This is a genomic window from Evansella sp. AB-rgal1, from assembly GCF_041820985.1.
Taxonomy (GTDB): domain Bacteria; phylum Bacillota; class Bacilli; order Bacillales; family Salisediminibacteriaceae; genus Evansella.
Genome location: NZ_JBGUAU010000033.1, coordinates 1 through 56,613, shown reverse-complemented (window position 1 = coordinate 56,613; position 56,613 = coordinate 1). Strand labels below are relative to the sequence as shown.

At 38.8% G+C, this 56,613-nt stretch carries 44 protein-coding genes and 2 pseudogenes; 36 read left to right on the top strand and 10 right to left on the bottom strand.

The window, feature by feature from the left end:
• Positions 1–52: 52 nt before the first annotated feature.
• Both ACERII_RS21645 and ACERII_RS21640 read left to right on the top strand, forming a co-directional pair.
• A pseudogene (locus ACERII_RS21645) lies at positions 53–274 on the top strand (transposase); the annotation flags it as partial.
• Positions 275–1,011: 737 nt separating this feature from the next.
• Positions 1,012–1,398: a VOC family protein gene (locus ACERII_RS21640; RefSeq protein WP_373645054.1), complete on the top strand. Its 387-nt coding sequence runs from the start codon at positions 1,012–1,014 to the stop codon at positions 1,396–1,398.
• Between the two features lie 616 nt (positions 1,399–2,014).
• Here the strand turns inward: ACERII_RS21640 and ACERII_RS21635 are convergent.
• Complete coding sequence (locus tag ACERII_RS21635; RefSeq protein WP_373645053.1) at positions 2,015–2,875, bottom strand: lipoate--protein ligase family protein; 861 nt, start codon at positions 2,873–2,875, stop codon at positions 2,015–2,017.
• 513 nt (positions 2,876–3,388) lie between these two features.
• Between ACERII_RS21635 and ACERII_RS21630 the strand changes: the two genes are divergently transcribed.
• From ACERII_RS21630 to ACERII_RS21620, 3 genes are all read left to right on the top strand, one after another.
• Complete coding sequence (locus ACERII_RS21630) at positions 3,389–3,610, top strand: YuzB family protein (protein ID WP_373645052.1); 222 nt, start codon at positions 3,389–3,391, stop codon at positions 3,608–3,610.
• 465 nt (positions 3,611–4,075) lie between these two features.
• The gene (locus ACERII_RS21625; protein ID WP_373645051.1) at positions 4,076–5,380 is read left to right on the top strand and encodes an HD domain-containing protein; all 1,305 of its coding nucleotides are present in this window, start codon (positions 4,076–4,078) and stop codon (positions 5,378–5,380) included.
• A 3-nt stretch (positions 5,381–5,383) separates the two neighbouring features.
• Complete coding sequence (locus tag ACERII_RS21620; protein WP_373645050.1) at positions 5,384–5,899, top strand: YwgA family protein; 516 nt, start codon at positions 5,384–5,386, stop codon at positions 5,897–5,899.
• A gap of 186 nt (positions 5,900–6,085) precedes the next feature.
• On the opposite strand, the gene ACERII_RS21615 is transcribed toward ACERII_RS21620, so the two are convergent.
• Positions 6,086–6,271 (bottom strand): 2-hydroxymuconate tautomerase, encoded by a 186-nt coding sequence (locus ACERII_RS21615; protein ID WP_373645049.1) that lies wholly within the window; start codon positions 6,269–6,271, stop codon positions 6,086–6,088.
• Between the two features lie 161 nt (positions 6,272–6,432).
• On the opposite strand from ACERII_RS21615, the gene ACERII_RS21610 reads away from it, so the two are divergent.
• Positions 6,433–6,960 (top strand): YwhD family protein, encoded by a 528-nt coding sequence (locus ACERII_RS21610; protein ID WP_373645048.1) that lies wholly within the window; start codon positions 6,433–6,435, stop codon positions 6,958–6,960.
• A gap of 171 nt (positions 6,961–7,131) precedes the next feature.
• Here the strand turns inward: ACERII_RS21610 and ACERII_RS21605 are convergent, their stop codons facing one another.
• Positions 7,132–9,237: a transglycosylase domain-containing protein gene (locus ACERII_RS21605; protein WP_373645047.1), complete on the bottom strand. Its 2,106-nt coding sequence runs from the start codon at positions 9,235–9,237 to the stop codon at positions 7,132–7,134.
• A 257-nt stretch (positions 9,238–9,494) separates the two neighbouring features.
• Here ACERII_RS21605 and speE point away from each other — a divergent pair, with 257 nt between their 5' ends.
• The 4 genes from speE (at position 9,495) to ACERII_RS21585 (ending at position 14,114) form a co-directional block, all read left to right on the top strand.
• Positions 9,495–10,322 (top strand): spermidine synthase, encoded by an 828-nt coding sequence (gene speE / locus ACERII_RS21600; RefSeq protein ID WP_373645046.1) that lies wholly within the window; start codon positions 9,495–9,497, stop codon positions 10,320–10,322.
• A gap of 732 nt (positions 10,323–11,054) precedes the next feature.
• Positions 11,055–11,522 (top strand): YwiB family protein, encoded by a 468-nt coding sequence (locus ACERII_RS21595; protein ID WP_373645045.1) that lies wholly within the window; start codon positions 11,055–11,057, stop codon positions 11,520–11,522.
• Positions 11,519–13,189 (top strand): arginine--tRNA ligase, encoded by a 1,671-nt coding sequence (gene argS / locus ACERII_RS21590; protein WP_373645044.1) that lies wholly within the window; start codon positions 11,519–11,521, stop codon positions 13,187–13,189. Before ACERII_RS21595 ends, argS begins: the two co-directional genes overlap by 4 nt.
• A 124-nt stretch (positions 13,190–13,313) precedes the next feature.
• Entirely contained in the window at positions 13,314–14,114 is an 801-nt protein-coding gene (locus ACERII_RS21585) for an alpha/beta fold hydrolase (RefSeq protein ID WP_373645043.1), read from the top strand.
• 98 nt (positions 14,115–14,212) lie between these two features.
• Here ACERII_RS21585 and ACERII_RS21580 read toward each other — a convergent pair whose 3' ends face one another.
• Complete coding sequence (locus tag ACERII_RS21580; protein ID WP_373645042.1) at positions 14,213–16,153, bottom strand: heavy metal translocating P-type ATPase; 1,941 nt, start codon at positions 16,151–16,153, stop codon at positions 14,213–14,215.
• A gap of 403 nt (positions 16,154–16,556) precedes the next feature.
• Here ACERII_RS21580 and ACERII_RS21575 point away from each other — a divergent pair, with 403 nt between their 5' ends.
• Positions 16,557–17,387 (top strand): nitrilase-related carbon-nitrogen hydrolase, encoded by an 831-nt coding sequence (locus ACERII_RS21575; protein ID WP_373645041.1) that lies wholly within the window; start codon positions 16,557–16,559, stop codon positions 17,385–17,387.
• A 532-nt stretch (positions 17,388–17,919) separates the two neighbouring features.
• Here the strand turns inward: ACERII_RS21575 and ACERII_RS21570 are convergent.
• The 3 genes and pseudogenes from ACERII_RS21570 to ACERII_RS21560 form a co-directional block, all read right to left on the bottom strand.
• Complete coding sequence (locus ACERII_RS21570) at positions 17,920–18,141, bottom strand: hypothetical protein (RefSeq protein WP_373642036.1); 222 nt, start codon at positions 18,139–18,141, stop codon at positions 17,920–17,922.
• Positions 18,142–18,251: 110 nt separating this feature from the next.
• Positions 18,252–18,542, bottom strand: a complete 291-nt coding sequence (locus tag ACERII_RS21565; protein ID WP_373645040.1) for a hypothetical protein — start codon at positions 18,540–18,542, stop codon at positions 18,252–18,254.
• Between the two features lie 142 nt (positions 18,543–18,684).
• Positions 18,685–19,601 (bottom strand): annotated as a pseudogene (locus tag ACERII_RS21560) (IS1595 family transposase).
• Between the two features lie 128 nt (positions 19,602–19,729).
• On the opposite strand from ACERII_RS21560, the gene ACERII_RS21555 reads away from it, so the two are divergent.
• From ACERII_RS21555 to ACERII_RS21545, 3 genes are all read left to right on the top strand, one after another.
• The gene (locus tag ACERII_RS21555) at positions 19,730–20,530 is read left to right on the top strand and encodes a transporter substrate-binding domain-containing protein (RefSeq protein ID WP_373645039.1); all 801 of its coding nucleotides are present in this window, start codon (positions 19,730–19,732) and stop codon (positions 20,528–20,530) included.
• Positions 20,531–20,629: 99 nt separating this feature from the next.
• A complete protein-coding gene (locus tag ACERII_RS21550) occupies positions 20,630–21,298 on the top strand; it encodes an amino acid ABC transporter permease (protein WP_373645038.1) in 669 nt (222 codons plus the stop codon).
• The gene (locus ACERII_RS21545; RefSeq protein WP_373645037.1) at positions 21,298–22,020 is read left to right on the top strand and encodes an amino acid ABC transporter ATP-binding protein; all 723 of its coding nucleotides are present in this window, start codon (positions 21,298–21,300) and stop codon (positions 22,018–22,020) included. The genes ACERII_RS21550 and ACERII_RS21545 overlap by 1 nt, the downstream gene beginning before the upstream one ends.
• A gap of 585 nt (positions 22,021–22,605) precedes the next feature.
• On the opposite strand, the gene cls is transcribed toward ACERII_RS21545, so the two are convergent.
• A complete protein-coding gene (gene cls / locus ACERII_RS21540; protein ID WP_373645036.1) occupies positions 22,606–23,808 on the bottom strand; it encodes a cardiolipin synthase in 1,203 nt (400 codons plus the stop codon).
• Positions 23,809–24,207: 399 nt separating this feature from the next.
• Here cls and ACERII_RS21535 point away from each other — a divergent pair, with 399 nt between their 5' ends.
• The 11 genes from ACERII_RS21535 (at position 24,208) to ACERII_RS21485 (ending at position 40,915) form a co-directional block, all read left to right on the top strand.
• Entirely contained in the window at positions 24,208–26,286 is a 2,079-nt protein-coding gene (locus ACERII_RS21535) for a (Fe-S)-binding protein (protein ID WP_373645035.1), read from the top strand.
• 367 nt (positions 26,287–26,653) lie between these two features.
• Positions 26,654–27,832: an acetyl-CoA C-acetyltransferase gene (locus ACERII_RS21530; protein WP_373645034.1), complete on the top strand. Its 1,179-nt coding sequence runs from the start codon at positions 26,654–26,656 to the stop codon at positions 27,830–27,832.
• A gap of 52 nt (positions 27,833–27,884) precedes the next feature.
• Complete coding sequence (locus ACERII_RS21525) at positions 27,885–28,736, top strand: 3-hydroxybutyryl-CoA dehydrogenase (RefSeq protein WP_373645033.1); 852 nt, start codon at positions 27,885–27,887, stop codon at positions 28,734–28,736.
• A 64-nt stretch (positions 28,737–28,800) separates the two neighbouring features.
• The gene (locus ACERII_RS21520; RefSeq protein WP_373645032.1) at positions 28,801–29,940 is read left to right on the top strand and encodes an acyl-CoA dehydrogenase; all 1,140 of its coding nucleotides are present in this window, start codon (positions 28,801–28,803) and stop codon (positions 29,938–29,940) included.
• 34 nt (positions 29,941–29,974) lie between these two features.
• Complete coding sequence (locus ACERII_RS21515; protein ID WP_373645031.1) at positions 29,975–31,117, top strand: acyl-CoA dehydrogenase; 1,143 nt, start codon at positions 29,975–29,977, stop codon at positions 31,115–31,117.
• Between the two features lie 385 nt (positions 31,118–31,502).
• Positions 31,503–32,135, top strand: a complete 633-nt coding sequence (locus tag ACERII_RS21510) for a TetR/AcrR family transcriptional regulator (RefSeq protein ID WP_373645030.1) — start codon at positions 31,503–31,505, stop codon at positions 32,133–32,135.
• Positions 32,136–32,263: 128 nt separating this feature from the next.
• On the top strand, positions 32,264–35,530 hold the full coding sequence (gene icmF / locus ACERII_RS21505; RefSeq protein ID WP_373645029.1) for a fused isobutyryl-CoA mutase/GTPase IcmF: 3,267 nt from the start codon (positions 32,264–32,266) through the stop codon (positions 35,528–35,530).
• Positions 35,531–36,110: 580 nt separating this feature from the next.
• Positions 36,111–36,617, top strand: a complete 507-nt coding sequence (rpoE, locus tag ACERII_RS21500; RefSeq protein ID WP_373645028.1) for a DNA-directed RNA polymerase subunit delta — start codon at positions 36,111–36,113, stop codon at positions 36,615–36,617.
• 329 nt (positions 36,618–36,946) lie between these two features.
• On the top strand, positions 36,947–38,560 hold the full coding sequence (locus ACERII_RS21495; protein ID WP_373645027.1) for a CTP synthase: 1,614 nt from the start codon (positions 36,947–36,949) through the stop codon (positions 38,558–38,560).
• Positions 38,561–38,736: 176 nt separating this feature from the next.
• Complete coding sequence (locus tag ACERII_RS21490) at positions 38,737–39,528, top strand: alpha/beta fold hydrolase (RefSeq protein ID WP_373645026.1); 792 nt, start codon at positions 38,737–38,739, stop codon at positions 39,526–39,528.
• 625 nt (positions 39,529–40,153) lie between these two features.
• Positions 40,154–40,915, top strand: a complete 762-nt coding sequence (locus ACERII_RS21485) for a hypothetical protein (RefSeq protein WP_373645025.1) — start codon at positions 40,154–40,156, stop codon at positions 40,913–40,915.
• A 776-nt stretch (positions 40,916–41,691) separates the two neighbouring features.
• Here the strand turns inward: ACERII_RS21485 and ACERII_RS21480 are convergent.
• Positions 41,692–42,201: a DUF2529 family protein gene (locus ACERII_RS21480; protein ID WP_373645024.1), complete on the bottom strand. Its 510-nt coding sequence runs from the start codon at positions 42,199–42,201 to the stop codon at positions 41,692–41,694.
• Between the two features lie 213 nt (positions 42,202–42,414).
• On the opposite strand from ACERII_RS21480, the gene ACERII_RS21475 reads away from it, so the two are divergent.
• From ACERII_RS21475 to ACERII_RS21435, 9 genes are all read left to right on the top strand, one after another.
• On the top strand, positions 42,415–42,927 hold the full coding sequence (locus ACERII_RS21475; protein WP_373645023.1) for an RNA polymerase sigma factor: 513 nt from the start codon (positions 42,415–42,417) through the stop codon (positions 42,925–42,927).
• Positions 42,911–44,494 carry a hypothetical protein gene (locus tag ACERII_RS21470; RefSeq protein WP_373645022.1) on the top strand — a complete coding sequence of 528 codons (1,584 nt, stop codon included), beginning with the start codon at positions 42,911–42,913 and terminating at the stop codon, positions 44,492–44,494. The genes ACERII_RS21475 and ACERII_RS21470 overlap by 17 nt, the downstream gene beginning before the upstream one ends.
• A 608-nt stretch (positions 44,495–45,102) precedes the next feature.
• Positions 45,103–45,471 (top strand): response regulator, encoded by a 369-nt coding sequence (locus tag ACERII_RS21465; protein ID WP_373645021.1) that lies wholly within the window; start codon positions 45,103–45,105, stop codon positions 45,469–45,471.
• Positions 45,472–45,737: 266 nt separating this feature from the next.
• Positions 45,738–46,601 (top strand): class II fructose-bisphosphate aldolase, encoded by an 864-nt coding sequence (locus ACERII_RS21460; protein WP_373645020.1) that lies wholly within the window; start codon positions 45,738–45,740, stop codon positions 46,599–46,601.
• Positions 46,602–46,827: 226 nt separating this feature from the next.
• Positions 46,828–47,475: a fructose-6-phosphate aldolase gene (gene fsa / locus ACERII_RS21455; RefSeq protein ID WP_373645019.1), complete on the top strand. Its 648-nt coding sequence runs from the start codon at positions 46,828–46,830 to the stop codon at positions 47,473–47,475.
• A 705-nt stretch (positions 47,476–48,180) separates the two neighbouring features.
• Positions 48,181–49,467: a UDP-N-acetylglucosamine 1-carboxyvinyltransferase gene (locus ACERII_RS21450; protein WP_373645018.1), complete on the top strand. Its 1,287-nt coding sequence runs from the start codon at positions 48,181–48,183 to the stop codon at positions 49,465–49,467.
• Positions 49,468–49,781: 314 nt separating this feature from the next.
• Positions 49,782–50,747 (top strand): class II fructose-bisphosphatase, encoded by a 966-nt coding sequence (gene glpX / locus ACERII_RS21445; protein WP_373645017.1) that lies wholly within the window; start codon positions 49,782–49,784, stop codon positions 50,745–50,747.
• A 584-nt stretch (positions 50,748–51,331) separates the two neighbouring features.
• Entirely contained in the window at positions 51,332–52,606 is a 1,275-nt protein-coding gene (gene rho, locus ACERII_RS21440) for a transcription termination factor Rho (RefSeq protein WP_373645016.1), read from the top strand.
• A gap of 360 nt (positions 52,607–52,966) precedes the next feature.
• Positions 52,967–53,209, top strand: coding sequence for a type B 50S ribosomal protein L31 (locus ACERII_RS21435; protein WP_373645015.1), 243 nt, complete (start codon positions 52,967–52,969; stop codon positions 53,207–53,209).
• Between the two features lie 532 nt (positions 53,210–53,741).
• Here the strand turns inward: ACERII_RS21435 and ACERII_RS21430 are convergent.
• On the bottom strand, positions 53,742–54,674 hold the full coding sequence (locus ACERII_RS21430; protein ID WP_373645014.1) for an NERD domain-containing protein: 933 nt from the start codon (positions 54,672–54,674) through the stop codon (positions 53,742–53,744).
• Positions 54,675–55,151: 477 nt separating this feature from the next.
• On the opposite strand from ACERII_RS21430, the gene ACERII_RS21425 reads away from it, so the two are divergent.
• Together ACERII_RS21425 and ACERII_RS21420 are read left to right on the top strand one after the other, a co-directional pair.
• The gene (locus tag ACERII_RS21425) at positions 55,152–55,772 is read left to right on the top strand and encodes a thymidine kinase (protein ID WP_373645013.1); all 621 of its coding nucleotides are present in this window, start codon (positions 55,152–55,154) and stop codon (positions 55,770–55,772) included.
• 185 nt (positions 55,773–55,957) lie between these two features.
• Complete coding sequence (locus tag ACERII_RS21420) at positions 55,958–56,440, top strand: hypothetical protein (protein WP_373645012.1); 483 nt, start codon at positions 55,958–55,960, stop codon at positions 56,438–56,440.
• Positions 56,441–56,613: the final 173 nt, after the last annotated feature.

Genomic DNA, 56,613 nt, shown 5'->3' with positions numbered 1-56,613 from the left:
GGGGTCATCCCCTCTTCGTAAAGATGGAGGTTATTCCAGATGTCAAAAGTAAAACCCTGACCACCCTAGATGGCTTCATACAGTGTTATCAAACGCTAAGGCACTTGTAGGTGGAACTTTTCATGGTTTGGATTCCAGACACCTTCAATCATACCTGGATGAATTCTGTTACAGATTTAATAGAAGGAAACATGAAGGCGAATTATTTAGTCAGCTCCTTCACCATTGTATTGGGGTTAAGGCAATTACTCACCGAGAATTAGTAGGAACATGAACATAAAAAAATTAAGTAGGGTTTTCTAAATAGATTGAAAAATTACACTAAAAACCACATTAATATGTTAAAATTAAAAAATAGATTGTTCAGTAATGAACATAAACGAACGGGGAGCATTCCTTACATAAGGAAATTACCTAATCTTGAACTACGAAGCAGCAAAGTTAAGGTAGAATAAGAATTTTTTCAGAAAATTATGTGGTGTAACTTTACCCAAATGGTATTGAGAGGAGGGAGAATGTAAAGGAGTATTTTGTTATAGGAAGTAAAAAATGGTCTACTATGGTGAAGTGGTGTACTATTTTAGGCTTTGGTATAGGATTAGTTGCAGGTTTCGCAATCTTAATTGGTTAAATGAACTTTTCACTAACGGGGTACTCATATTTTATTTTTTAACGGCTCTATGTTTACTTCGTTTGGCAGAAAGAATTGATGAACCATATAAGTCACACATTTCGAAACAAAATGGGCAACTTCATATTGTGCTAAACCATTTTTGTTAGCGTTTTCACGAGATAGGCCGATGTATTTACCTATTAAAGAATATGTTATCCGAAGTTTAGAAAACGAAATATGTACACAATCGCAGGATGGACATTTTTTTTTGAATTTGCATGTAGATGATGAAGAAAATGCTAGAGTATGGAAAAGCATTTGGACTATAGACGCTTTGAGGGCATTACATTATTACGGTATGATTGGAAAAAATTAAAATGAATAGGAGCTGTATTTAAATGAAATCTAAAATAAGCCTTGTAACAATAGTCACAGATGATGTTTTAAAAATGAAAAATTTCTATCGAGATGTTATAGGATTTAATACAGAAGATGATTCTGAACATAATGTAGAGTTTGAAAGTGAAGGAGTTAGGTTTTCAATTTGTTCCCGCCAAATAATGTCTGATATAACCGGAGGTCATTCTTCTTTTAAAGAAGATAAAAAGGGACAATCGTTTGAGTTAGCATTTCCTTGTGACACACCAGAAGAGGTAGAGAAATCTTATAAAGAAATTATAGGAAAAGGAGCTACTCCAATTAAAGAACCATCCCAAATGCCTTGGGGTCAGACTACCGCTTTTTTTGCAGACCCTGATGGAAATATCCACGAAATATTTTGTTGAAAATATATAACCAAACTAGGGCGTTAGTAAAAATACGAGTTGCAAAGTTGCAGCTCTTTTTTTGTATTCTACGAACTGGAAAATGACATTAAACTAAAGGGGACACTTACCTAAAGAAGCAACTTCTAATTAACAGCTAATGACGTTTACTATAAAAGCTATTCCAAAGGAGAGAGGTAATAGAAAAAGGTGAAAATAATATTATTTATTTTGTTATCATGAACCCTCGTTAGTATTTTTTCACTACCATGAAAATAAACTTCTCTAATTACATAAAAAGGACAATAACAAAGAAGACCCTTCTAATTCGCTTTAAAAAAAGAGCCACATACATCGAACTATGGATTGGTTGACTGGATTAGAACCAGTATAGACAACTAAGTATATTTTCATTCCTCTGTGGTGAAGCAGGCCTTCATGGATGGCTAACGGGAAGCGTGCATAAGCAAACATGAAAACAAAAGCACGAAGAACGGATTCTTCATGCCAATTTAATATGCGAATTCTACTGTAAATCAGCTGCGATAGATGTGTGATTTAGCCAATGAATTTGTCTGTGATTTACCGTTTTACAGCTCACTAGTAAACCAACTGCATACATCCAAAGGGCATTTCATTATACCATTACAATCTTCTCGTTCCTCTTTACCATACGAGCCAAGTTTTCCTCATAACTCTCCCAGTCTTCCTCGGACAAAGCAAATGTATCTAATTGATCACTCAAAGATGATAACTTCAACAGCAATGAATGGATAATACCTTGTATAGATAAATCAATATCAACTTGACCGCCCGCATATTCCTGAGATAACTCATCCAAGGAGGCCATCTTTGCGGGGATGATCTGTGGGTATTCATACTTGGTTGGAGCTCCCTGTACAGCACTATCGTAAAAATGCTTTACTAGTCTTGCGCGATCAGAACCGCTGCCACTGACAGCTAAATATATTTGAACAGCAACCCCACCACGAAGTCGACGTTGGGAGATGCCAGCAAATTTTTTTCCCTTAATACTTAAATCATATCTTCCAGGACAATACGATTCTTTTACTTCTCCGTCCATCACTAGCTTACCTAATGAACCTAACAAAAGTCGCACAAGTTCTACCATAAGCTCGTAGCCTCGATCTATCGACATCTCTTTACCATCTTGGAACAACAAGGATATATTTAATACTTGTTCATCTAAAACAACAGCCAAACCGCCTGAATTTCGAACGATGACATCGTACCCAGACCTCTTCAAAAAAGAAATGCCATCATCAATATATGGAAGTCTGCTATCTTGAATTCCTAATACCACCGTTTTGCTGTGAACCCAAGTCCGAGCAATTCCCCAATCCGGCTCATTACTAACTCTTCGACACAATGTATCGTCAATAGCAAAGGACTGCATAGGATTCATCCCAAGTCCCGTAACAGACTGATCTAATATAAACCATTTTTTTCGAAATAATGGAGAGAGTTGAACGTTCATGATGTACTCCTTACTCTAAGTCTTGATATAAATATTTATTTCTATTTTATAGTTGTTCAGAGGAACCATTCTTATATACAGGACCACTGAGTATGTCATAATTTTCACCATGATGAAAATACAGTATTAGATATATTAGTAACATCAACTGTATATGGAATGAGCGTAAGTCCACGAACTCCAGTGGGAAGTAGAGTAGAGGCGAGACACCGTAGCGACATAGTCGCGGAGGGGGCTCGGCAACTCCCCACAGGAAAGGAGTGGACTGGAGCGAATGGAACACCAACAAACAAAGTTAGTAATACAATATAGTGAGACAAGCGTATTTTCAGGTTAGACTAACCTAAACAAGGAAAGTTTAATATAAAATGAAAGTTTAGCTATAAGAGTATACCATAATTTGCGCAAAATTGGACAACGTTACCGTTGCAATTGACTATCAAAGCATTGTAAAATACTCGTTAGTGAAAAAAATTATTTCTCCTAAAATAGGAGTTAGAGGATGTGGTAACAATGGCAAACCAATTTCGTATATGTGACGAATGCCAGGCCACAAATATAAAAACATTAGTACCACGATTAGAGAAGCTAGATCCTGATGCAAAGATTTACATCGGATGCCAATCTTATTGTGGACCAGGTCGAAAAAAATCCTTTGCATTTGTAAATGATCGACCAGTTTCTGCACCAACTGAAAAAGAACTTATCGAAAAAGTGAAGAAACGAATGAAATAATGTGGCCAAAAATAGAAGTGGAAAAATTGTTATGCGATAGCTATCGCTCTCAAAAAAGTCACCTTCCAAAAGATTGTAAAAGCTACCTCAACACTATAGAGAAGTAGCTTTTTCTTTTTCATCATGGCTCTTTTATACGTTACAGTTGATTTTTACTCCAGGTTGCTCGCTTTCCTAGGGCGAACCGCAAGCCTCCTCGGTCGTTACCTCCCTGCGGGGTCTCGCCTGGTCCGCTTTTCCCATAGGAGTCTCGCACCTTCCGTAAAAATCAACATTCATAATAAATCAATATTCTCCTTTAACATAGCCTTCATCTAAGTCTATTGAGACGAAATTACTCAGATTAGACTGATATTTGTCAAATAAAACCTTTTTTTGTCAATTAGACAATGTTATTTTCAATAAAATTTAGTATAATAAAAACCAAGAAATTACGTTATCTGCTCAATATGAAAGGAGCTACGTATGACAAGTCGTTATGGAATGTTAGAAGAGGAAAAAGTGTTTAAAGACCCAGTACATCGATACATACACGTACGAGATGAACTCATTTGGGAGCTCATAGGAACGAAGGAATTTCAACGACTTCGTAGAATTCGTCAACTAGGAACAACATTTCTTACGTTCCATGGTGCTGAACACACTCGTTTTAACCATTCCCTTGGTGTATACGAAATCATGCGACGTATTGTGGAAAACATGGAGAAAAGAGAACACTTTGATCCTGAGGAACGTCTCGTATGCTTATCATCAGCTCTTCTCCATGATGTTGGTCATGGCCCATTTTCCCACTCGTTTGAAAAGGTGTTTCATACAGATCATGAGAGATGGTCAAGGGAGATTATCTTGGGTGATACAGAAATTAATTCTGTCCTCCGTGGTATGAGTGACGACTTCCCGAAAAAAGTTGCCGATGTCATAGCGAAGACATATCAAAATAAGCTAGTCGTCAGTTTGATATCCAGTCAAATTGATGCTGACCGTATGGATTATCTATTAAGAGATGCCTTTTACACAGGGGTTAGTTATGGGAACTTTGATATGGAACGAATTCTTCGCGTTATGCGTCCAAAAGAGGACCAAGCTGTTTTTAAACATAGTGGAATGCACGCAGTTGAAGATTATATTATGAGTCGTTATCAAATGTACTGGCAGGTGTACTTTCACCCAGTAACAAGAAGTGCGGAAGTAATATTAAGTAAAATTCTGCATCGAGCAAAGCATCTATTTGAACAGAATTATTCATTTATGGACAAGCCAAAGCATTTTGAATCACTTTTTTCAGGGAAAATTACGTTGGAGGATTATGTAAAGCTAGATGAATCTGTCATTTTGTATTACTTCCAAGAATGGCAAGAAGAAAAAGATCCGATCTTATCTGACTTATGCCAACGATTTATGGACCGTCGCTTATTCAAGTATGTGGAATGTGATCCTAGTGTTCAAATGAAAGTTTGGCCAGAACTAATCCAATTGTTCGGAAAAATAGGGTTTGATCCAAATTATTATCTAGTCATTGATTCGTCCTCCGATTTACCATATGACTTTTATCGCCCAGGAGAAGAGGAAGAGCGGTTACCAATACATCTTCTTATGCCAAATGGAGATTTGCGAGAATTATCTCGCGAGTCAGATGTAGTAGAAGCAATATCGGGGAAAAAACGAACAGACCATAAACTTTATTTTCCACAAGATGTTTTAGAAGATGATAAGACATTTCCTATAGAGAAAAAACAAATATTAAAGCTACTTACGTCACAGGAGGGGTAAACCGTGCTACAGGAGCATTGCAAGCTATTAGCTGTGTTAAAAGAAACTGGGGAAATCGTAGGCCGTAAAAAACTTCAAAAGCTTATATATATTGCAAAAAAATTAGAGTTTCCATTTTTCGAAAAGTATCAGTTCCATATGTTTGGCCCGTATTCTGAGGAACTGAATCTACGCGTAGAAGAAATGTGTCACCTCATGTTCGTAGAAGAGGTGAAAGAAAAGAAAGCTGGTTACTACCAATATCGCTATACACTATCTCAAAAAGGCGATGAGTTTCTTCAACTATCAGACTATGAATTACCGAAAACGAAGGAAATCTTAAACGAAATAAATAGTAAAAGTTCTAAGTTTCTAGAACTAGTTTCAACCGTATTATATTTCGAAGATTTAACAAGAAAAGAAGTAGAAGAAAAAGTATTCACACTGAAGGCAAAACAGAACTATACAATAGAAGACATAACAGAAGCATACGAGTTTATAGAGAACTTACGAAAACAAACGATCAGCGCAGTGATGTAGGGCTTAAGAAGACACGGCAGCTCCCCTAGGAAAGCGAATGGGCTGAAACGAATGGAATAACTACCAACAAAGTTAGGAATACAAGATAAGTTAAGAGCTATTGAGAACACGTATTTTCAGGGGAGACAAACGAAAAAACGGTCGCAATCAAATATTGATTACGACCGTTTTCTTATGTACTAGCTATTACGAATCACTAATGCGCTTCCCAGCAACACCGTAATGGTTCGGAGACATTTCTTCAATAATAACTGCCACTTTCTCCTTTGGTGCATTCGTTGTTTCAGATACTGCTTCTGTAACCTTTTCTACTAATGCTCTTTTTTGCTCATCCGTACGACCTTCAAGCAGTTTCACTGTTACGATTGGCATGTGAAGTCCACCTTTCTTTCATTTTCTTTTTTCTTCTTATATAGTATAGGAAAAAATCAAAAATTCAAGCAGCTGTATTACCTTCTTTCCCAAATGTGCAATGTAAAAACCGTTTGTGATAAACTGAAGGAAAGCAGAATTTTTGAAAGCGAGGGAAATGAATGGACCTTTTTGATAAAAAAAAGAACGATAAAATAAAACAACAATTCAATATTTTAAGCAACGACTCCACAGATGGCCACGGTGGGTTTGGAACTGGTACATTGAACTTAAATAACGTTTCTCCTGTTATCGTAGATGTAGAAGCAGATGAAGCATATGTAGATATGGGAGCACTTCACGCAAGAAGTGCGGTAGAAAAAGGAATCAAGTTTTTACACAACAAAGAAGAAGTACCGAATGGAAGACCGTATTGGCTTGTATGGGTGACAGTAGATCAAAGAAATGGTAAACCTGCCTATACTGGTGTTGGGGCTTGTGAGATGACAGTTGATAGAGAAATTCGTCGAGGTTATAAAAATTTTCCAGAGCATGTTAACAATATGGATCGTTCATTAAAAGGGAGAATCCTTGTTTCACAAATGGACGATCGATCTAAGAAAATCTTAGCTGATTACTTAAAAGGATTTAATCAAGAATTTTGGAATAACTCAGATGATCAACTGAAAGAGGATTTATCTGTTAAATGATGGAATGGTGTTCTCTAATTGTGAACAAAATGTGAACAACTTTGTGAACATCTTGAAATTATGTGAATATGTTCGTAAACTTAATTCAACTCTCAAAAAGGGTTACTAAGACACTAGAGGGTGCGTGAAAGGAAATAGCCTTTTACGCACCCTCTTTAACTTTATATCATCTTAGTTATCGTAAGTGAACCAATCAAATATCCGGTCTAACCATTTATCTCTCTTTTCATCTTCTCCTTTTTGATGTCTATCTCGTATTGTGTCATCCATATGTTTTTCTTCACCATTTACATGAGTAGTACATACTTCCGTTGGTTCTGTACCAGCATAAAAAAGTGTTGGACGACTAACAGGACACTCATCGGAAGCAAGAAGTCCGTTAAATGGATTCATATCAACTTCTACAATATTAGAAGGCCTCTCAAAAGGGATTTTCATTTCATCTGCTAATGCATCATTCATAAAACGTGCCCATATTTGTTTTGAATGGTGAGCATCCCCCCGCTCTAAATCACGATTATCATCATAGCCAACCCATGACCCTGCAACGAGTTGAGGGGTATAACCAATCATCCAACTATTTGAAGGAGTAGACCCACTTTTTCCAGCTATTGGTCTATCTATATAATGTGCCACACTTCCCCCAGTCACAGAAGCATACCCAGGGAGATTAAGACTCGTATCAAACATTCCTTGCATCATGTCATTCATAATGGCAATGAGTTCTGAATTTAGTTCCTTACTTTGTTCCATCTCTGCTTCATAAAGAGTATTACCATCGCGATCAACTACTCTTTCTACAAAATGTGGTTCTACACGATGACCACCATTTGCAAAAGTGCTATAGCTATTTGTCATTTCCAAAACACTTACATCACTTGCGCCTAAGGCTAACGATGGTAGACGTTCTAATTCACTTTCGATACCGAAACGTTGTGCTGTATTAGCCAACATATCAAATCCTAATAGGAAATGTGTTTTTACAGCAAAGATATTATCTGAAACGGCTAAAGCGTGTAGCATCGTAATATAATCATCTGCATACCGATCATCAAAATTACTTGGAGAATAGTCTTTTCTACCTTCGTCATATAAAAAGGTAGTTGGTTCACTTTTTAACATGGAATTAGGTCGCAAACCATGTTCTAGTGCAGCGTAATAGAGAAAAGGCTTAATCGTAGAGCCAGGGTGTCGTTTCGCTTGGATAGCTCGATTAAAACTACTTTCCTCATAATCACGACCACCAACTAAGGCTCGTACTGCTCCTGTATTAGGATCAACAGCAACGAAGGCCGTTTGTAGCTCTTCTTCATTGGCCATTTCTTCCGTGACTATTTTTTCTGCCATTTTTTGCAAATCACTATCTAGTGTTGTGTGTATTTCTAATCCACCTGCTTCTAACATATGCGTAGGTAAACCAAAATCATTAGTTAACCAACGAACAACTGTTTCCTGAAAATAAGGAGCTACTTTTCTCGCTTTTATTTCATCATTCGTTGTAAAGACAAGTTCCTCTGACAAGGCGTCTGCTCTTTGTAATTCAGAAATAAACCCAGATTGCTCCATTGTATTCAAAACAACTCGTTGTCGTCCTTTTGCTCTATCTTCATTAATAAATGGAGAATAAATACTTGGTCCTTTTGGAATACCAGCAAGTAAAGCAGCTTCAGCAATGGTTAAGTCTTCCGCATTTTTTTGAAAATACAAGTTCGCAGCTGCTTCAATACCATATGCTCCATGACCATAATAGATCGTATTTAAATAACCTTCCAAAATTTCTTTTTTCGAATAATGAAGTTCAAGTCGCAATGCATATAACGCTTCATTTCCCTTTCGTGACCATGTTTTGTCATGGTTTAGGTAAAGGTTTCGAGCATATTGTTGTGTTATTGTACTGGCTCCTTGTGCCATAGAGCTAGTCTTTAAGTTGGCCACAACAGCTCCACCAATTCGGAAAAAATCGAAGCCGTAATGATCGTAAAAACGTCGATCTTCAATAGCTAATGTAGCTTCTATAATGGCGTCTCCCATATGATCTATTGGTATCCAATGACGATTTTGGCCGTGATGTAGTTCACCAATTACCTCATCGTTTGCCGAATAAATAACTGTCGTTTCAGGTACCGACAAGGACGGTGGGTCCAATTGATATGCATAAGTAACAACAGCTGCTACAGCTCCAAGACCGAGCGTTAACAGAAGAATGGTTAATTGAAATAGTCTTCGCCAATATCGGCGTCTTCTTTTTCTGTATGCAGTCCTAGTAAGTACTTCCAATGTAATCCACCTCTCCCAGCGGTATTTATCCATTAAATTGAAATAGTATTACCACAGTTTTCCACAATGGAGAGCGGGATATACTTCCTCGGAATAAAAGTTTTCAAAAAGCACAAACTTTTACATTGAACACAATCTTTGTAAGTTAATAGGATAAAATTCCTTTATTTCGCTGAAGATAAAGGAGATGTAATTAATGAATACTACGTTTTACATATTGGTACGTAGTGAATGTATAGAAGAAGAGGTGAAAAAGCATGGGATTTTGGTTTACGGAAAAACAAACAAATGATTTTGGTATTACGATGAGAGTGAAACGAACATACCATAGCGAAAAAACAGAGTTTCAGCAATTGGACATGGTAGAAACAGATGAATTCGGAAATATGCTTCTACTAGATGGCATGGTAATGACCACTGAAAAGGATGAGTTTGTATATCACGAGATGGTAGCGCACGTTCCACTTTTTACTCACCCAAATCCAAAGCACGTCCTTGTAGTTGGTGGGGGAGATGGTGGAGTTATTCGAGAAATTTTAAAGCATCCAAGTGTGGAGAAAGCAACGCTTGTTGAAATTGACGGTAAAGTAATCGAGTACTCGAAGCAGTACTTACCATCTATCGCTGGAAAATTAGATGACCATCGAGTGGAAGTGAAAGTGGATGATGGATTTATGCATATTGCCCAGAGTGAGAACTTGTATGATGTCATCATGGTTGACTCCACGGAGCCCGTAGGACCAGCAGTAAATTTATTTACGAAAGGATTTTATGAAGGGATTTCAAAAGCATTGAAGGAAGACGGTATTTTTGTGGCTCAAACGGACAACCCTTGGTTCCATCAAGACCTCATTCGTAATGCCTTTCGTGATATAAAGGAAACATTCCCGATTACACGCTTATATACAGCAAACATTCCTACTTACCCGAGTGGACTTTGGACATTTACATTAGGCTCGAAAAAACATGATCCATTAGAAGTTTCAAGTGAGCGATTCCATGATATTGAAACTAAGTATTATACCAGTGAGCTTCATAAGGCGGCTTTTGTATTACCGAAGTTCGTAAAGGAGTTAACGGAGTGAATATGGGATAGAAAAACAATTGGCTGCTTTCCGATTCTTTGGGAGGTGGCTTTTTTATAGATATGGCTCCAAATGGGAAAGTGCACATATAATTGGGCAACCCGCACATAAAAGTGTGGAATTCGCACATATATTCCTGGAACTCGCACATATAACCTCGCAACCCGCACATATATTCCCCAAACCCGCACATATATTTTTTGAAAAAAAGAAAAGAGCAAATTTTGTTTTTTAAGGAAGGACGGTACATAAATAGGGAACACATATTGAGGGAAGAAACCATGATTTTGGTAAAAATCTTGAGAAATCGTATAAGACGAACAAGGAAGAGCGCACTTCTCCCCTTCAATTTGGAAAGTGCACATATATTTGCGCAACCCGCACATAAAATTAGGAAATTCGCACATATATTTCTGGAATTCGCACATATAACCTCGCAACCCGCACATATATTCCCCAAACCCGCACATATATTTTTTGAAAAAAAGAAAAGAGCAAATTTTGTTTTTTTAGGAAGGACGGTACATGTATAAGGAACAAAAACAGGTAAAAACTTCGTACAAAATCTCAACAAACTACAAAAGTCCCCCCACATAAAACAATGAAACAATTTTTTTCAAAAAAACAGGTAGATTTCACTTCAATTAAGGAAAAGCTTGAAGAAAAAGGTTATAATTCGATATAATACATAAGTTACATACTTTGAAATTACAAAATACGGGAGGATTCTATATGGTGGAATCAACAAAAGGATTGCCCGTTTCAATTCATATGAAAACGACGATTCGAGATGGTAGTCAAAGGGAAACAAACACTATAACAGCTGATGGTCAGTTCTATGAAAAAGGTGATACAACCTTCATTCGCTTTCAAGAACCCCCATTAGAAACAAATACAGCAGATAACTCAGACGAGCCAATAACAATGCAAACATTGAAAATCCAGAAAGATGAAATGACCGTTTTGCGTAAAGGCGCTATATCAATGAGTCAACGATTCCTTCCAGGAGTGACGACAGAAGGAGTGTATCAAAGCTCGTTCGGTCACATGCCTATGACGACAAAAACAAAAGAGGTTACATTTCAGTGGAATAAAATAAAAAGAGAAGGATCGCTCGTTCTCCGGTATAGCTTACATTTACAAGGAGCGAAAGCAGGAGAGTATGATATGCGAGTGACGATAAAGGAGGTAATCCAATGAGCCAAGTGGAACAGCTTAAGGATCAATTGAAAGAAGAAATTATTGCCGCAGTCAAAAATGCAGGCCTTGCTACAGACGAGAACATGCCAAATGTAGTAATTGAATCTCCAAAGGAAAAAGAACATGGAGATTATGCTACAAACATGGCAATGCAACTTGCAAGAATAGCGAAAAAAGCACCGCGTATGATCGCTGATGATATTGTTGCGAATATCGACAAAGAAAAGGCGAACATACTTAAAGTAGAAATCGCAGGTCCAGGATTCATTAATTTTTTCATGAAGCAAGATTATTTAACAGATGTGGTAGCAACGGTGCTTGAAAAAGGCGATGACTATGGAAGTACTAACTATGGAGAAGGAAAACGAATTCAAGTGGAGTTTGTTTCTGCAAATCCAACTGGTACTCTTCACCTTGGACATGCTCGTGGTGCAGCTGTAGGTGATTCTTTATGTAATATTTTAGAAAAAGCAGGCTTTGATGTTGCTCGTGAATATTACATAAATGATGCAGGGAATCAAATCGAAAACTTAGCAAAGTCCATTGATGCGCGATACTTCCAAGCATTAGGTGACAATGTAGAAATGCCTGAGGATGGCTATCAGGGAAGAGACATTATTGATTTTGCGAATGAAATAATGGAGACATATGGAGACCGTTATCGTGAGGAAAGTGAAGAAGAGCGACTTGCGTTTTTCCGTGAATATGGGTTGAAAAGAGAGTTGGATAAATTGAAAGATGATTTAGCTGACTTCCGAGTGAACTTCGACAACTGGTATTCGGAAACATCTCTCTATACTTCTGGAAAGGTCCAAGATGTATTAAAAGAGTTAGCAGACCGTGGTGAAACGTTTGAGCAAGATGGAGCTGTTTGGTTCCGTTCTACAGCATATGGAGATGACAAGGATCGAGTTTTAGTAAAAAGCGACGGTACTTATACTTACTTAACTCCAGACATTTCGTATCATAAAGATAAGTTTGCAAGAGGATTTGAAGAGCTTATCAACATTTGGGGAGCCGACCATCATGGTTATATTCCGCGAATGAAGGCAGCTGTTCAAGCACTTGGTTACAATGAAGATCAGCTTTACGTACAAATTATTCAAATGGTAAACCTTTTCGAGAACGGGGAAAAGGTGAAAATGAGTAAGCGTACAGGAAAGGCTGTAACGATGCGTGATTTAATGGAAGAAGTGGGAATCGATGCTACTCGTTATTTCTTTGCAATGAGAGCACCGGACACTCATCTTGACTTTGATATGTCGTTGGCAAAATCACAATCAACGGAAAACCCTGTGTTTTACGTACAATATGCTCATGCTCGAATTTGTAGTATGATTCGTCAAGCGGCAGAAGCTGGATATAAAGTGGATCCTACCGATGTGAACTTAAATCGTTTAACATCCGAAAAGGAAATTGACTTAATGAAAAAATTAGGGGAGTATCCAGAAGTTGTAACGGATGCTGCTCGAAAAAGAGCTCCACACCGCATGGCAAACTATGTGTATGATTTAGCGCAAACACTTCATAGTTTTTATAATGCAGAAAAGGTAATTAACGAAGATCCTGAATTAACGAAAGCACGATTATGTTTAATGGAATCTGTTCGTATTACGTTAGCAAATGCACTAAAACTTGTTGGTGTTGTAGCTCCAGAGAAGATGTAAATAGCGAGAGGGATTGTATGAAAGGTGTATCACCTTTAAGCAATCCCTCTTTTTCGTATGAACTGCTATTTCTTCGCACAAAATAAACAGGAAACAAACTCATAAATCCAGTAGGTGATCAGACGTGCCGTGGACAAAAAATGAACAAAAAGCACAAATATATTACGAAAAAGTAGGTAGTGGACCAGTGATCGTTTTTATCCACCCACCTGGCATGGGGCATGTTACATTCCGTGGTGAAAAAGAAGGTTTACAATCAAACTTTACCATCATTACGTTAGATCTTCGCGGGAATGGAAAAAGTGGAACAGATGATCAACCTTTATCGATGAAGGTTGTTAGTGATGATGTGGTAAGAGTATTGGATGATTGTGGGATTGATCAAGCTTATATTTGTGGTTACTCAAATGGTGGTTCCGTAGTGTCTGAACTAGCGATTTCTCACCCCGAGCGTGTGAAAGGGATGATTTTAATTGGTGGTTTTCCTGAAGTAAATAGCTTCTTATTACGAAATGAATTTAAGTTAGGAATTTGGGCGACAGATAATAAGTTAATGGGCTTAATTTCAAATGTGTTAGCATTTGCCCATGAAAAAGATCCGAGGAAACGAAAGGATTTATCTAACTACGTAAAGAAAATAACACCTGAATTTTTAGAGGATTATTATCGAATGGGTCTAAAATATAAAGCAACCGATCGTTTATCAAAAATAACTTGTCCACTATTACTCGTATATGGTCAACGAGATGATTATGTACATCATTATCGTCACTTATTTCAGAAATACAACAGCGGTGAGGTTTCCATGATTCTCATAGGAAATGTAGGTCACCAAGTACCCACGAAAAAGGTTCACGCGTTTAATCATATCGTGAAGGATTTTATTAGAAAGCATGAAAAACATAAGGCAACCGTTCAAGTATAAATGAAATAGCCTTCCACCCCCACAACGAGGAGTAGGAAGGCCATTCATGTTTCCTAGGTTGATGCTTTCACTTGGAAATGTACTACCCTAGCTTCTCCTTATGCCTTCAACAACCGCAACCCATTTAAGATAACTAAAATGGTACTTCCTTCATGCCCGATAACTCCAAGGGGAAGGCTTAAATCCTGCGCGAAGTTCGCGATAATTAATAGCAAAATAACCCCAATTGAAAACACTAAATTTTGTTTTACAATTCGATTTAAGCGTTTGGATAATTGCAGAGATAATCGGATTTTATCTAGTTCGCTTTTCATGAGGACGAGATCCGCTGTATCAATTGCTACGTCTGTTCCCGATCCCATTGCAATGCCAATATCTGCTTTCGCCAATGCAGGAGCGTCATTTACTCCATCCCCAACCATTATTACCGATTTATATTTCTCTTTTAGTTCTACCACTTCGTTTACCTTTTTCTCCGGCAAACATTCAGAAATCCAATCATCAAGACCTACCTCTTTTGCAATGGATGCCGCTGTTGCTTCATTGTCTCCCGTAAGCATTACTGTTTTCATTCCCATGCTTTGTAAAAACTGTACGGTTTTCTTTGCTTCAGGGCGGATTTGATCTTTTATTGCAAATGCAGCTACGACATCAGCCCCTTTGGATACGAAAACGACGGTTTTTCCATCTTCTTGCCAGCATTTTTCCATAGCTAGCCACTCATCATTGGAAATGATTATATTTGATCGTTCCATGAGTGCTTTATTACCAATAGACCAACGTATGTCATGGATAGTAGCTTCCACTCCATATCCTGTTACATCTTGGATTGATCCCACATTAGGGAGAGATTCGTCAATTTTTTTCTCAGAAAAAGAAACGAGTGCTTTTGCTAATGGGTGGTTGGACTGCCTCTCTATTGCCGTAACGGCTTCATATACTTCTTCTCTCAACACATCTTCTTGTATAAAAACATCCGTTACTTCAGGAGTGCCACTCGTAATTGTTCCCGTTTTATCAAAAACAATGGCATCTGCTTTTGACAGTTGCTCTAAAAAAACGCCACCTTTCATGAGAACCCCGTTGCGCGCTCCAGTGGAGATGGCAGATAGAAGTGCAGGCATGACGGAGGCTACAACTGCACAAGGAGAGGCAACGACCAAGAGTACCATTGCCCGATAAAACGTGTCTTGAAAGTTCCAACCTAATAAAAAGTAGGGAACAGTTAGCATAACCGCTACAAAAGTTAACACGATTATTACATAAGGACCTTCTATTCTTTCAATCCATTGTTGAGTAGGAGGACGTTCTGATTTTGCTTGCTGCACTAGAGTAATCATTTTTTGGAAAAGAGAATCTTCATTTCGTTTTGTTACTTTTACCGTCATGGAACCTTTTCCGTTCATTGTTCCGTTAAAAATAGTACTGCCTTCCCATTTTTCTACAGGAACTGGCTCACCTGTTAAGGTAGATTCATCCACGGTAGTTTCTCCTTTAACAACCGTTCCGTCCACAGGTATTAATTCTCCAGGGCGAACCAATACAGTATTGCCGATTTGTACATCATTCACAGGAATAACAACTAAATCTCCATCGTCTTTTATTAAAGTGGCTTCATTTGGAGCTAACTTCATTAAGTTAGATAGATCCTTCTCACTTTTTTGTAATGTATAAGTTTCCAAGGAACCGCTTAATGAAAAAATAAAAATCAGGATAGCCCCTTCACTCCAATAACCAATCGAAGCGGCCCCAATTGCTGCTAACATCATCAATATTTCAACATTCAAAGAGCGATCAACAAAAAGGTCTTTGACTCCTTCTTTCGCCTTATAATAACCACCGATACAGTAGGACAGTGCATAAAGTGTGATAGCTGCGGTTCCTAATGCCTGGCGTTCAAGAAGAAATCCTATAAGTAACAACATTCCACCAAGTAAGGAAAAGAACAGCTCTCGGTGCCTGGAAACTCCCTTTGTCGCTTTTGAACAGCAACTTCTAAATAATGATGTTGAGGTAGATTGATTTTTTTGAAGTTCCAATGGAAAAACCCCCTTTTTTTGATGAAGCCACTGAAATAAGTAAAAACCTACTGATTTAATGCTGTCTTTGTGGCCCTCCGTTTACATTTTTTCAAATACGTCAATGAGAATTAGAATCATCATCAATACCCTTAAAAAAGCAGAAATGCTGGTACCAAAATTCGGTACCAGCAGTAAAACACAATTTTTCCTATCCAATTATGAGTATTACTTTTATTTTATGATACATCATGGCCTAAGTGACTAACTAATTTTAGATAATTGTAGATAATTTGTGAAGAAATCATAGCTCATAGATTTTATTCCCTTTTTGAATCAAATGAAAACCACTAGTGAAATTGATTATTGCCATTTCCACCTTCCGCCCGTATAAATAGTAATAAGCTATATGGAGGTGATTGGATTGGTTAAGGTAGCAGGCGTTCAAATGATTTCCGAGAATGGTGATGTAACAAAGAATCGCTGGAAAGCAGTTCAGTTTATTAGAGAAGCAGCAGATAATGGAGCAAAGCTAATCTGCTTGCCCGAACTTTGGGTGACTGGGTACGGAATGAGTACAGAAGAATTCCAAAGCTTAGCAGAAAGGACAGAAGGAGAGACTATTTCTCTTTTTCGAGAGCTTGCAAAAGAGCTGAGTGTTGTCTTAATTGTTCCTTTTCCTGAGTTAGCTGTGAACTCTTCCTCATTACAGAATATGATATATATTTCAGCAGCAATTATTGATTCTAATGGCAGTTTACTCGGTATTTATAGAAAATCCATGCTTTGGGGAGCGGAGCAACAAACGTTTTTCCCAGGGGAAAGAAAATATAAAGTTTATGAAACTGATATAGGAAAAATAGGGGTTCTCCTATGTTACGATATTGAATTTCCTGAGCCCGCTAGAATGTTAGCGCTAGATGGAGCAGAGCTCCTCGTTGTGCCATCCGTTTGGAGTAACAAAGCAGAACAGAGATGGGATATTCAACTACCAGCGAGAGCACTAGATAATTTTGTATATGTATTAGGTGTAAACACGGTGGGGGATGGCGCTTGTGGGAAAACAAAATTTGTAGAACCAAACGGAATGGTAGAAGAAGAGGCATCTAACGAGGATGAGTGTATTATATACGGAGTAGTAGATAGAACGAAACTTCTTCAGGTACGGGAGGAAATACCATATTTACAAGACTATCCACACGAGTTTCGACCAATTGGAATGAAGCAGGAGGTAGAGAAAATAAAGGGAGCATAACGAAAAAAGAGAATATAAGCTGAGAGTTCAACGAGTCAATTGGGAAAGCCCCCTATTCCGTGAAGAAACTCTCTTTTTTTATGGGGAAAAATTCATATTATTATTTTATGCATATAATATTCATTTTACTCATAATTTGAATAGTCGGTATATTTTGTCTCTTGTAGGTGGACTAGTTTTATACCTATAAATAATAAAGTTTTATAGGAATATGTAATTAATGGGTTTAAGAATTGTTGTAGTTGGGTAAAGAAACTTGTTCATAAAAATGCTAATAGTTGAATAGTTTTATAGAATTTGGTAATATATTGGATATTAAAAAAGTTTGTTATTAAATAATGCAAACAATTTTTTGGTTTTTTGCGTTATTTAAAAAATATAAATGAGTATCCCCTTAGCTCAGAAAATGAAGAAATTAAATAAAAGCGGAGAATTTCTCCGCTTTTAATTTTATTGTTTCTTCTTCAACTAACCGCACTCCGTTAGTTAAAACTTCCACAAATTCCTTTCATATTTTAAAAAGAATTCAGACTCAGAAAGAAGGGTGTTCGTTATCAAAAATAATATTTATTGATTTTACATCTTGTATGCCTTTTTGGATGTACTTTCCTGATGTTTCGTCCAGTATTGTTATAAATTCATTTTCTTCATACGAACTATGTAATAGAGCTAAAAACCTCCCAAAAGCTACTTCTACTTTTTCGGGGCTTTCCATCACATAATTTCCTTCTTCAAAAGAATAAATTACTTTCATAAACAAACTCCTCTACTTTTAATGAAAGCTATATCTTATCTAAGCAAATATAACTCCGCCTTTGAACAAGACAGAGCTTGCGGCTTATTAAATTAAAGCTCTCCGTTTGTTTAATTATTATTTTCTAAATCCTCAAGTTCTTCACCTTTATGTTTTAAAAATAACGCATACCGTGCAACTCCTATTGCTAACAAAGAGCTAACTGACGTAATTCCTGTTGAAATCAATGCTAAGTCTTTTACTTCTATAACTGATGAATAGTAGTATCCAATCAAGCCACTTGTTATCACAATTACTACAAAATTAAGACGGGGGAATATATAACTAATTACACCACTTAACACAAAAACCGATATAATAACTACAATAAAGTGCCAGTACAAATGAAAGTAATATAACACTTTAGACCTCCTCGTAATGTATTTCTTATCGAAGTAAAGCCCGTTAGTTTAAGTAAATCCTTTCACAATCTATTTCCTAATTTTAACATATTAACCTAGTCTTTAGTGGAATTATTTTGAAAAGCCTTCTTAAATTTAGCGTTCATCCACTTACTAATTCTCGGTGCGTAATTGTCTTAACACCAATACAATGGTGAAGAAGACGACTAAACATTTCACCTTCATGTTTTCTTCTGTTAAACCTATAACAGAATTCATCCAGGTATGATTGAAGGTGTCTCGAATCCAGTCCATGAAAAGTCTCCCACCTACAAGTGCCTTAGCGTTTGATAACACTGTATGAAGCCATCTGAGGTGGTCAGGATTTTTCTTCGGATTATATACTAGGAATTGGAGTTTATAACCCTTGTCATCTAAACTTCTATATGAGCGATAACCATCACTGATAATAGTTGAGCCGAGGTTGATTTGACGTTCTGCAAAATCAATCAAAGTCTTGCTTTTGATATTTGGAACGACTTCCATCTTTAAGAACAGGGGATGCCCTTTTATATTTTGCGATATACCAACTAGCACCTTTGTTTTTTCGGTTCCCCGCCCTCTTTTCCCGCCTTCTTTTGGAGCGCCAAAGAAAGCATCGTCTAATTCAACAATACCAGCTAATTTATAGTTTGCATCCCGCAGCTTCATTGCTTGTCTAATTTTATGAAGCATCAGCCATGCAGTTTTGTATGTTACAGCTACTTCTTTCGCTAATTTCAACGCTGATACACCTCTTTTATCAGAGGCAATCAGATATATAGCTAAGAACCATTTGGTTAAATCTGTTCTTGTTTTCTCCATGACAGTACCGACTGTCACCGTAGATTGGTAACGACAATCTCTACATTCGTATAGCTTATGCTTACGGGTAGTAGTTACAAAGCATTCTATATGACCGCATCTTTCGCAGGTGTATCCATTTGACCACTTTAATTGATATAAATGGTCGTGGCATGCCTCTTCTGTTGCAAATTCCTTTTGGAAAGTGATTAAATTCATTTTCGAGTAATTGGTCATTAGAATTCACCCCCTAAAGAACGTATGTTTGAACTTAATTATACCAAACGCATGTTCCCTAAGTCTAGTCACTCTGAGCTAAAGGGATACTGATTAAAATATATATAAATATCAAGGGGGAAGTAAAATTGAAAAAGAATGTACTGTTTGTTTTAGCTCTAATGCTTACAGTGGCTCTTATTGCAGCATGTGGAACTGGAAATGAAGAAACAGATGCAACAGGTGGTAATGGAGGTAATGGTGGTAATAATGACTCCGATACTGTTGTCGTAGCAACGGATACAAACTATGTACCATTCGAATTTAGAAATACAGAATCTGGTGAAATGGAAGGGTTCGACATTGATCTCATCTATGAAATTGCAGATCGAGTAGGGTTTGAAATTGATCTACAAGTAGTAGAGTTTGATGGGATTCTAGCAGGAATGGAATCTGCTCGTTATGACATTGGTATTGCAGGTATGACAATAACAGATGAGAGAGCAGAAAAATTTGATTTCTCTGATCCGTACTACGATGCAGGTTTAATTTTAGCGGTTCGTGCGGACGAAGAAGAAATTCAATCTATTGATGATGTGGATGGAGTACGTGTAGCAACTCGTGCAGCAACAACCAGTGAAACATATTTACAAGATAATACAGAAGCAGAAATTGTTGTATTCCCAGACATTATGAATGCATACCAAGATTTAACTGCTGGAAGAGTAGACGCAGTTATTTATGATATTCCTAACGTATTATATTATATCGAAACAGAAGCTCTTGGTGATATGAAAACTGTAGGTGATCTATTAACAGGGGAGCAATACGGAATCGCATTCCCACAAGGCTCAGAATTAACAGAACAAGTAAATGAAGCTCTAGCAGCAATGAAAGAAGATGGAACATATGGTGACATTTATGAAAAATGGTTTGGTGAACGTCCATAAGAGAACGGAATGCTTCAAAACAAAGGACTAATGAAAAGCGCAACGAGTGGGTAGCTTGTTGCGCTTTATACATATAGTGAAGGAGGCTTTATACTTACTATGATAGAAACGTTAACGGATATATTTACTAGTAGACATTGGCAAGGTACGCTTCCATTTATTTGGAGAGGATTACAATTAACGCTTTATATTACCTTTGTTGGGGTTATTGTTGGCTTTTTCTTAGGAACAGCAGCTGGGCTTGCACGTCTATCTAAAAGTAAGATCATTTATGGTCTTGCAACCATATATATAGAATTAGTACGAGGTACACCAATATTAGTTCAAGCATTATTCCTATACTATGCAATTACTAACTTTGGAATATATTTCGATGCAATTACTGCTGGTATCATAGCGATTGCTATTAATGCTGGAGCATATATTGCAGAAATCGTTCGTGGTGGAGTGGAATCGATTGATAAAGGGCAAATGGAAGCAGGTCGCTCAATTGGACTTAGTTCTGTACAGACGATGCGCTATATTATCTGGCCACAAGCAATTAAACGAATGATCCCACCTTTAGGAAACCAATTTATCATTAGTTTGAAGGATACATCTGTTTTTGCAATCATATCTATTAATGAAGTTACTTTTTTGATGCGTCAATATGCTAGTTCTTCAGCAGATACCTTAGTTCCTTATATCATGCTTTGTCTAGCTTATTTAATAATTACAATTCCAAGTATGGTCATTTTACGGCGAATTGAGCGGAGGTTAGATGTGTAATGATAAAAGTAACAGATTTGCATAAGTCATTTGGAGATTTAGAAGTCCTAAAAGGAATTAATGCAGAAGTAAGAGAAAAGGAAGTAGTTTGTGTTATTGGACCTTCTGGATCTGGAAAAAGTACGTTTTTACGTTGCTTAAATTTATTAGAAGAAGTAACATCTGGTGAAGTTGTTATTGATGGAGAAAGCTTAACGAATCCCAAAATTAATATAAACAAGCTTCGTTCCCAAGTAGGAATGGTATTTCAGCATTTTAACCTTTTCCCACACAAAACGGTATTGGAAAATGTAACGTTGGGTCCGATTAAAGTAAAGGACACTCCAAAGGAAGAAGCAAATGAATTAGCGTTGCAGTTATTAGAAAAAGTGGGATTATCTGATAAAGCTAATTCTTATCCAAATAGCTTATCTGGTGGACAAAAACAGAGGGTAGCTATCGCCCGAGCACTTGCAATGAATCCAAAAGTAATGCTATTCGATGAACCTACATCTGCTTTAGACCCAGAACTAGTTGGAGATGTACTAGAAGTAATGAAGGAACTTGCAAAAGAAGGTATGACAATGGTAGTGGTAACCCATGAAATGGGCTTTGCGCGCGAAATGGGGGACCGAGTAATCTTTATGGATGAAGGAGTCATTATGGAAGAAGGGATTCCAAGTGACATTTTTGATAATCCTCAAAACCCAAGAACACAATCGTTCTTAAGTAAAGTACTATGATATGCGTATAGTAGGATATCCCAAAAAGGTAGAGGTTGGGGTATCTTTTTTTGTTGAAAAAAAAAGGAAGATTAAAGTGGCAAATGGACAGATATTTATTGGAAGTGCACATATAATTGCGCGATCCGCACATAAAAGTGGGAAATTCGCACATATAATTGCGCAACCCGCACATAAAATCTCCGAACTCGCACATATATCGCACGAACCCGCACATATATTTTCTTGAAACTTAAAAAAAAGCAAATTTTGTTTTTTTAAGGAGTACAGTACATTTTGGAGAAACATGTAAAAGGTAAAATATAATAGATTAGGTTAAAAAGGAAGAGATCTCGTCAAAGTACTGAGGATTTCCTTATATTTTGAAGAAAGCATTGAATTTTTGCCTCAAATTTAGAAAGTGCACATATATTTGCCTGATCCGCACATAAAAGTGGGAAGTTCGCACATATAATTTGCGCAACCCGTACATATATCGCACGAATCCGCACATATATTACCTCAACCACATATAAAACAGGCTCAAAACCTTACATAAATTAGAAAAGTCGCACGGCATTCCCGTGCGACTAGCAAATAAAATCCTTACAAAATCGGCGATAGGGTTTTGGCAAACTTTTCTCTTGCTCTTTCCCAAAGTGATCTTTTATGAAGATGTTCCTTCGTAATTTTTTCACTACTTTCATAAAAATCTTTTTCAATTTCGTCTTTCACTTGTCGGATCCATGTATCATCATGAACGATACAATTTACCTCATGATTATAGTGAAAGCTTCTCATATCAAAATTGGCTGTGCCAATATCCACGATATCACTATCGATAATGACTGCTTTAGAATGATAAAATCCTTCGTAAAACTGCCGTATATCCACGCCAGCTTCAATCAAAGAACGGAAGTAAGGGAAGGCGGCATCTTTTACTAGGGGGTGGTCAGGGTATTTTGGTATTAATATCTGAACATATATCCCCTTCTTCGCCGTTTCAATAAGTTTATCTGTCATTTCCTTACCAGGTATAAAATAAGGGGTGCCAATCAAAACAGATTTTTTAGCATGTTCAATTAAAGAGAATATCTTCTCCTTTACATGCGCCCCTTCTGTTGGGTGGATTTGAACATCTAATTTCCCCGGAGTTAATGGAGGGAAATAAGTAGCATTCATGGGTACCTTTTCCCCAACCGTGTCATTCCAATCTTTAAGAAATTCGGTCTGTAGATCCTTTACTGCTTCACCGCTAACAAAAAGATGATAGTCACGCCAACGGCCCATCTTTGGATCTCTTCCTAGATATTCATCACCAATGTTATATCCACCCACATATCCAACCTTTCCATCAATAACGGAAACTTTTCGATGGTTACGTTGGTTCATGCTATAGAACAGAAATGGAAAGGAAGGTTTGTGAGACTTCTTAAACAAAACACCAGCTTCTTTCAAAGAGCGTTGTTCCTGCTTAGAAATTTTCGCCCCCATCCAATCAACGATTAGACGTACCTTCACGCCTTGTCGTGCTTTCTCTTTTAAGTTATTCAGCATTTTCATTCCGATACTATCGTCGCGAAAAATATAGAACTGAATATGTACATGATCTTTTGCCTTATCAATTTGTTGAAACATATGATCGAACAATTTATCTCCGTGGGAAAAAAAGTGAGCGTCGCTTTTTCGAATTGGGGATTCCTTATATGGTTTGATTTCTTTTTCGTGTGATTTCTTACCCAATAGCATATCAATAGTAATCCATAGTACAAATAGTACTAATAAGGAAAACACAACGGTCCAAAACACAGAATCCCTCCTTGATGATCTCGTTATTACTTGCGTATGTTCAGTGGGGAAAAAATGAGATAGCCTAATTTAGCTTTCCCGAAAACGCCGAAAATAAACGAGTAGCAGCGGAAAAGATGGGAGTAAATACAAACGAGGTCTTCACTTTTGACTGTATTTGTATACTTTATAAATGCTTCTATAAACGATGGTTGCGATTATGAGGGGGAAAACATAATAACTTTTCACGAAAAAGTTTATGAATGAATACTCATTCACCGTAAATTATGCTATAATGATAACTGAATTTAGAATGTTTTCTGAAAAGATATTATATTCATACAGAGAGGAATTTTCTTCTTTAACACTTAATGAGAAAGCTTCACAAAAGTTTTTTCCTAAACGAAAGGGGCGTTTTACGTGGAACCGATAGTTGTGAATTGGATTCTATTTTTACTTGTAACTGGATATGCATTGTATTTGTTTGGAACGCTTGTGAAAACACGGGTGGAGTACATGAAGCTTGGGCAGAAGCCGGAGTTCATTTTGTCTGCGAAAGAGCGTTGGGATGCTATGAAGACGATGGTGTTTGGGCAAGAGAAGTTGTTGAAGGATAAGAAGAGTGGAATTATTCATGTAATGTTTTTCTATGGGTTTATTTTAGTGCAGTTTAGTGCGATTGATGTTATTTGGAAGGGGTTATCTCCAGGTTCTCACTTGCCGTTAGGTCCTGTGTATCCTGCGTTTACTTTCTTTCAGGAGATAGTCGTTGTGATGATTTTGGTTGCGGTGGTTTGGGCATTCCATCGTCGTTATGTGGAAAAGCTAGTGCGTTTAAAGCGGAATTTTAAAGCGGGACTTGTGCTTATTTTTATTGGTGGGTTAATGATTTCTAAGTTGTTTGCAAAAGGAATGGAAATAATCTGGCTTGGGAAATCGACGACGTTGGTGGAGCCAATTGCATCTGGAATTGCAACCGCTTTCTCTTGGGCTGGTCCAACAGCGGCAGGTGCCTTGTTTTTCGTATTCTGGTGGCTACACTTGTTGTTCCTCCTTACATTTTTAGTTTATATCCCTCAATCAAAGCATGCGCATTTAATTGCTGGTCCTGCAAATGTTTGGCTTGGTCCAACACATAAAAAAGGGCAGCTTCAATCGATAAATTTTGAAGAGGAAGATGCGGAGAAGTTTGGGAAAAATACTATTGAGGATTTTGATCAAAAGCAGTTATTGGATCTGTATGCGTGTGTTGAGTGTGGCCGCTGTACGAATGTGTGTCCTGCAAGCGGTACGGGGAAGATGTTATCTCCGATGGATCTTATTGTAAAAATGCGAGATCACTTAACGGAAAAAGGGGCTGCTGTAACGTCACGAAAGCCGTGGATGCCTACGTTTGCGTTTACCAATACTAAGGGAAATCAGCTGGCAGCTGCAGGTACAGCGGACTATAATGTTAGCTTAATTGGTGATGTGATAACAGAAGAAGAGATTTGGGCATGTACGACGTGCCGAAACTGTGAGGATCAGTGTCCTGTAATGAATGAGCACGTAGATAAAATTATTGATATGCGTCGTTACTTAGTTTTAACGGAAGGAAAGATGGACACTGAAGCACAGCGAGCGATAACGAATATTGAGCGCCAAGGAAACCCTTGGGGTATCAATCGTAAGGAACGTGAAAGCTGGCGCGATGGTCGTGATGATATTGATGTTCCAACAGTGAAGGAAATGAAGAAACGTGGAGAGGAATTTGAATACTTATTTTTCGTAGGTTCCATGGGGTCTTTCGATAAGCGAAGTCAAAAAATTGCGCAGTCATTTGCAAGGATTATGAATGAAGCTGGTGTGAAGTTTGCGATTCTAGGAAACAAGGAAAAAAATTCAGGAGATACGCCAAGACGTATTGGAAATGAATTCTTGTTCCAGGAGCTTGCTACTTCTAACATTCAGGAGTTTGAGAAAAATGGAGTGAAGAAGATTGTTACCATAGACCCTCATGCTTATAACACGTTGAAAAATGAATATCCTGAATTCGGTTTAGAGGCGGAAATTTATCACCATACAGAGCTTTTATTTGAATGGATTCAAGATGGGCGCATTACTCCAACTCAGGAAGTAAACGAAACCATTGTGTATCATGATTCCTGTTATCTAGGGCGTTACAATGATGTGTACGATGCTCCAAGGGAAATTTTACGAGCCATTCCTGGTGTGAAGGTAGTAGAAATGGAGCGTAACCGAGAAAATGGAATGTGCTGTGGAGCTGGCGGGGGAATGATGTGGATGGAGGAGGACACAGGAACACGAGTGAACGAGGCGAGGACGGAGCAGGCGCTTGAAGTATCTCCTTCTATCATTGGAAGTGGGTGTCCATATTGCTTAACGATGCTAAGTGATGGAACGAAAGCGAAAGAACAAGATGAAAATGTCCAAACATTAGATATAGTCGAAATATTAGAAAAATCTTTCGTGAAGAAAAAGGAATTAGAGTCTGTATGACGAAATAGATTCATAGATAAGTAGGTGGGGCCTGCTTGCTTCCTCCTTGATTGATGAGGGGAGCGGGCCTCTTTTGAAAAAAAGTAATGATCTCAAGAGTTCTTGAATATCCATCTAATTAGGGGTTTCATAGCATTGAATTTTTTCATAGACAGGTATGATTGCAACATATAGAGGAGGAATGAATAAGTAAATCAATCAATTAATGTAAGCGCTTTATTATTGTGGAGTGAAACTGAGCGAGCGTTCATTCACGTGAAAGTGGTCAGTAGCGAAAAAACGTATCGCTGCTAACTGTTAGCGGAAATTATGTCTTAGCAATAGTTAAATAAATCTTTAATAGTTAACCAAAAAAAGGAGGATGTATATGGGGAATACAGTGATTGTTAGTGGAGCGAGAACACCTGTGGGGAAACTAGGAGGAAGTCTAGCAGGATTTTCAGCTGCACAACTTGGGGGCAAAGCAATCAAGGAAGCATTAAGTCGAGCAGGGCTAACCGGAAAAGAGGTAGACCATGTCATCATGGGAACGGTCCTGCAAGGGGGACAAGGACAGCTTCCATCACGTCAAGCAATGCACGAAGCGGGAATCCCATGGGAGACAGAAACAGAAACAATTAATAAAGTATGCGCGTCTGGGATGCGAAGTGTAACACTAGGGGATATTCTTCTACGCTCTGGCGGATACGATACGATCGTAGCAGGTGGCATGGAGTCCATGAGTCAAGCACCTTTTTTTGTGCATGGAGCTCGATTCGGTTTTAAAATGGGGCAGCAGAAATTTCATGACATGATGGTGTATGACGGCTTAACGTGTACCTTTACAGGGGTCCATATGGGTAATTACGGAAATCATGTAGCGAAAGAGCACGGTTTGTCTCGAGAAGAGCAAGACAAATGGTCCTATGAAAGTCATCAAAAAGCTGTTCGCGCAATGGAGGAAGGGAAACTATCGGAAGAAATAGTTCCTGTAGAAGTACCGCAACGTAAAGGGGATCCAGTTGTGGTAAATAAAGATGAATCGCCACGGGGAGACACGTCTGTTGAAAAGCTGAGCAAATTGAAGCCCGTATTCGGAGCAGATGGAACGATCACTGCAGGAAATGCCCCTGGTGTAAACGATGGAGCGGCGGCGCTCGTGTTAATGAGGGAAGAATCCGCAAAGGCAAGGGGTCTACAGCGATTAGCTAAAATCGTAGATCATACACAGTTAGCGGTAGAGCCTGAAAATTTTCCAAAGACACCTGGTTTAGTTATTAAGAAACTATTAGATAAAACAGGAAAGTCAGTACATGATATTGATTTGTTTGAGATTAATGAGGCGTTTGCTGCAGTTTCACTAGTCAGTGGGCAAATTGCGGGACTAGATTCAGAAAAGATCAATGTGAATGGTGGAGCCGTTGCGCTTGGTCATCCAATTGGCGCAAGTGGCACTAGAATTATTCTTACATTAGCTTATGAGTTGAAGCGTCGTGGAGGTGGCCTAGGTATTGCCGCTATTTGTAGTGGAGGAGGCCAAGGTGACGCAATCATGATCGAAGTGTAAGGTGAGGGGCTCTAGGGGGAATTTTGGAAGCGCAGAAGGGGGATTGAAAAAAATGACAATGGAACATGTCATGGTTATCGGTGCGGGTCAAATGGGATCAGGGATAGCACAAGTATGTGCGATGAATGGTTATCACGTTATTTTGCATGATTTAACTCAAGAGTTTGTGGAACGGGGTATTACATCAATTCAGAAACAGTTGAAGCGACAAGTGGAAAAAGGAAGAATGGAAGAATCAGAGATGGAGAATGTTTTGCAGCGAATAGAAGTTTCTACTTCGTTAAAAAATGCTGCCAAGGCTGATATTGTCATCGAGGCAGCTATTGAAAATATGGAAACAAAGAAAAATATTTTTGAACAGCTTGATGAATGGGCTCAAGAACATACGATTCTAGCAACGAACACATCTTCTTTACCTATTACGGAAATTGCAGCCGTAACGAAGCGACCAGATAAAGTGATCGGGATGCATTTTATGAATCCTGTACCTGTGATGAAGTTGGTGGAAATCATTCGTGGACTTGCAACATCGGAGGAAGTTTATACAAAAGTTCGTGATATGGCTGTATCGTTACAGAAAACAACGGTGGAGGTACAAGATTTCCCTGGTTTTGTATCCAATCGCATTCTTATGCCAATGATCAATGAAGCGATTTATACCGTTTACGAAGGAGTTGCTTCACCGGAAGACGTGGATGAAGTAATGAAGCTAGGAATGAATCATCCCATGGGTCCGCTAACTCTAGCAGATTTCATCGGACTTGATACTTGCTTGTTTATTATGGAAACCCTTCATGAAGGCTTCGGTGATGACAAATATAGACCATGTCCTTTACTTAGAAAATATGTAAAAGCAGGCTGGCTTGGAAGAAAAGCAGGACGAGGATTTTATGAATACTCGTGATTAATTGAAAAACAGCTGCATTTTTTCCAAAATGGTATGCAGCAAGAATCGGAGTGTGAATGCGATGGATTTTACGTTTACAGAAGAACAGCAAATGCTCCAAAAGATGGTGCGCCAATTCGCACAAGAAAAGGTAGCAAAAGCAGTTCCTTTGATGGAAGAGAAAGATGAGTTTCCAAAGCAGATCGTGAAGGATATGGGAGAACTGGGATTGATGGGAATTCCTATTCCTGAAAAATATGGTGGAGCCGAAATGAACTATGGCTCGTACATTACGGCAATTCATGAAATATCCCGAGTGAGTGCAGCAGTAGGGGTAATTTTATCTGTTCATACTTCTGTTGGTACGAATCCTATACTTTATTTCGGAACAGAAGAGCAGAAGCAAAGGTATATCCCTAAATTAGCATCGGGGCAGTATTTAGGTGCTTTTGCCTTAACGGAGCCAGGTGCGGGCAGTGATGCGGCAGCAATGAAGACAACCGCTATAAAACATGGTGATCATTATAAATTAAACGGCGAAAAGATTTTTATAACAAATGGGGGATTGGCAGACACGTACATTGTTTTTGCCAAAACAGACCCTGCGGCTGGTAGAAAGGGAGTTACGGCGTTTGTGGTAGACAAAGATACTCCTGGTTTTAGCGTTGGGGCGAGGGAGAAGAAAATGGGGTTACACGGCTCTAGTACCACGTCGCTAACATTTGATGATGCGCTGGTACCAGTGGAGAATAGGTTAGGTTCAGAGGGAGATGGCTTTAAAATTGCGTTGGCCAATTTGAATGCAGGACGTATTGGTATTGCTGCCCAAGCGTTAGGTATCGCGGATGCTGCACTTGATGCTGCTGTTGGATATGCAAAGGATCGAAAGCAATTTGGAAAACCAATCGGTCTTCAGCAAGGGATCGCGTTTAAGTTAGCTGATATGGCAACAAAGGTGGAGTCAGCGAGGTTATTAACGTATCGTGCAGCAGATTTACAGGAGCGTGGCGCGAATTGTGTTCGCGAGGCATCTATGGCAAAAATGTTTGCTTCCAATACAGCGATGGAGGTGGCAACAGAAGCGATTCAAGTTTTCGGAGGATATGGTTATACGTCGGAGTATCCGGTAGAGCGATATTTCCGAGATGCGAAGGTAACACAAATATATGAAGGAACGAACGAAATACAGCATGTAGTTATTAGTAAAGAACTGTTGTCGTAATATTACGTTGGAATAGTTGAATGGAGGGTTTGATATGTTTTTTTCATTAACTGATGAACAAGAAATGATAAGAAAAATGGTGAGAGACTTTGCGGAAAAGGAGGTAGGACCAACAGCTAGCGAGCGGGATGAAGCGGAGCGATTTGATCGTGAAATTTTTGATCAAATGGGAGAGCTCGGATTGACGGGAATTCCTTGGCCTGAAAAATATGGTGGGATTGGAGCCGATTATTTGAGTTATGTTATCGCAGTGGAAGAATTATCCCGCGTTGATGCCTCGATTGGGGTGACGTTATCTGCTCACATTTCCTTAGCGGGATGGCCTATTTATAAGTTTGGTACGGAGGAACAGAAGCTCAAATACTTAAAGCCTATGGCAGAAGGAAAGAAGATGGGTGCGTATGGATTAACAGAGTCTGGATCCGGTAGTGATGCTGCTGCCATGCGAACTACCGCTCGCCGTGAGGGAGATCATTATGTGTTGGATGGGGCGAAAATTTTTATCACTAATGCAGGGGAAGCGGAGATTTATGTTGTGTTTGCGCTGACGGATCCTGAGTCTAAACATAAAGGGTGTACAGCCTTTATCGTGGAAAAAGGGATGGACGGTTTTTCCATGGGGAAAAAAGAAAGTAAATTAGGCATCCGTTCGTCTCCAACTCTGGAAATTATCTTTGACGGAGTTCGTGTTCCTGTGGAGAACCGGTTAGGGGAAGAAGGGGAAGGCTTTAAAATCGCAATGATGACATTAGATGGTGGTCGGAACGGAATCGCTGCGCAAGCCGTTGGGATTGCTCAAGGTGCGTTGGATGCTGCCGTGGGTTATGCGAAGGAAAGAAAGCAATTTGGAAAGGCAATTGGCGCGCAGCAAGGAATAGCGTTTAAATTGGCTGATATGGCAACGAAGGTAGAGGCATCTCGTTTGTTAACGTATCAAGCAGCGTGGCGTGAAAGCGAAGGTTTGTCATATGGAAAAGAGTCTGCAATGTCCAAGCTTTTTGCTGGAGATTCAGCGATGGAAGTAACAACGGAAGCAGTGCAAGTGTTTGGAGGGTATGGTTATACAAAGGAATACCCTGTAGAGCGGTACATGAGGGACGCAAAGATCACCCAAATCTACGAAGGAACAAATGAGATTCAAAGATTGGTAATCTCCAAAATGTTGCTGAAAGATTGATTTGTTTGTTTTGTTTGGCGTAGCTGCTTTGATGTGGGGAATGGTTTGAAAAATACTGGTTCATGGAGCGCGAGCGTGGAGGAATTAGCTTAGTTAGAGTTCCATTCGAGACAAAATGATGCAAGAACCGAGTGAGGTTGTCTCGAATCACTGACTTTTAGAAAAGATTAATTTTACTGTAGGTTGATTTCCTATAATCGAACCCAGCCATCCTTAAAAAAGCACTTAGGTAATCAAGATTTTCCAAGATGTACCATTAGATACAAGGAGCAGGGGATAGCGCTATAATACAGCGCTTACTCCCAGCAACTACCTGCCACCAACCAATTACATAGATAATTCCGTTATTATTTTTAGAAATAACGAAGAAAGGGGGATAACCACATTGAAAAAGAAACAAGTGCCATCCATCGTAAAGGATCAGAAACTAGTAAATAAACGTAGGCAACAAATAGTGAAAGCAGCTGTGGAGCTCCTTCATGATAAGGGCTATCATGGCACGACAACGCGGGAAGTTGCGCAGGCTGCAGGGTTTAGTATCGGCACACTCTACGAGTATATAGGATCGAAGGAAGATATCTTGTACCTCGTATGTGATGCTGTGTACGACGAGGTCATGATGAAGTGGGAACGGCTGAAAGATGAGCAACTGCAAGGCTTGGACCGATTAAAGCAAGTTATAGATTCTTATATTCGAGTCGTAGATGATATGCAGAACGAAGTGCTCGTTATGTACCAAGAATCCAAGAGTTTAACGAAAGATGCGTTAAACTATGTGCTTGAAAAAGAGCTCAAGATGAAGACCATGTTTGAACAGGAGCTTAAAGCCTGTATAGATGCAGGGGTCATTTCTCTTCATGAGGAGGAGCTGTCACTTGCTAGTCATAACATTCTGGTGGCTGGACATATGTGGACGTTCCGACGCTGGGCAATTCAAAAAGACTACACTATTGAAGAATATTGTAACTATCAACTCACTCAATTACTTCGAGGATTTCGTGTGGTGGGAACTGTATAACTTTGTAGCAGTAATTAAAAAATTTGCTCAAAGCTCTGTGTAAGGTAACGCGTGAAACTGCACCAAATCAGTACCTTATACAAAAGGAGTAACTCATTTTTCCAACTAAAAGAAACGGGGGGAGAAGCATGGAGGAGAAGTACACACCGAAGCATGCCGTTCGTTTCGTTACGGCATCCAGTCTGTTTGATGGGCACGATGCATCAATTATTATTATGAGACGAATGCTTCAAGCAACGGGAGCGGAAGTGATTCATCTAGGACATAACCGTTCCGTTGATGAGATTGTGCAAGCTGCGATCCAGGAAGATGTGCAAGGGGTAGCCGTTTCCTCGTATCAAGGGGGGCATGTGGAGTATTTCAAATACTTATATGACCAGCTTCAAGAAAGAGGTGCAACTCACATTCAAATCTTCGGTGGGGGCGGAGGGGTGATTATCCCATCGGAAATCAAAGAGCTTCATGAGTATGGGATCCGTAAAATTTTTTCACCCGAAGATGGACGGAAGTATGGACTTCAAGGGATGATTAATGAAATGGTAGAAGCTTGTGATTTTCCGTTAGATGATATTTCAAACATAAAGAAGGAGAATCTGGAGAATCGGGAAATGGGAGCGGTAGCCCGGATGATAAGTGTTGCTGAGAAGCGTGCGTTTGATTCAAAGAGGCTATCACCAGAAGTTTCCACTTTTTTTGAAGAAGAAATTTCCAACGATGTTTTTCCAGAAAAAGAGGTGCCTGTTCTTGGGATTACGGGAACTGGTGGTGCTGGGAAGAGTTCGTTGACGGATGAGTTGGTTCGTCGGTATTTACGGGTGTTTCCGAAGAAAACGCTTGCGATTTTGTCGGTGGATCCTACGAAAAAGAAGACGGGTGGTGCGCTTTTAGGGGATCGGATTCGGATGAATGCGATTCATTCGCCGCGAGTGTTTATGCGGTCGTTGGCAACAAGGGATAGTCGGCAGGAGTTGTCGAGGGCGATTGTTGAGGCAATTGGTGTTGTGAAGCGGGCTGGGTATGATTTGGTGATTGTGGAGACGAGTGGGATTGGTCAGGGGGATGCGGCGATCACGGATGTGGCGGATGTATCCATGTATGTGATGACGAGTGAGTTTGGTGCACCGTCTCAGTTGGAAAAAATCGACATGATTGATTTTGCGGACGTAATTGCGATCAACAAATTTGAGCGGAAGGGTTCGGAGGATGCACTTCGTGAGGTTCGCAAGGCGTATCAGCGCAGTCACGGTTTGTTTGAGCAGAAACCGGAGAATATGCCGGTGTTTGGTACCATTGCTAGTCAGTTTAATGATCCTGGTACGAATCGTTTGTTTTATGAGTTGATGGGTGTGATGTGTAAGCGATTTGGTGCTGATTGGGAAACTGATTTTGGGAAAAATGAAGAGATTACGTTGAAGAAGGTGATTATCCCGGCGGAGCAGGTGCATTATCTCCGGGAGATTGCTCAGACAGTGAGACGATACCATGAGGAGACGGTGGAAGAGGTTCAGAGGGCGCGTCGGTTGTATCAAATTGAGGGTACACTGGAGGCCTTAAAAGAGTCTGGAGTAGAGTCCGTTGATCGTGGAGAGCTGTTGAGTTTGCGTGATTACTACCGGGATCAGTTGTCAGTCTCTTCCCAAAAGGTACTTGATGGTTGGGAGGAAAAGATGGAGGCGTATGCTGGGGAGAAGTTTGTGACGAAGATTCGTGACCGAGAAATAGTGACGGAGCTTCGTACGAAAAGCTTGTCTGGCTTGAATATTCCAAAGGTATCGTTGCCGAAGTTCGAGGATTATGGTGAGATATTGCGCTGGGTTCGCTCGGAGAATGTTCCGGGAGAGTTTCCTTATACGGCTGGGGTATTCCCGTTCAAGAGGAAGGGGGAGGATCCGAAGCGGCAGTTTGCTGGGGAAGGTGGACCTGCTCGGACGAATCGACGTTTTCATTATTTGTCCAAAGATGATGAGGCGAAACGATTGAGTACGGCGTTTGATTCGGTGACGTTGTATGGGGAAGACCCTGATTATCGCCCGGATATTTACGGGAAGGTAGGGGAAAGTGGTGTTAGCATCTGTACGCTAGATGATATGAGGGTGCTGTATGATGGGTTTGATTTGTGTGCGCCATCTACCTCTGTTTCGATGACTATTAATGGCCCAGCGCCAATTATTTTGGCGATGTTTATGAATACGGCGATCGATCAGCAGGTGGCGGCGTTCATACAACAAAATGGGCGCGATCCTGATGAGAGTGAACGGGAAAATATCAAGGCATATACATTGTCGACTGTTCGCGGAACCGTGCAGGCGGATATCTTGAAGGAAGATCAGGGGCAGAACACATGTATTTTTTCCACGGAGTTTGCTCTGCGGATGATGGGAGATATCCAGCAATATTTCATTGATCATCGTGTTCGAAATTATTATTCTGTTTCCATTAGTGGCTACCATATTGCTGAAGCGGGTGCGAACCCTATCAGTCAGCTTGCGTTTACGTTGGCAAACGGCTTCACATATGTGGAATATTATTTAAGTCGTGGGATGGATGTGGATGAGTTTGCGCCGAACCTTTCTTATTTCTTTAGTAACGGCCTAGATCCAGAATATACGGTGATCGGGCGTGTGGCTCGACGTATCTGGGCTGTTGCGATGCGGGAAAAATATGGTGCTAATGAGCGGAGCCAAAAGTTAAAGTATCATATTCAGACCTCTGGGCGTTCTTTGCATGCGATGGAGGTAGATTTCAATGATATCCGAACAACGTTGCAGGCGCTGCTCGCAATTTATGATAATTGTAATTCTCTTCATACAAATGCTTATGATGAAGCTGTTACTACTCCTACCGAGGAAAGTGTTCGTCGTGCCATGGCGATTCAAATGATTATCACGAAGGAAATGGGCTTAGCCAAAAATGAGAATCCATTCCAAGGGTCGTTTATTGTGGAGGAGCTAACGGATTTGGTGGAGGAAGCGGTTTTACAAGAGCTGGAACGGATGAATGATCGCGGTGGTGTTCTTGGAGCCATGGAGACGCAATATCAGCGCGGAAAAATTCAGGAGGAGTCTCTTTTATATGAAACGTTGAAGCATAATGGTACATTGCCGATCATTGGTGTGAACACGTACTTGAATCCTAAGCCTCCTTCTGAAGAGGAGTTTGAAATGGAGCTTGCTCGTGCAACGCAGGAAGAGAAGGAAGAACAGATTCTTCGAGTTCGTGCTTTTTGTGAGAAGCATGGCGAGGAGGGTGCTGATGCGTTGAATCGTTTAAAAGAAGTAGCGTTGTCTGGTGGTAATCTCTTTGAAGAATTGATGGAGACTGTAAAGGTAGCGAGTTTGGGGCAAATTACTGCAGCTTTATATGAAGTGGGCGGACAGTATAGACGGAATTTATAAAAGCTGGGTTGTGTACGGGCGGAGGTTCACCTTGGGGAGGGGCCTTTCGCTCTGTTTTTTTGATATAGGGGGGAGTGCACATAAAAATATCCGCACATAAAAGCCTCTGGATACGGAAAGTGCACATATATTTGAGCAACCCGCACATATAATCTAGAAAATCGCACATATAATCGCTCAACCCGCACATATAATTTAGAATTTCGCACATATATTCTCGCAACCCGCACATATAAGCTGATATTGTAACCATAAAGTAGAGCATTTTGGAGAATCACACAGAACGGTGTGAAGATCGCAGAAAAACACGAGAATTACATAGCTAACACTCCAGAATCTTACACTAAAAACATTTTTCAAAAAAACAATGATCAAATATTGGAATCTACTGGCATAATTATAGCAGATATGTTTATAATGAAAGGTATGAATTCATAGTAGTAGGAGCATCTTGTTCGATCATATAGTGAAAAATGAGGGTCCAAGATAGAAAACACAAAGTGCTACTAAGTAGTTTTGTTTGTTTAAGATTTGGACATCCTCTAGTTATGAAACTTTTCGTTGAAAGGAAGTGCCAGTTGTGAGCATCAAACAATACACTGAATCGCAACTAAAAGAAATGGCAATGCTTGAGGTTGCCTATGAACTTTTAAGCGAAACTAAAAATCCTGCAGAATACCACACACTACTTAAGCAAGTCGGAGAGGTGAAGGGTCTGTCAGAAGAAGTGTTGAAGAATCGTATTGCCCACCTATATACTGAAATGTCCGTAGATGGCCGTTTTGTAAATATTGGTGAAAATCGTTGGGGGCTTCGTTCTTGGTATCCATTTGATCAAACGGAAGAAGAACTTTCTCTAGCTAACAAGACTCGTAAGAAAAAGCGTAAAGATGAGGAAGAAGACGATGACTTCATTGATGATGATGTTGACGACTTTGATGAGTTTGAAGATCTAGAAGACGAGTTAGACGAGCTAGCAAGTGAAGAAGATGACGATTTTGACGACGACGATGAAGATATCGATGAAGAATTCGATGAGGACCTAGAAGAAGATGATGTTGAGAAAGATGACGAGGAAATACTATAATCTCTTCTTGACTTTTGTTTAAGATATAGCTAAAATCATTTTTGGGCTTCACAATTAAACACATTAAACTGAATTACATAAACATGTAAATTCATATATGTGTGGAATATGAATATTTATAACCAAAACAACAGTCCCCCCTTTTATTTGGGTTCGGTAACTGTTGTTTTTTTTATATTATCGTCAAAGTATGTTGGAAATGTGCATGAAAAGGTGTATTTATTTCCAATATACAAGAGAAGGTTCTTTATTTTTTGCGAGGAAAAAGATAGAAAAACAATTTTTCTAAGAAAAACAAAAATTATTATATAAAGTGAGGGGTACCAAACATGGCTACAAAGTACATTTTCGTTACTGGTGGGGTTGTATCATCCTTAGGTAAAGGGATAACAGCAGCATCATTAGGGCGTCTTTTGAAAAACAGAGGCTTAAAAGTAACAATTCAAAAATTTGATCCATATATAAACGTAGATCCTGGAACGATGAGCCCATATCAACATGGGGAAGTATTCGTAACAGATGATGGTGCAGAAACGGATCTTGATTTAGGACATTATGAGCGATTTATTGATATTAATCTAAGTAAATTTAGTAATATTACGACTGGGAAAGTATATTCCTCTGTTTTGAAAAAAGAGCGTCGTGGTGATTATTTAGGTGGAACTGTTCAGGTTATTCCTCATATTACGAATGAAATTAAGGAACGAGTTTTCCAAGCTGGAAAACAAGGGCATCCAGATGTAGTGATTACGGAAATTGGTGGAACAGTTGGGGATATCGAGAGTTTGCCATTCCTTGAGGCAATTCGCCAAATTAAAAGTGATGTAGGTGCAGGTAATGTAATGTACATTCATTGTACACTTATTCCTTATTTATCTGCTGCTGGAGAAATGAAGTCTAAGCCAACACAACATAGTGTAAAAGAGCTTCGTAGCCTAGGTATTCAACCTAATGTTATTGTTGTTCGTACAGAAAGACCAGTTCCAGAAGACATGAAAGACAAAATTGCGTTATTCTGTGATATTGAAAAAGAAGCAGTAATTGAAGCGAGAGACGCAGAAACATTATATGAAGTTCCTTTAGAATTACAAAAACAACATCTAGATGACTATGTATGTAAGCATTTAGGTTTAGATAATTGTCAAGAAGCTGATATGACGGAGTGGGTAGATCTTGTTCAGAAGGTGAAAAACTTATCTGGGAAAGTAAAAATCGCTCTTGTTGGTAAATATGTAGCACTACAAGATGCTTATTTATCTGTTGCAGAAGCAATGAGACATGCAGGATACCACTTCGATTCTGATATTGAAATTGATTGGGTCCATTCTGAAGATGTGACTCGTGAAAATGTCGCTGAAAAAATTGGTGATGCAGATGGTATTTTGATACCAGGTGGCTTCGGTGACCGTGGGATTGAAGGGAAAATTGCTGCCATTGAATATGCGCGTGTAAATAAAGTGCCTATGTTAGGGATTTGTCTAGGAATGCAATTAGCTTCCATTGAGTTTGCTCGTAATGTATTAAACCTAAAAGGAGCAAATTCTTCTGAGTTAAACCCAGAAACAAAGTACCCTATTATCGATTTATTACCTGAACAAAAAGATGTTGAGGACTTCGGTGGTACGCTTCGCCTTGGATTATATCCATGTAAGCTTGGAAAAGAGACAATTGCTTTTAAAGCATACGAAGAGGAAGTTGTCTATGAGCGTCACCGTCATCGTTATGAGTTCAATAATGAATACCGTGAACAAATGGAGAAAGCAGGTTTTATTTTCTCTGGGACAAGCCCTGATGGCCGCTTAGTGGAAATTATAGAGATTCAAGATCATCCATTCTTTGTTGCTTCTCAATTCCATCCAGAATTTGTATCACGGCCAACACGTCCACAACCATTATTCCGTGAATTTATTCGAGCGAGTATTGGGAATAAAAAGGAAAAATAAGTAATACTATCTATAAAACCCTCCTTCATATATAGAGAAGAGAGGGTTTTTTCGTAATTTTACATATTATTTTCTTTATTACAATAGGACCAAGTCTAGTAATTTGTTATAATAAAAAGTATGTATAGTAGTTTAACTATATTTTTTCCTAAAAAAAGATAAGCGAGGTAACTATCGTGTTACATTATCGACAATACATCCTAGAGACCCACAAACCCTGGGTTACACTCATTCATGGTGCTGGTGGGAACTCGAATACATGGTTTAAGCAAATAAAAGAATACAAGAAACATTTTAATGTACTTTTGATAGATTTGCGTGGACACGGAAAATCAGGGGATGCTACCTGGAAAAAAGGGGATTCTTTTGTTACCGTAGCAGATGAGGTAATCAAGGTATTGAATCACTTGGACATAAAGTCCACTCACTTTATTGGTATGTCTCTTGGTACGATTGTTGTCCAAACAATTGCTCAAAAGCACCCTCATCGAATCAGTTCTATGATATTAGGTGGAGCCGTTATTAGAATGAATTTTAGAACAAAAACGTTGATTTCTTTAGGAAACTTATGTAAGCATTTTATTCCTTACATGTGGCTTTATCGATTTTTTGCTTGGATCATTATGCCAAAGAGCAACCATTTAGAATCCCGGAATGCATTTGTCAGTCAGGCGAAAAAAATGTGTCAAAAGCAATTTATCAAATGGTTCACATTAACGAGAGCAATTAATCCTTTTTTAAAAAGGTTACAACGTGATTTTTATGGTATCCCTACGTTATTTGTCATGGGGGAAGAAGATTATTTGTTTTTACCATCCGTTGAAGAGCTGGTCAAAGAGAATAGTAATTTGGTGTTAGAGAGAATCGAGAATTCAGGACATGTTTGTAATATTGATAAACCAAATGAATTCAATGAAATAACAATTAAGTTTATTGAGAAATCACATTTGTCATCATATACAGCTTAAGCATAGGTAAATTGCTACCTGTGCTTTTTTTTGTTGTCTACCCTGAAAATACGCGTATTAAACTATATAGTAATTCTAACTTTGTTTGCTTGTATTCCACATTTGCTTCAGCCTGCTCGCTTTCCTAGGGGAGTTGCCGAGCTTTCTTGAGGAATTCCGCGTAAGTACTTGCCACGTCCTGTGGGCAACGGCGTCATGTCGCCATCCTGGCTCCGTTCTGTGGTGTCTCGCCTTTACTCTGCTTTCCACTGGAGTTCGTGGACCTTCGCTCATTGCATATATAGTTAACTGTACTAACTTATACTCATAACGTATTTTCATCCACCATGGTGTAAATTTCACTTGCATGGAGGATGATACTGGAAAGATGTAAATTTATCTTTACAGCGTATGAGTAAATAAATTTTGCTTGATGGGGAACAATTTCTATAATAATTGATACACTTTTTTTTCTAATCCCATAATTTTTCATATTTTTTTTTAGAGGTTGTAAGTACTGCTATAATAGGGAATTCGTTATTTTCATATAATTATCAATCTTTAGAATTTCAGTGAAATACTTAAATTATTCTTGTTGTATTGTTATAATGCTATAGGATTAAGAATCGAGAGGAGAAATTATAATATGAAAGTATTGAAAAAGACATTAGTTTTTAGTGCGTTATCTCTTATGCTTGTTGCTTGTGGCACAACGGAAGAAGAGAGTGTAAATACAGGTGGTCAAACGGAAGATGACCAAACAAATACAGAAGTGGCTGAAGAAGCAGGTTTATCTGTGACAATTCTTGATGCTACTGACGAAGAAATTAGTGTAGAAGTAAACGGCGAGGCGTTAACTTTCGGTGCGGAGCTTTATACAACTACTTTTGGTAAAGAAGTGAAGGTTGTTGAAGGTACTACTTTTGAATATACAGAAAGTAGACAACCAACTGCAGTAGCAGTATTTGAAGAAGGTAGCCTTTTAAGTGATGTTACTTTCATGATTGAACAGAACTTAAATCTTGAGGGTGATCAAATTAGAACTCGTGAAGTTGATGTGGAGCTTGAAATGGACTTACAAAGCAGTTCTTATGAAATTGCTAGCCATGTAAATGAGTTCAATATTCATGAAATAAATGACGAAACAGTTCCTTTCCAGTTTTACTTTGAAATCGCAGGAGATGCGAGCAAACCAGGTAACTGGTCTGAAGCTATCCGAGGTCAAGAATACAAGCAATATACGTTTGTAGAAGTAACGGAAGAAGGTCGTCATTTCGTACACGTACGTTTCCCAGCGAGTGTTGAGGAAGATGTTGTGGCTGTAGCATTAGCAATGGCTCTATCTTACAACACAGTTGAAGGAACAGACGTTGAAGAAGAAACAGACGAAGAAGATACGAACGAATAAGCAAATACCTCCCTTATATAGAAAAAACCCTTAGATTGTTGTTGGTCTAAGGGTTTTGTTTTTATTTAAAATGGTTTGGGAAATTAGTAAGAGGTTTTCCACTTCATGGTAGGTAATGTGAAATAGGTATAGATGTTGTTCGTGTAAGTATAGAAAGTTCTTAAGTAAAGAACAGTTTTTTGTGAAGTGCACATATATTTGTGAGATTCGCACATAAAAGTGGGAGATTCGCACATATATTGCTTGAATTCGCACATATAATCGCCGAACCCGCACATATATCGCGGAAACCCGCACATATATTTTTGATCCAACTTAAAAAAAGTAAAATTTGTTTTTTAAGGGAGTACAGTACTTGGTGAGGAAACATAGAAACAGGTATGAACCATGAATCTTCGTAAAAATCATGAAAAATCGTAAACTACGTACAAGGAGAGAGTGTATCTCCCCCTCCAGATTCGGAAAGTGCACATATATTTGCGCGATTCGCACATAAAAGTGGGAGATTCGCACATATATTGCTTGAATTCGCACATATAATCGCTCAACCCGCACATATATCGCGCAAACCCGCACATAAAACATGGAGAGCCGAGCATAAAACGTACATCACACACAGATACATGGTCATATTCACAAAAAAGTAAAAAGACCTTCACAGATTGAAGTGAACACACCTTAAACTCAGTGTAATTCACAAAATTTCATGTGAAAGTCGATAATCAAAATGTCAAACTACCGCAAACCATATAAAAACATACATAAAAATCCGAAAATCAATACCCGTGTTCTTCTAAGTACTCCATTGTTGTGAAGTATAGTAAGTAATAAATTCGTAGGCCCAGTAATAAGTGGGGGAAGCCTATTCGATTTCCATCTTCTGTAGGTACGAGTCCATCTTTTACCCCAGTGGAAAAGCATATCGCCCCAAAGCTACCTGATCTTCCCTCAGAATCAGAACTCACACTAATAATCTGAGCACTATTTTCCTCAGCCTTAGCTAAAACGTCCTCACCAGCTTTAGATAGCTTCTCTGGAAAGAAAACAAGCAAAGTATCCATATGGGAGAATTGCGTCTCTCTATGTGCTTCCTGAACGGTAGGTAGCTTGTCTGCTCCTTCTATTGCTTGGTGAACAATTCCTTTCATTTCTTTTTCTCCATATATCCAAAGCTGACCGTCGCTCACGATACTTTGCGCGATGATTCTAGCCGCATCTTCTAGTTCTTCTTCGTATTGGCCCAGTCCATCAATTAACCCTTGTAGCTGTGTGTTGAAAATTTTCATTGACTCAATTCCTCCGTTTGATAATGTGAAAGCATATAAACGCTCTGCGAAAATTACTTGTACCTTATTTTACAGCAGTTTCTTAGAATTCAAAAATGATGCGTCGTTAGTATTGAAACATAGTTAGAATTATTCCACGATTGTTTTTCAAAAAAAGCGTTACAAAAAAGAAACTAGTCACGTCTAAGTGTGTAAGAAGGGAGGCGGGAGACGTTGGAGGATTTTGATGAGCTTTATTTTACCTATAGTGATCGGATTTATTCATACATTTTATTGATGATTGGGGATAGGGAGATTGCGGAGGATTTGACGCAGGAGACGTTTGTGAAGGTGTATCGTAGTCGAGATCAGTTTGATGGGAAGTCGCAATTTTCTACCTGGCTTATTAGTGTTGCGAGAAATTGTACGATTGATTATTTGCGAAAACAACGTCCGGTTTACTTATGGCCGTTTGAAAAATTGTTGAAAGTATCTGCTCCTTTTTCTGTGGAAACCAAAGTGACCCAGAATGAGTCGGTTCAGGAGTTATATAAGCAAATTGGGAATCTGAAGCAGAGTTACAAAGAGGTTATTATTTTGCGTAAAATTCAGGAGCTTTCTATAAAGGAAACGTCGGAAGTGTTAGGTTGGTCGGAAGGGAAAGTGAAGATGATGACACTCAGGGCGATGGAGAAGCTCCGTGTGGAAATGAAAGGGGAGGTGGAAGTGAATGGGTCCATTAGATGATAGATTAAAGGAATTAAGGGTGTTGGAACGTGACGATGATGCAAAGATGAGATCGTTTCATCAAGCGAAGGCTAAGTTGTATGAACCAGAAACGAAGAAAGATACTTCTTTTGGAAAACTATTAGGGGTTCCCATTGCCCTTTTGTCTGCTGTCTTTATTGGTTTCTTATTGTCTTACCAATGGTTTGGGGATAATCTCGGAGGTCCAGCAATTGATGAGGAGAGAACGGAGCCTTTTGTTACTAGTTCGATTGATCATATATATATTGGATTCGGGGATTCCGTTGATGAGTTTGGTTTGCATGATGTAAATAATCCAGAATTAGATTATGTGATGATTGATGATCCTGAATTTTTAGAGAGGTTTGAAAATGATCTTAACGCTCCGAGAACCGTTGTTAAAAGAGATTTCATCCCTATGTTGGAAGTGGAGCTTGTTTTGGAAAATGGGGAAGAGGTTCCGTTATTTTTTTCAATAAGTAGAGAATCAGGAGTAGTGGAAACGCATGTGTATCAGTTTGATAATGGAATGATGTTTCAATATAAAGGAGACATGGTTACGGAGTTGAGGGAGTTTCTAATGGCTGAGGTTGATGAGAAAGAAGAGAAGAGTGTTACGGAGACGATATATTATTCCCTGGAGGCGGCATTGCAGGAGTTTCCGTATGACATTGTTACTCCAGGGGAGAGTCCATTGGGGCTTTTGGTTGACAGGGTTACTATTTATGCACACGGAAAAGATGCGTTTGCCTTACACATTCTTTATAAAGAGACTTCAAATGGGGATGATAAACTGATTTTTGGTGCGAATATTTCAGATGAAAATCACTCTGCTTTACCTTATGATGGTCAAGATTTACTTGATCGGAACGGTAGACAATTTAGCTTCCATAATTTTGGAGAGACAGCTGATCTTAATTGGGAAGATAATAATTTTAAATATATGCTAGCTTCCGTTTTAGCTGAAGGTGTAGATGTAGGACTAGAAGAACTGTTACATCTCACAGATGAAATGTATGGAATCAGCATCGACAATAATCATGAAGAAGAGCAATTTAAGGATAGTCCATTAGAAAAATACGCAGTATTTACTGAGTATGATTTGGGCTCTTACAATGATCGCATAGCAGAGGCCAGTGCATTTTATATGGGAGATGATGAAAACTATGTGCTCGGTTTTGGTCATCAAGCACATGCTGTGATTCGCTATCTGCTATATGAAGTGGATGAAGAAACGAATGAAGTAAGAGTTATTCGTCGGATAGTTGATAGTTACCAGGATCAAACGGAAGAGTTTGTAGAGGCAGAAGATTGGGATGGGCTTATTGATTTTTTACTTGAGTATGGCCAGGAATTAGATCAACTGTATTTTAAATACTCGGGAGACGTTGCGGAAGAAGAGATAGAGTTGGATGGAACGATTCATAACCTATATCCTGTGGAAGTTGGAGAGAACATCCACTATTTTAAAGAAGGTAAGGGTTTATGGATGAAGGTATATAATGATGAAATGACAATAGTAAGAGATGGGGGAGAGCATAAAGAGGCAATCCGTATAACAGACTAATTCGTTTATTATTTCTATTGAAAGAGATGGATAGTAAACACTATATAATAGTCCTAGTGTCCACCAATTGGTTGGACACTTTTTTGGGGCTACTGATTTTATAGGGGATATTTTATGGTTGCTGTATTACACTTTGTTTTAAAATAGTATTCCACGTCAGTGAAATGTGGCACCGTGGAGAGTTGACAATACGTTTTTGGATAGAACGGAGTAGGTTGAAGCGAATAGAATACAAACCCACTAAGTTAGGATTAGTAGATGACTTCATATCACCCATTCTCGATAAGGAACATTCTAAGGTAAGTTCCCTTTTGTCGACTAATTTTTACATAAATATGGTAAAATTGATACGTCATTTGGGTGACGAGAGATAGCAGTTCTTAATATATTGAACAAATAGTAATTTTTTTTTGCGACAAAAAAAACGATGAATAATGAAGACTTAATAGGTATTTTGACCTATAAAAGTACTAGAAGTTACTTTTTTTGACATAGTGAGACCGTTTATTTATTCTATCAGCTAGAGAAGGATTATTTACAAATTGAGCGAATTACTTTTAAATAAGTATATAAAAAGATGTCGTGAAAAATAGATAGGAGGGGAAAGCGTGAACAAGAAGCTTTTAATCGTGGATGATCAATTCGGGATAAGAGTATTATTAAACGAGGTTTTTGAAAAAGATGGATATAAAACTTTTCAAGCGTCAAATGGGAAACAAGCACTTAAGCTTGTGGAAGAAGAAAAGCCAGATTTGATCCTATTAGATATGAAAATTCCAGGGATGGACGGATTAGAAATATTAAGAGAAATAAAAAAAATGGGTGCAAAGTCAGATGTCATTATGATGACAGCTTACGGGGAACTAGAAATGATTAATGAAGCAATGCAATTAGGTGCACTTACTCACTTTGCTAAACCATTTGATATTGATGAAGTAAGAGAAGAAGTAAGGAATTATTTAACTACAAAAAGTTAACTACTTTTACATAAAACAAAGTTCTTTATATATTCACATGTATTTTACTATGTGTGTGTTATAATGTTTCTAGGTCAACCAGGTGAATGGTTTTGGCTGTGATCCATCAGGGCTCATGGCTTTTTTTCACGTAAAAAGTAGTACATAGAAAACGTTAAGGATAATTCGTTTTAATTAAGTAAATATTACTAATGTCGTTTTGTGTATTATCCATTCAGATTGGAAGACGAAAAAAAGTACGGAAATGTCAAAGGAGGATTATTAAAATGCCTTTAGTTTCAATGAAAGAAATGCTTGAAGAAGCAAAAGCAGGCGGGTATGCAGTAGGACAATTTAACTTGAATAACCTTGAGTTCACTCAAGCAATCCTACAAGCAGCAGAAGAAGAGCAATCACCAGTTATTCTCGGTGTATCTGAGGGTGCAGCGCGTTACATGGGTGGTTTCTTAACAGTAGTAAGTATCGTGGAAGCGTTAATGGCTGATTATGAAATTACAGTTCCTGTAGCGATCCATTTAGACCACGGATCTAGCTTCGAAAAATGTGTAGAAGCTATGTACGCTGGATTCACATCTGTAATGATTGATGGTTCTCATCATCCATTAGAAGAGAACATTGCGCTTACGAAAAAAGTGGTAGATGTTGCTCATACATTAGGAGTTTCTGTTGAGGCTGAATTAGGCCGTATTGGTGGACAAGAAGATGATCTAGTTGTAGATGATGCTGATGCAGCATATGCAATCCCATCTGAATGTGATCAATTAGTACGTGAAACTGGAGTAGACTGCTTCGCACCTGCTTTAGGATCAGTACACGGACCTTATAAAGGGGAGCCAAATCTTGGTTTTGACCGTATGGAGGAAGTTGGTAAGTTAACTGGTGTACCTCTAGTTCTTCACGGTGGAACTGGAATTCCAACTCACGATATCCAAAAAGCTATTTCTTTAGGAACAGCTAAAATTAACGTGAACACGGAAAACCAGATTGCTTCTGCAAGAGCTGTTCGTGAAACACTTGCTGCAAAGCCAAATGAATATGACCCACGTAAATATTTAGGACCTGCTCGTGACGCGATTAAAGAAACTGTAATCGGGAAAATGAGAGAATTTGGTTCTTCTAATAAAGCTTAATTAACTACTTAATTTATAATGGAAAGTTGACAGCACCTCTCCATAATGGTGTTGTCAACTTTCATTTTCGTCAATATTCGTCAAAATCTTCCGAATTTCGTAAGCGTTCACAAAGATAGACGATGCCTTGGCTTTATAATAATTCATCCTTAGACATGTTAGATAAATGTTTTACTATATACAAAAATTAGCCGATCTAAATAATTAATAAGAGGTGACTGATACGATGAAATTTTTTATTGATACTGCAAATCTTGAAGAAATAAAAGAAGCTCATTCACTCGGCATTCTTTCTGGTGTAACAACAAACCCGTCGCTTGTCGCAAAAGAAGGAGTGAACTTTCAAGAAAGATTAAAAGAGATTACGAGTGTAGTTACGGAAGGTTCGGTAAGTGCAGAAGTAATTGCATTAGATTCAGAAGGTATGATTGAAGAAGGAAAAGAGCTTGCTGCAATCGCACCGAATATAACAATTAAAGTACCAATGACAATGGAAGGTCTAAAGGCAGTAAAGTATTTTACTGATAACAATATTAAAACAAATGTAACACTCATTTTTTCCGCAAACCAAGCGTTATTAGCTGCTCGTGCAGGAGCAACATATGTGTCACCGTTTCTAGGGAGATTGGATGATATCGGTCATGATGGTCTAGAATTAATTTCTAAAATTAGAGAAATCTTTGATGTGCACGGGATTGATTCAGAGATTATTGCAGCATCCATTAGACATCCTCAGCATGTGACAGAATCAGCATTACAAGGAGCACATATTGCAACAATTCCGTTAAATGTTATTCAACAGCTTGTAAAACACCCATTAACAGATGCGGGAATCGAAAAATTCCTTCAGGATTGGGAAAAATCAAATAAGTAAATGATGCAAAGTGTCTCAAATGACTACTCAAAGTTGTTTGAGTCACTTTCTATTTGATTATGGGAGATTCGAAGTGTTGAATTAGCGTCGTTTTTCATAAAAGTTGTTAAAACTATATAGTTTAAAACCACTTACTAACCCGTATTTTCAGTAGACTTCCATGCATGTGAAATTTACACCATGGTCGATGAAAATACGATATGAGCATAAGTTAGTACATTTAACTATATATTCAATGAGCGAATGCCCAATAAACTCCAGTGGGAAGCAGAGTAGAGGCGAGACATCGCAGCGACGAAGTCGTTAGAAGGTTCGGCAACTCCCCACAGGAAAGGGAGTGGGCAGTAGCGATGGAATACAATCCAACAAAGTTAGTTTTATCAGGGGAGACCTCATAATAAAGTATTTTGTAGAAATATTGCAAATCAAGTCGCACCTTTCTATTCTAACTAAAAATTGTTAAAATAGACACGTACTATTATTTTCTTGAATTCATGTCTAAAATAATTTTTCTCCGTATAAAATGGTAGATAGATACAGTATTTATGTTACCATTTTATAGAGAGAAAAATGTAAGCCGAAATAACCTGAAAAACTAGTACAACAATTAGGAATTAATCATAAGTAAACAGTAAACATATGTCGGGGTTAGTTAGTGTTTTAGAGAGAAACGTCAAACAAGAATTGACAGAAGGGAAGCGGGTTATGGAAAAACTATTGATCGAAGGCGGCCATCTATTAGAAGGAACAGTACAAATTAGTGGTGCTAAAAATAGTGCTGTAGCACTCATACCAGCAGCGATTTTAGCTGATTCACCAGTAACGATCGATAATCTCCCAGACATTTCTGATGTAGAAACATTAGCCGAGCTATTAGAAGAAATTGGTGGGCAAACACAATTAACGGATGACACACTTGTAATTTATCCAGAAAAGATGTTTGCTATGCCTCTTCCAAATGGTCGGGTAAAAAAATTGCGTGCATCCTACTATATGATGGGTGCTATGCTCGGGAAGTTTAAAAAAGCGGTTATTGGCCTTCCAGGTGGATGTAATCTCGGACCACGTCCCATTGATCAGCATATAAAGGGATTCGAAGCTCTTGGAGCAAAAGTGACAAATGAACATGGTGCAATTTATTTGCAAGCAGACGAGCTTGTAGGAGCAAGAATTTATTTAGATGTAGTGAGTGTTGGAGCTACTATAAATATTATGCTTGCAGCAGTTCGTGCAAAAGGTCGTACGGTTATCGAAAATGCAGCTAAGGAACCTGAGATTATTGATGTAGCAACACTCCTTTCGAATATGGGAGCAAAAATCAAAGGTGCAGGAACGAACGTTATTCGAATCGACGGTGTGGATGAACTCCATGGATGTAGACATTCTATTATCCCAGATCGCATTGAAGCAGGAACATACATGATTCTAGCTGCAGCAATGGGGAAATCAGTACTAATTGATAATGTTATCCCAGATCACGTAGAATCCTTAAGTGCGAAGCTTAGAGAAATGGGAGTTATGGTAGAAGAAGCAGATGACCAAATTTTTATTAAGAGTCAACCAAATTTAAAGCCTGTCGATGTGAAAACATTAGTGTATCCTGGTTTTCCAACCGACTTACAACAACCATTTACAAGTTTTCTAACAAAAGTAGAAGGTTCTAGTATGGTTACAGATACAATCTATAGTGCTCGTTATAAGCACATTGACGAGTTACGCAGAATGGGGGCCAACATTAAAGTGGAAGGTCGTTCCGCATTAATTAATGGTGGCATAAGATTGCAGGGAGCGAAAGTACGAGCAAGTGATTTACGAGCCGGTGCTGCGTTAGTGGTAGCAGGTTTAATGGCAGAAGGTGTAACGGAAATTACCGGCGTAGAGCATATCGATCGAGGGTACGGTGGGCTTGAGGAAAAATTAAAAGGCTTAGGTGCAAAAATCTGGCGCGAAGCCTTAAATGAAAAAGAGCTAGAGGAAATAAAAAACTCGTAACATTTTCAGTTATAGAATACATGTAAATTATTCAAAGCAGAGAAGCTTTCATACATAGAATTATTAGGAAGCTTTTTTGCTCCTTTTTCCTATAAGTTTTAAAAATCCTCTTCCTATTGTCTAAATGCGAAAGCTACAGAGAAAAATTAGAAAGATTTAGAGATAAGAGAGAAAGAAACAGCCTCTCATAACAAGCCACCTAAAGCTAGTTTTTTTGAGACAAGTTTAGAAACTGGTTTATTAGTTGGGAAATTGATAGCACTTCCAATGGAGTGGGTACATAGCAAAATAAATGATAAGGTGAGGGGAAGCACATGGAGAGAAGTTTATCGATGGAATTGGTACGAGTTACGGAAGCAGCGGCATTAGCATCAGCGCGCTGGATGGGACTAGGAAATAAGGATGCAGCAGATAAGGCTGCAACAGAAGCAATGCGAGATGTTTTTGACACTGTTCCAATGAAAGGTACCGTTGTAATTGGTGAAGGGGAAATGGACGAGGCTCCAATGCTTTATATTGGTGAAAAACTAGGAAATGGCTATGGACCGCGAGTTGATGTCGCAGTAGACCCACTTGAAGGTACAAACATCGTTGCAAATGGAGAGTGGAACGCATTAGCAGTTATTGCCATTGCAGATAATGGCAACCTCCTGCATGCACCAGATATGTATATGGAAAAAATTGCTGTTGGACCAGAATCTGTTGGTTTGATTGATATTGATGCTCCTATTATTGATAATCTAAGAGCAGTAGCAAAAGCAAGGAACAAAGATATTGATGACCTTGTAGTCGCAATCTTAAAAAGAGAACGTCATCAACGACATATTGAGGAAATTAGAAAAGCAGGAGCTAGAATAAAGCTTATGCAAGATGGTGATGTGGCTGCTGCAATCAACACAGCTTTTGAGGATACGGGAGTGGACATGCTCCTAGGCTCAGGTGGTGCCCCTGAAGGTGTTCTAGCCGCTGTGGCACTAAAATGTTTAGGTGGAGAGCTTCAAGGGAAACTATTACCTCAAACAGAGGAAGAGCTTGCTCGATGCAAAAAAATGGGTGTTGAGGATATCCACCGAGTATTGCGCATGGAAGATTTAGTGCGTGGTGATGATGCAATTTTTGCCGCTACAGGAGTGACAGATGGAGAGCTTCTTAAAGGGGTACGTTATAAAGGAACAACAGGTACAACTCAATCTGTCGTAATGAGAGCGAAATCTGGAACAGTTCGATTCATCGATGGAAAACATGTGTTGACGAAAAAACCTGATCTAGTAATTCGTTAAGGTGAATTTTAGGAATAAGAGAACGCTGAGAAAGGAATTTTTCCTTTTTCAGTTGTTTCTGTCGATATCCCCACACTTGTTTTTATCAAGAAGGTTTTAAGGATAACAATCATATTATTCAATTCTTCCTCTTGCTCAAAAGTGAATATTATGCTTTTATTATAATGTAATGAAAAAGTGTCTATTATTGAAGATAGTGATATACTTAAGTAGAATAGAAATAATTTACGTTTGCCACGATTGTAAAGAAACACACTTCATTTTTTACCCGAAGAAAACTCTAAAGTTACTTCTGGAAAAAGTAGGTATCTTCTATGCTCCAATGCCACTATACCTACTTACCTAAGGAATCCAGTGTATTACATGCATGGCAGAAATAGTTTCATTACCTCAAGTTACTTCTGAAAGCTTCAATTCTCCAAACCCTTACTATAATAAGTAATTTAATAAACTAGCAACTAGTATCCTTTTATTTCTCTATTACTTTTTAAAATGGACTTTACTGATGCTAATTCAAGACGGTAGAAGAAGTAATGAACAGGAAAAGATTTGTATTAATAATATAAAAAAGGTGTGATTTACGTATGGGTGTAACCCTGAAAGAATTAGAGCAAATGAAGCTCAAAGAATTATATGAAATGGCTCGAGAAGTAAAAGTTTCTTACTATAGCCAACTAACCAAAAAAGAACTTATTTTTGCAATCATGAAAAAGCAAGCGGAGCAAGAAGAGTTAATGTTTATGGAAGGTATTTTAGAGATCGTTCCAAATGAAGGCTTCGGTTTCCTTCGCTCAAATACGTACAAGCCTAGCTCTCAAGACATTTACATTTCTGCATCCCAAATTCGTCGTTTTGAGTTACGAAACGGAGATACTGTTACTGGGAAAGTAAGAAAACCAAAAGAAAATGAACGTTATTACGGACTTCTTCAAGTAGCAGCTGTAAATGGACAAGACCCAGAGCTAGCAAGAGAACGTCCGCATTTTCCACAGCTAACTCCACTTTATCCTGATAAAAAAATGACATTAGAATATGATCCGAAAAAAGTCGCTTCCCGAGTTATCGATATGGTGGCACCTATCGGGTTTGGTCAACGTGGATTAATTGTTGCTCCTCCAAAAGCAGGGAAAACATTGTTACTTCAGGAAGTTGCGAATAGTATTGCGGAAAACCATCCTGATATTGAGTTAATGGTATTGTTAATTGACGAGCGTCCAGAGGAAGTAACGGATATGGAGCGTTCCATCAAGGGGGAAGTAGTGAGTTCCACATTTGATGAGGTTCCAGAAAACCACATTAAAGTAGCAGAGCTTGTTCTAGACCGTGCAATGCGTTTAGTTGAAGCGAAAAAAGACGTTGTTATCTTAATGGATTCTATCACTCGTCTTGCTCGTGCGTATAACTTAGTAATTCCACCAAGTGGTCGTACATTGTCTGGTGGTATCGATCCTGCCAGCTTCCACCGTCCAAAACGTTTCTTCGGTGCTGCGCGTAATATAGAAGAAGGTGGAAGTTTAACGATTTTAGCGACGGCTCTTGTAGAAACAGGCTCTCGTATGGATGACGTTATCTACGAGGAATTCAAAGGAACAGGGAACATGGAGATTCACCTTGACCGCAAGCTTTCCGAGCGTCGTATATTCCCTGCTATCGACATTCGTCGTTCAAGTACTCGTCGAGAAGAATTACTATTACCAAAGGAACAAATCGAAAACCTATGGGCAATTCGCCGTACAATGAACGACCAGCCTGAGTTTTTAGAACGCTTCTTGAAAAAAGTGCGTGATACGAAAACAAATATCGAGTTTTTCGATTCCTTTGATAAGGAAAAAACAGGGAAGCTTCGGGTGAAGAATTAGTTTTAAGTGATTTTTATTGATGAAAAGCTATAGGTTGTCCGATATTTAATGATACGCATTGAATTGATTCATAAATATTGTGGAGAAGATGAGGTTTGACTTTATAAGAAAATCACTTTGGTAATTATTACCTAGAATACACCGCAACGCTACCATATAGCCTATGCGATTATATATGTAGTAACAGTCTTCCTAATTGTTTTCGAAAAATCGTATCATGTTTTAACCAAGGTGTTTAGAATGATGTTGCAAATTGCTGTGACAGTTGATATAATTTCACAGTATGCATAAGTTGATGTGAATTGCACATCAATACAGAACTCTGTTTCGAAAGACTCAGGGCGGAAGGAGTTGAAAAGAATGAAACCAGAAATCCATCCAAATTACCGTAAAGTGGTATTCAAGGATACAAGCACAGGTTTTATGTTCTTAAGCGGATCTACTAAGTACTCCAGTGAGACTGTTGAGTTTGAAGGAAATACTTACCCATTATTGAACGTTGAGGTAAGCTCTGATTCTCACCCATTCTACACTGGACGCCAAAAGTTTGCCGATGCAGGTGGACGTGTGGATCGTTTCAGAAAAAAATACAACATCAAATAAGATCTTGTATTTGTTTGATTTACGATTTACGGCCTAGAGTGCCGAAACAGGTAAGAAACTGCGATTGCAGTTTCTTACCTGTTTTTTTGTGGGGCTTCGGGGGAGGGGTGAGTAGGTTAACTCAAGAGCCGTATTGGTTACCTTCGTGAGGGAGAACCGGGAGTGAAAGTAACCAAAGGGTCGTATTGGTTACCTTCATGGGGGAGAACCAGGAGTGAAAGTAACCAAAGAGGTATATTGGTTACCTTCATGGGGGAGAACCGGGAGTGAAAGTAACCAAAGGGCTGTATTGGTTACCTTCATGGGGGAGAACCAGGAGTGAAAGTAACCAAAGGGCCGTATTGGTTACCTTCGCGAGCATGAACCAGGAGTGAAAGTAACCAAAGGGCCGTATTGGTTACCTTCGCGAGCATGAAGCAGGAGTGAAAGTAACCAAAGGGCCGTATTGGTTACCTTCGCGAGCTTGAACCGGGAGTGAAAGTAACCAAAGGGGTGTATTGGTTACCTTCTTCATAAAATTATGTCAATCTCATTATTTATCTTTCTTAATATAATATGAGTTTTTTCCATACCCAACCATTTGATAATTCTCACATAAGATTCTGCGAATTACCTTATCAGATCCAACATTGCCCCCACACCAATCTAAAATAGCATTTGTTTTAATTTGCATACTTGGAAATAAGAGTTGAAATTCCTCTACACTACGTAAGATAGCCGAATCAATTTTTTCCAATGAACGACAGTTATTACATTTCATGTACGAGCGGTTAATCTGAAGCATAAACGAACTACAACAACCACACAAAATCCCCTTCTTCAACCCATCGTAGGAATACTGTGGGGATCGCTCATAAGGAGAATCAACGGTGTGGAGTGATGAGAGTAACTGCGCAGCTGCGATGTTTTTCGGGTTCCTTTCCGGAGTAATGGTCTTCATTTTTTCAAAAAAACGGTTTACTTGGGTTGGTAAAACAATTGGGTGATGAACGGGAACTTGGTATAGGGTAAACTCAGGATTAATAAAGAGGAGATGAGACTTTACTGTAAACTTTAATCGGTGTTGATACAGCAACTGCCGAAGTGAGGACTCGCACCTGTTCAGCTGCAATAAGGGATCTTTCATTTCCCGTTTCGAACCAACATGACGCCAAACACCATTTTCATCAATAAAATAATCACCTTCAAAGTTTTTCACATCGACAATATTCATTGTTGTTCCAGAAACTAATAGGGAGTCAATTTGAAAAGAACTCTTGCCTAACTTCAATAACAAATCATTCAAAACAAGCCAACGGTCATTTAACTGTGTAGCAACCATCTGATCAAATTGGCACTCTCCTTCAAAACCTTTAACAGAATTCAAAAAAGCTTGTCTTTCCTCTTCACTCAACGTCATTCTAGCATTCAAGGAAGTCATAAGGCGTAACTCAGGGGTCATAATACGAGGTTTAAAAAATTCCAAAAAATATCACCAGCTTTCCACATAGTTAACTTAATAATATGTGAAACTTCGAGCATGTACAAGAACAAAATTGCCAACCTTCAGAAAATATTTTTTTTACTCCGCCACCCCTTGTCATTGACACGTTTCCGCAATTCTTGAGAAAGAATATAGAAAATGTCCATTGTTCGAAATGGCTAACATGACTATAATAGAGAGAGGAAAAAAACCGTTCATCTAGCAAATGGCTGAACGGTTCCTTTCTTTTATAGTGCTTTGAAAAAATAAGGTCTTATTGCCAAAAGCACTTGGTGGAGATTCCTAATACTTTTTAAATACGTCGTTTCCAAAAATAAGTCCAATACATATAAAAAATGCATGGACACCATCAAAACCACATCAATGCAAACTTAAATAAACGTTTAATTAAATAAATCCAAAAAGGAAAAGTAGCAACACTACCTTTTTCCAAAAAAGATAAATAGGGAGAGTCGCAATATGCATTTAACTAGGAGAGAAGGATGGCTTGAAGTAGTTTGTGGAAGTATGTTTTCAGGGAAATCAGAGGAACTAATTCGCAGAGTTCGACGTGCATACTACGGCCGACAAAAAGTACAAGTCTTCAAACCGAAAATCGATAACCGATACAGCGAAAAAGAAGTAGTATCACATAACGGGAACAAAGTATTCGCACTACCAATCGAAGACGCGTCGATGATCCTTGAACTATTAGAAACAGACACACAAGTAGTGGCAATCGACGAAGTACAATTCTTCGACCACGATGTAGTCGACGTGGTACAAGAACTAGCTGACCAAGGGATCCGCGTCATCGTAGCAGGACTAGACCAGGATTTCCGCGGAGAACCATTCGGCGACGTACCACAACTAATGGCTCTAGCGGAATCGGTAACAAAGCTACAAGCAATCTGCTTATCATGCGGCTCTCCAGCAAGCCGAACACAACGACTAATCAACGGCGAACCAGCATCCTACGACGATCCAATCATCCTCGTAGGCGCATCAGAATCCTACGAGCCACGCTGCCGCCACTGTCACGAAGTACCAGGCAAGCCAACCCTAACAAAAGTAAAAGCAACTGCCCATAACCTTTCTTGATTGGGAAAACAAAGTTGGTAATTCATTCATCATACTACTAATTCAAAGTTGAGCGCCTTGCTCAACTTTTTCTTTATGTCCGGAACAACGACCAATGAAAGCCTCAAAACCCTTCAAAAAACATCATTTTTCCTTATGTATTTCAAAGAAGTATTTAGGAAATGATACCTTTAGGAGGTGTTTTCATGAAAAAATACATTGGATTAAGTATGTTACTCCTGTTACTCATGGGAACAGCGTGTAATGATTTAGATACTCCAGAGGTTCAGGGGTTGAATACAAATACAACAAATAATGAAGTAGAGAAAGATTGGGCGGAAAGCTTATTTGGGCCAGGTCCTGCAAACTATGGAGCGGCTCGGGATAGAAGAGAGCCTAGTGATCCCATAACAGAGAGTAATTATACAGGGAAAAGTTATCGTGACCCAGTACATGAACATCCAACAGAAGGGCAAGACCAGGATCGAATTGAGAACGTCATTTACGACATGCCTGGCGTAACTCCAGGAATGGTTATCATCATGGGAAGTCATGCATGGGTGAATGTAACGTTTGAGGACAGAATTAATGGTAATGTTCAAGAAGACCAGGTTCGCGAAATTGAGGAAAAATTAAGAGAAGCAATGCCACGTTATAATTACGAAATCATTGTTAACAACTATAGCTAAAAGAAAAACCGCCTCTAATTATGCTATCGGTGAAGGCCATACTGGAAAAGTTCGCATTTCAAGTTTTTCAGTTGCCTCCATACGTGGTTGCATATTTGGCGGTTTTTATTATGACTCTTACTAAGAGAAGTATCATTTTTGCTAACCTCTTTTTTAAAAATAGCAAAAAGAAA

Bases quoted from the DNA above. Each gene is read 5' to 3' on its own strand.
- ACERII_RS21530 (WP_373645034.1), top strand. From the start codon at position 26,654: ATGGGGAATACAGTGATTGTTAGTGGAGCGAGAACACCTGTGGGGAAA.
- ACERII_RS21420 (WP_373645012.1), top strand. From the start codon at position 55,958: ATGAAAAAATACATTGGATTAAGTATGTTACTCCTGTTACTCATGGGA.
- ACERII_RS21435 (WP_373645015.1), top strand. From the start codon at position 52,967: ATGAAACCAGAAATCCATCCAAATTACCGTAAAGTGGTATTCAAGGAT.
- ACERII_RS21640 (WP_373645054.1), top strand. From the start codon at position 1,012: ATGAAATCTAAAATAAGCCTTGTAACAATAGTCACAGATGATGTTTTA.
- ACERII_RS21480 (WP_373645024.1), bottom strand. From the start codon at position 42,201: ATGAAAATTTTCAACACACAGCTACAAGGGTTAATTGATGGACTGGGC.
- fsa (WP_373645019.1), top strand. From the start codon at position 46,828: ATGAAATTTTTTATTGATACTGCAAATCTTGAAGAAATAAAAGAAGCT.
- ACERII_RS21485 (WP_373645025.1), top strand. From the start codon at position 40,154: ATGAAAGTATTGAAAAAGACATTAGTTTTTAGTGCGTTATCTCTTATG.
- ACERII_RS21595 (WP_373645045.1), top strand. From the start codon at position 11,055: ATGGTGGAATCAACAAAAGGATTGCCCGTTTCAATTCATATGAAAACG.
- ACERII_RS21525 (WP_373645033.1), top strand. From the start codon at position 27,885: ATGACAATGGAACATGTCATGGTTATCGGTGCGGGTCAAATGGGATCA.
- ACERII_RS21450 (WP_373645018.1), top strand. From the start codon at position 48,181: ATGGAAAAACTATTGATCGAAGGCGGCCATCTATTAGAAGGAACAGTA.
- ACERII_RS21545 (WP_373645037.1), top strand. From the start codon at position 21,298: ATGATAAAAGTAACAGATTTGCATAAGTCATTTGGAGATTTAGAAGTC.
- ACERII_RS21495 (WP_373645027.1), top strand. From the start codon at position 36,947: ATGGCTACAAAGTACATTTTCGTTACTGGTGGGGTTGTATCATCCTTA.
- ACERII_RS21615 (WP_373645049.1), bottom strand. From the start codon at position 6,271: ATGCCAATCGTAACAGTGAAACTGCTTGAAGGTCGTACGGATGAGCAA.
- ACERII_RS21570 (WP_373642036.1), bottom strand. From the start codon at position 18,141: ATGAAAGTAATTTATTCTTTTGAAGAAGGAAATTATGTGATGGAAAGC.
- ACERII_RS21460 (WP_373645020.1), top strand. From the start codon at position 45,738: ATGCCTTTAGTTTCAATGAAAGAAATGCTTGAAGAAGCAAAAGCAGGC.
- glpX (WP_373645017.1), top strand. From the start codon at position 49,782: ATGGAGAGAAGTTTATCGATGGAATTGGTACGAGTTACGGAAGCAGCG.
- ACERII_RS21625 (WP_373645051.1), top strand. From the start codon at position 4,076: ATGACAAGTCGTTATGGAATGTTAGAAGAGGAAAAAGTGTTTAAAGAC.
- speE (WP_373645046.1), top strand. From the start codon at position 9,495: ATGGGATTTTGGTTTACGGAAAAACAAACAAATGATTTTGGTATTACG.
- ACERII_RS21550 (WP_373645038.1), top strand. From the start codon at position 20,630: ATGATAGAAACGTTAACGGATATATTTACTAGTAGACATTGGCAAGGT.
- ACERII_RS21630 (WP_373645052.1), top strand. From the start codon at position 3,389: ATGGCAAACCAATTTCGTATATGTGACGAATGCCAGGCCACAAATATA.
- argS (WP_373645044.1), top strand. From the start codon at position 11,519: ATGAGCCAAGTGGAACAGCTTAAGGATCAATTGAAAGAAGAAATTATT.
- ACERII_RS21520 (WP_373645032.1), top strand. From the start codon at position 28,801: ATGGATTTTACGTTTACAGAAGAACAGCAAATGCTCCAAAAGATGGTG.
- ACERII_RS21470 (WP_373645022.1), top strand. From the start codon at position 42,911: ATGGGTCCATTAGATGATAGATTAAAGGAATTAAGGGTGTTGGAACGT.
- ACERII_RS21425 (WP_373645013.1), top strand. From the start codon at position 55,152: ATGCATTTAACTAGGAGAGAAGGATGGCTTGAAGTAGTTTGTGGAAGT.
- ACERII_RS21610 (WP_373645048.1), top strand. From the start codon at position 6,433: ATGGACCTTTTTGATAAAAAAAAGAACGATAAAATAAAACAACAATTC.
- icmF (WP_373645029.1), top strand. From the start codon at position 32,264: ATGGAGGAGAAGTACACACCGAAGCATGCCGTTCGTTTCGTTACGGCA.
- rho (WP_373645016.1), top strand. From the start codon at position 51,332: ATGGGTGTAACCCTGAAAGAATTAGAGCAAATGAAGCTCAAAGAATTA.
- ACERII_RS21635 (WP_373645053.1), bottom strand. From the start codon at position 2,875: ATGAACGTTCAACTCTCTCCATTATTTCGAAAAAAATGGTTTATATTA.
- ACERII_RS21515 (WP_373645031.1), top strand. From the start codon at position 29,975: ATGTTTTTTTCATTAACTGATGAACAAGAAATGATAAGAAAAATGGTG.